At 58.9% G+C, this 57,671-nt stretch carries 52 protein-coding genes, 3 tRNA genes, 1 pseudogene and 2 riboswitches (1 of these 58 running past the window's edge); of the genes and pseudogenes, 47 read left to right on the top strand and 9 right to left on the bottom strand.

Annotated features, from left to right (window positions below):
* Positions 1–242 carry the 5' end (the start) of an ATP12 family chaperone protein gene (locus QQJ84_RS04360; protein WP_284256856.1) on the bottom strand. Its footprint begins 454 nt before the window's first position, so only the first 242 of its 696 coding nucleotides appear in the window; its start codon is at positions 240–242; its stop codon lies beyond the left edge, outside the window.
* A complete protein-coding gene (locus QQJ84_RS04355; protein ID WP_284256855.1) occupies positions 239–2,725 on the bottom strand; it encodes an AsmA family protein in 2,487 nt (828 codons plus the stop codon). The genes QQJ84_RS04360 and QQJ84_RS04355 overlap by 4 nt, the downstream gene beginning before the upstream one ends.
* 179 nt (positions 2,726–2,904) lie before the next feature.
* Here QQJ84_RS04355 and QQJ84_RS04350 point away from each other — a divergent pair.
* The 29 genes and pseudogenes from QQJ84_RS04350 to QQJ84_RS04210 all read left to right on the top strand — a co-directional run.
* Positions 2,905–2,989: transfer RNA gene (locus QQJ84_RS04350), tRNA-Leu, on the top strand.
* Between the two features lie 41 nt (positions 2,990–3,030).
* On the top strand, positions 3,031–4,353 hold the full coding sequence (gene tig, locus QQJ84_RS04345) for a trigger factor (RefSeq protein ID WP_284256854.1): 1,323 nt from the start codon (positions 3,031–3,033) through the stop codon (positions 4,351–4,353).
* A gap of 132 nt (positions 4,354–4,485) precedes the next feature.
* Complete coding sequence (gene clpP, locus QQJ84_RS04340) at positions 4,486–5,154, top strand: ATP-dependent Clp endopeptidase proteolytic subunit ClpP (RefSeq protein ID WP_284256852.1); 669 nt, start codon at positions 4,486–4,488, stop codon at positions 5,152–5,154.
* 222 nt (positions 5,155–5,376) lie between these two features.
* Complete coding sequence (gene clpX / locus QQJ84_RS04335; protein WP_284256851.1) at positions 5,377–6,633, top strand: ATP-dependent Clp protease ATP-binding subunit ClpX; 1,257 nt, start codon at positions 5,377–5,379, stop codon at positions 6,631–6,633.
* Between the two features lie 139 nt (positions 6,634–6,772).
* Positions 6,773–9,184 (top strand): endopeptidase La, encoded by a 2,412-nt coding sequence (lon, locus tag QQJ84_RS04330; protein WP_284256850.1) that lies wholly within the window; start codon positions 6,773–6,775, stop codon positions 9,182–9,184.
* A 130-nt stretch (positions 9,185–9,314) separates the two neighbouring features.
* Entirely contained in the window at positions 9,315–9,587 is a 273-nt protein-coding gene (locus QQJ84_RS04325) for an HU family DNA-binding protein (RefSeq protein WP_284256873.1), read from the top strand.
* Between the two features lie 43 nt (positions 9,588–9,630).
* Positions 9,631–9,702, top strand: a tRNA-Val gene (locus tag QQJ84_RS04320).
* A 134-nt stretch (positions 9,703–9,836) separates the two neighbouring features.
* Positions 9,837–9,913, top strand: a tRNA-Asp gene (locus QQJ84_RS04315).
* Positions 9,914–10,061: 148 nt separating this feature from the next.
* Complete coding sequence (locus tag QQJ84_RS04310) at positions 10,062–10,427, top strand: NADH-quinone oxidoreductase subunit A (protein ID WP_284256849.1); 366 nt, start codon at positions 10,062–10,064, stop codon at positions 10,425–10,427.
* A gap of 4 nt (positions 10,428–10,431) precedes the next feature.
* Positions 10,432–10,992: a NuoB/complex I 20 kDa subunit family protein gene (locus tag QQJ84_RS04305; RefSeq protein ID WP_284256848.1), complete on the top strand. Its 561-nt coding sequence runs from the start codon at positions 10,432–10,434 to the stop codon at positions 10,990–10,992.
* Positions 10,993–11,014: 22 nt separating this feature from the next.
* Positions 11,015–11,590 (top strand): NADH-quinone oxidoreductase subunit C, encoded by a 576-nt coding sequence (locus QQJ84_RS04300; RefSeq protein ID WP_284256872.1) that lies wholly within the window; start codon positions 11,015–11,017, stop codon positions 11,588–11,590.
* Complete coding sequence (locus QQJ84_RS04295) at positions 11,587–12,789, top strand: NADH-quinone oxidoreductase subunit D (RefSeq protein ID WP_284256847.1); 1,203 nt, start codon at positions 11,587–11,589, stop codon at positions 12,787–12,789. The genes QQJ84_RS04300 and QQJ84_RS04295 overlap by 4 nt, the downstream gene beginning before the upstream one ends.
* Positions 12,786–13,409, top strand: coding sequence for a complex I 24 kDa subunit family protein (locus QQJ84_RS04290; protein WP_284256846.1), 624 nt, complete (start codon positions 12,786–12,788; stop codon positions 13,407–13,409). Before QQJ84_RS04295 ends, QQJ84_RS04290 begins: the two co-directional genes overlap by 4 nt.
* Before the next feature lie 3 nt (positions 13,410–13,412).
* Entirely contained in the window at positions 13,413–14,708 is a 1,296-nt protein-coding gene (gene nuoF, locus QQJ84_RS04285) for an NADH-quinone oxidoreductase subunit NuoF (RefSeq protein ID WP_284256845.1), read from the top strand.
* A gap of 3 nt (positions 14,709–14,711) precedes the next feature.
* Positions 14,712–16,769, top strand: coding sequence for an NADH-quinone oxidoreductase subunit NuoG (gene nuoG, locus QQJ84_RS04280; protein ID WP_284256844.1), 2,058 nt, complete (start codon positions 14,712–14,714; stop codon positions 16,767–16,769).
* The gene (gene nuoH, locus QQJ84_RS04275) at positions 16,766–17,779 is read left to right on the top strand and encodes an NADH-quinone oxidoreductase subunit NuoH (RefSeq protein ID WP_284256843.1); all 1,014 of its coding nucleotides are present in this window, start codon (positions 16,766–16,768) and stop codon (positions 17,777–17,779) included. Before nuoG ends, nuoH begins: the two co-directional genes overlap by 4 nt.
* A 9-nt stretch (positions 17,780–17,788) precedes the next feature.
* Positions 17,789–18,277: an NADH-quinone oxidoreductase subunit NuoI gene (nuoI, locus tag QQJ84_RS04270; RefSeq protein ID WP_348522663.1), complete on the top strand. Its 489-nt coding sequence runs from the start codon at positions 17,789–17,791 to the stop codon at positions 18,275–18,277.
* A 10-nt stretch (positions 18,278–18,287) separates the two neighbouring features.
* On the top strand, positions 18,288–18,923 hold the full coding sequence (locus QQJ84_RS04265) for an NADH-quinone oxidoreductase subunit J (protein ID WP_284256842.1): 636 nt from the start codon (positions 18,288–18,290) through the stop codon (positions 18,921–18,923).
* The gene (gene nuoK / locus QQJ84_RS04260) at positions 18,923–19,231 is read left to right on the top strand and encodes an NADH-quinone oxidoreductase subunit NuoK (RefSeq protein ID WP_284256840.1); all 309 of its coding nucleotides are present in this window, start codon (positions 18,923–18,925) and stop codon (positions 19,229–19,231) included. The genes QQJ84_RS04265 and nuoK overlap by 1 nt, the downstream gene beginning before the upstream one ends.
* A 1-nt stretch (position 19,232) precedes the next feature.
* A complete protein-coding gene (gene nuoL / locus QQJ84_RS04255) occupies positions 19,233–21,158 on the top strand; it encodes an NADH-quinone oxidoreductase subunit L (protein ID WP_284256839.1) in 1,926 nt (641 codons plus the stop codon).
* 2 nt (positions 21,159–21,160) lie between these two features.
* Positions 21,161–22,675, top strand: coding sequence for an NADH-quinone oxidoreductase subunit M (locus QQJ84_RS04250; RefSeq protein WP_284256838.1), 1,515 nt, complete (start codon positions 21,161–21,163; stop codon positions 22,673–22,675).
* Complete coding sequence (gene nuoN, locus QQJ84_RS04245; protein ID WP_284256836.1) at positions 22,672–24,093, top strand: NADH-quinone oxidoreductase subunit NuoN; 1,422 nt, start codon at positions 22,672–22,674, stop codon at positions 24,091–24,093. Before QQJ84_RS04250 ends, nuoN begins: the two co-directional genes overlap by 4 nt.
* The gene (locus tag QQJ84_RS04240; RefSeq protein WP_284256835.1) at positions 24,090–24,803 is read left to right on the top strand and encodes a biotin--[acetyl-CoA-carboxylase] ligase; all 714 of its coding nucleotides are present in this window, start codon (positions 24,090–24,092) and stop codon (positions 24,801–24,803) included. Before nuoN ends, QQJ84_RS04240 begins: the two co-directional genes overlap by 4 nt.
* Positions 24,804–24,813: 10 nt before the next feature.
* Positions 24,814–25,623 carry a type III pantothenate kinase gene (locus QQJ84_RS04235; RefSeq protein WP_284256834.1) on the top strand — a complete coding sequence of 270 codons (810 nt, stop codon included), beginning with the start codon at positions 24,814–24,816 and terminating at the stop codon, positions 25,621–25,623.
* Positions 25,624–25,653: 30 nt separating this feature from the next.
* Positions 25,654–27,339, top strand: a complete 1,686-nt coding sequence (locus QQJ84_RS04230) for a ribonuclease J (protein ID WP_408861749.1) — start codon at positions 25,654–25,656, stop codon at positions 27,337–27,339.
* Positions 27,340–27,600: 261 nt separating this feature from the next.
* Complete coding sequence (locus tag QQJ84_RS04225) at positions 27,601–28,743, top strand: acyltransferase family protein (protein WP_284256833.1); 1,143 nt, start codon at positions 27,601–27,603, stop codon at positions 28,741–28,743.
* 26 nt (positions 28,744–28,769) lie between these two features.
* Positions 28,770–30,062, top strand: coding sequence for a proline--tRNA ligase (gene proS, locus QQJ84_RS04220; RefSeq protein WP_284256832.1), 1,293 nt, complete (start codon positions 28,770–28,772; stop codon positions 30,060–30,062).
* Positions 30,062–31,312, top strand: a complete 1,251-nt coding sequence (locus QQJ84_RS04215) for a lipoprotein-releasing ABC transporter permease subunit (protein WP_284256830.1) — start codon at positions 30,062–30,064, stop codon at positions 31,310–31,312. The genes proS and QQJ84_RS04215 overlap by 1 nt, the downstream gene beginning before the upstream one ends.
* Positions 31,305–31,835 (top strand): annotated as a pseudogene (locus QQJ84_RS04210) (ABC transporter ATP-binding protein); the annotation flags it as partial. The gene QQJ84_RS04215 and the pseudogene QQJ84_RS04210, both read left to right, overlap by 8 nt.
* Before the next feature lie 340 nt (positions 31,836–32,175).
* On the opposite strand, the gene metE reads toward QQJ84_RS04210, so the two are convergent.
* The 4 genes from metE to QQJ84_RS04190 form a co-directional block, all read right to left on the bottom strand.
* Positions 32,176–34,494: a 5-methyltetrahydropteroyltriglutamate--homocysteine S-methyltransferase gene (metE, locus tag QQJ84_RS04205; RefSeq protein ID WP_284256827.1), complete on the bottom strand. Its 2,319-nt coding sequence runs from the start codon at positions 34,492–34,494 to the stop codon at positions 32,176–32,178.
* Between the two features lie 104 nt (positions 34,495–34,598).
* Positions 34,599–34,796, bottom strand: a riboswitch (cobalamin riboswitch).
* Positions 34,797–35,001: 205 nt separating this feature from the next.
* Positions 35,002–36,843, bottom strand: a complete 1,842-nt coding sequence (gene thiC, locus QQJ84_RS04200; RefSeq protein ID WP_284256826.1) for a phosphomethylpyrimidine synthase ThiC — start codon at positions 36,841–36,843, stop codon at positions 35,002–35,004.
* A gap of 39 nt (positions 36,844–36,882) precedes the next feature.
* A riboswitch (TPP riboswitch) is annotated at positions 36,883–37,002 on the bottom strand.
* Positions 37,003–37,104: 102 nt separating this feature from the next.
* The gene (locus QQJ84_RS04195) at positions 37,105–37,956 is read right to left on the bottom strand and encodes a class III extradiol dioxygenase family protein (protein WP_284256824.1); all 852 of its coding nucleotides are present in this window, start codon (positions 37,954–37,956) and stop codon (positions 37,105–37,107) included.
* Entirely contained in the window at positions 37,949–38,329 is a 381-nt protein-coding gene (locus QQJ84_RS04190; RefSeq protein WP_284256823.1) for a protocatechuate 4,5-dioxygenase subunit alpha, read from the bottom strand. Before QQJ84_RS04190 ends, QQJ84_RS04195 begins: the two co-directional genes overlap by 8 nt.
* Positions 38,330–38,499: 170 nt before the next feature.
* Between QQJ84_RS04190 and QQJ84_RS04185 the strand changes: the two genes are divergently transcribed.
* The gene (locus QQJ84_RS04185; RefSeq protein ID WP_284256822.1) at positions 38,500–39,699 is read left to right on the top strand and encodes a LysR family transcriptional regulator; all 1,200 of its coding nucleotides are present in this window, start codon (positions 38,500–38,502) and stop codon (positions 39,697–39,699) included.
* Here the strand turns inward: QQJ84_RS04185 and QQJ84_RS04180 are convergent.
* Positions 39,640–40,896, bottom strand: a complete 1,257-nt coding sequence (locus QQJ84_RS04180) for a LysR family transcriptional regulator (protein WP_284256821.1) — start codon at positions 40,894–40,896, stop codon at positions 39,640–39,642. The genes QQJ84_RS04185 and QQJ84_RS04180 overlap by 60 nt on opposite strands.
* A gap of 133 nt (positions 40,897–41,029) precedes the next feature.
* On the opposite strand from QQJ84_RS04180, the gene QQJ84_RS04175 reads away from it, so the two are divergent.
* The 11 genes from QQJ84_RS04175 (at position 41,030) to QQJ84_RS04125 (ending at position 49,932) form a co-directional block, all read left to right on the top strand.
* Entirely contained in the window at positions 41,030–41,719 is a 690-nt protein-coding gene (locus tag QQJ84_RS04175) for a 4-carboxy-4-hydroxy-2-oxoadipate aldolase/oxaloacetate decarboxylase (RefSeq protein WP_284256820.1), read from the top strand.
* Between the two features lie 6 nt (positions 41,720–41,725).
* Positions 41,726–42,817, top strand: coding sequence for a 4-oxalomesaconate tautomerase (locus QQJ84_RS04170; RefSeq protein WP_284256819.1), 1,092 nt, complete (start codon positions 41,726–41,728; stop codon positions 42,815–42,817).
* Positions 42,814–43,707, top strand: a complete 894-nt coding sequence (locus QQJ84_RS04165; protein ID WP_284256818.1) for an NAD(P)-dependent oxidoreductase — start codon at positions 42,814–42,816, stop codon at positions 43,705–43,707. The genes QQJ84_RS04170 and QQJ84_RS04165 overlap by 4 nt, the downstream gene beginning before the upstream one ends.
* The gene (locus QQJ84_RS04160) at positions 43,701–44,726 is read left to right on the top strand and encodes an amidohydrolase family protein (protein WP_284256817.1); all 1,026 of its coding nucleotides are present in this window, start codon (positions 43,701–43,703) and stop codon (positions 44,724–44,726) included. The genes QQJ84_RS04165 and QQJ84_RS04160 overlap by 7 nt, the downstream gene beginning before the upstream one ends.
* A complete protein-coding gene (locus tag QQJ84_RS04155) occupies positions 44,723–45,622 on the top strand; it encodes an amidohydrolase family protein (RefSeq protein ID WP_284256816.1) in 900 nt (299 codons plus the stop codon). The genes QQJ84_RS04160 and QQJ84_RS04155 overlap by 4 nt, the downstream gene beginning before the upstream one ends.
* Complete coding sequence (gene ligA, locus QQJ84_RS04150; RefSeq protein ID WP_284256814.1) at positions 45,622–46,017, top strand: protocatechuate 4,5-dioxygenase subunit alpha; 396 nt, start codon at positions 45,622–45,624, stop codon at positions 46,015–46,017. Before QQJ84_RS04155 ends, ligA begins: the two co-directional genes overlap by 1 nt.
* The gene (locus tag QQJ84_RS04145; protein WP_284256812.1) at positions 46,010–46,852 is read left to right on the top strand and encodes a class III extradiol dioxygenase subunit beta; all 843 of its coding nucleotides are present in this window, start codon (positions 46,010–46,012) and stop codon (positions 46,850–46,852) included. Before ligA ends, QQJ84_RS04145 begins: the two co-directional genes overlap by 8 nt.
* A 19-nt stretch (positions 46,853–46,871) precedes the next feature.
* Complete coding sequence (locus QQJ84_RS04140) at positions 46,872–47,816, top strand: Gfo/Idh/MocA family oxidoreductase (RefSeq protein WP_284256810.1); 945 nt, start codon at positions 46,872–46,874, stop codon at positions 47,814–47,816.
* Positions 47,817–47,845: 29 nt separating this feature from the next.
* Positions 47,846–48,844 (top strand): aldo/keto reductase, encoded by a 999-nt coding sequence (locus tag QQJ84_RS04135; protein WP_284256808.1) that lies wholly within the window; start codon positions 47,846–47,848, stop codon positions 48,842–48,844.
* Positions 48,845–48,944: 100 nt separating this feature from the next.
* On the top strand, positions 48,945–49,181 hold the full coding sequence (locus QQJ84_RS04130) for a type 2 periplasmic-binding domain-containing protein (protein ID WP_284256805.1): 237 nt from the start codon (positions 48,945–48,947) through the stop codon (positions 49,179–49,181).
* A 73-nt stretch (positions 49,182–49,254) separates the two neighbouring features.
* Positions 49,255–49,932 (top strand): TetR/AcrR family transcriptional regulator, encoded by a 678-nt coding sequence (locus tag QQJ84_RS04125; protein WP_284256803.1) that lies wholly within the window; start codon positions 49,255–49,257, stop codon positions 49,930–49,932.
* A gap of 51 nt (positions 49,933–49,983) precedes the next feature.
* On the opposite strand, the gene QQJ84_RS04120 is transcribed toward QQJ84_RS04125, so the two are convergent.
* Positions 49,984–51,846: a bifunctional sugar phosphate isomerase/epimerase/4-hydroxyphenylpyruvate dioxygenase family protein gene (locus tag QQJ84_RS04120; RefSeq protein ID WP_284256801.1), complete on the bottom strand. Its 1,863-nt coding sequence runs from the start codon at positions 51,844–51,846 to the stop codon at positions 49,984–49,986.
* A gap of 491 nt (positions 51,847–52,337) precedes the next feature.
* Between QQJ84_RS04120 and QQJ84_RS04115 the strand changes: the two genes are divergently transcribed.
* The 3 genes from QQJ84_RS04115 to QQJ84_RS04105 all read left to right on the top strand — a co-directional run bounded on the left by QQJ84_RS04115 (position 52,338) and on the right by QQJ84_RS04105 (position 56,001).
* Positions 52,338–53,651 carry a carbohydrate porin gene (locus QQJ84_RS04115; protein WP_284256798.1) on the top strand — a complete coding sequence of 438 codons (1,314 nt, stop codon included), beginning with the start codon at positions 52,338–52,340 and terminating at the stop codon, positions 53,649–53,651.
* Positions 53,652–53,678: 27 nt separating this feature from the next.
* Positions 53,679–55,004, top strand: coding sequence for an MFS transporter (locus QQJ84_RS04110; protein ID WP_284256796.1), 1,326 nt, complete (start codon positions 53,679–53,681; stop codon positions 55,002–55,004).
* A 163-nt stretch (positions 55,005–55,167) separates the two neighbouring features.
* Entirely contained in the window at positions 55,168–56,001 is an 834-nt protein-coding gene (locus QQJ84_RS04105) for a shikimate dehydrogenase family protein (RefSeq protein WP_284256794.1), read from the top strand.
* Here the strand turns inward: QQJ84_RS04105 and QQJ84_RS04100 are convergent.
* Positions 55,991–56,284 carry a hypothetical protein gene (locus tag QQJ84_RS04100; protein WP_284256792.1) on the bottom strand — a complete coding sequence of 98 codons (294 nt, stop codon included), beginning with the start codon at positions 56,282–56,284 and terminating at the stop codon, positions 55,991–55,993. The two genes, QQJ84_RS04105 and QQJ84_RS04100, sit on opposite strands and share 11 nt — an antisense overlap.
* Before the next feature lie 26 nt (positions 56,285–56,310).
* On the opposite strand from QQJ84_RS04100, the gene QQJ84_RS04095 reads away from it, so the two are divergent.
* The 3 genes from QQJ84_RS04095 to QQJ84_RS19430 form a co-directional block, all read left to right on the top strand.
* Positions 56,311–56,865 carry an amidohydrolase family protein gene (locus tag QQJ84_RS04095; RefSeq protein ID WP_284256790.1) on the top strand — a complete coding sequence of 185 codons (555 nt, stop codon included), beginning with the start codon at positions 56,311–56,313 and terminating at the stop codon, positions 56,863–56,865.
* Positions 56,866–57,090: 225 nt separating this feature from the next.
* Positions 57,091–57,540, top strand: a complete 450-nt coding sequence (gene aroQ, locus QQJ84_RS04090; RefSeq protein WP_284256788.1) for a type II 3-dehydroquinate dehydratase — start codon at positions 57,091–57,093, stop codon at positions 57,538–57,540.
* A 71-nt stretch (positions 57,541–57,611) separates the two neighbouring features.
* Positions 57,612–57,671 (top strand): hypothetical protein (locus QQJ84_RS19430; protein WP_408861760.1); only part of this gene is annotated, 60 nt, incomplete at its 3' end.

The raw sequence follows: 57,671 nt of genomic DNA, 5'->3' as shown, positions 1-57,671 counted from the left end.
ATTTCCGCGCGGTGCAACCGCACGCGATCCTGCGCTGTTGTGGCCAGGCGGGTGAGGGGTAGATCGTCCGGGGTGAAATTCGTGCCAACCGTTGCCCATTCAGTGGCAATCGCCGCGGCCAGGGGTTCGAACGGCACAGTGAGCGCGCGGCCGCTGGGGAGTTTCAGGGGGCGGCTGTCCAGGCGGATGGCAAAATCCGAGCCTTCCGGCACGGCTGACGTTGCGGCCCAGAAGCGCTTCATTGGCCAAACAGCCCGTTCAACAGATTTTTCGGCCCGCCCGGTTGCGGCGTCGCGGCGCCGGGCGCGGCGGCTGGCTGTGTATGCATCATCGGCGCCGCGGCCGGGCCTGGTTGGCCAAGCCGTCCCAGGTTCAGCGCTGCCGGGCAAACATCGCCTTCATTCACGTGAGCCTCTTGCGTACCCCCTGCCGGAGCAATGGCCGTCGTGGGGGAAGCGAAATTGCCGCCGATCATTACCGGGCGGCCGGTTTCGTTTGTGGCCGTAGGCAGTCGCGGTAGGATAAGTATCCCGAGCGTTTCCTTGCCGGTATCTATATTTCCGCTGCCTTGTAATTGCAGCCGGCTGGAGTCGAGCGTCAAAGTCCGGATGGTGCCGATGCCGTTGGCGGCATCAACCCGCACCGCCATGCAGCGCACGGGGACCGGCCCAGCCGCCCCGGCCTGATCCGCGGGGAGACCGGCGGTTTGCAGCACGCCGCCAAACAAGCGCCGCAACACGGAGCCGTCGGTAACGCCGTTAACCATGGCCAGACCAAGTTGTCCGTTCAGGCTGGAGGCGATGGCATGCAGGCTGTTGCCGCTGCCGGTGGCCATAAATTGTGCCTGTACGGTGCCTTTGGCGGCGGCTTCAGACAAGCCGAAAGCCTTCAGTAGGGGAGCGAGCGCCAAGGCAGGGGCGTCCAGCTTCAAGGTTTCCGTCGCGGGCTCCTTGCTTGCATCCACGGTCGCGCTTGCCGTCACACTTCCACCGGGTAGTTGTCCTGTCACCGGGTTCACTGTGAGCACGCCATTCGCGAGAACCGCGTGGCCTTGCAGTGCCGTGTAAGCCGCCTGGTCCCAGATCAGCGTATCGGCGGAGATCTGCACATCGGCGCTGGCTGCCTTCAGCATCGCGAGAGGCAGGGGAATATCGGGAATGAGAGCGGCGTTTGCCGGCGCGGCCGTAGCCGGTACTGGCGTTGGCGGCGCGTTGGCAGGCACAACTGGCTGCGGCATCGCCGCGATCAACGCGTCAGCGTTCACCTGCGAGAACTGCAAGGCGAGTTGCAGCCGTGGTTTCGGGCCGAAATACAGGCTGGCATCGCCCCCTAAGGCAGCGTTATCCATGCTCATGGTCAGGGTATCCAGGCCGGCGGCATTGCGCAGGCCAAGGCCGCCGGGGTCGATCAGCGTGGTTTGCGCCGTGATGTTTTTCCAGGCGGGCAGGTTGGTGCCTGCGGCCGGGCTAAGCGCTGAAAGGTCGGGAATGACCAAATTCAACGACAAAGCAGCTCCCGCAAGCGTTTCCGGCGTTGCGATCGCGCCGGTGACACTGGCCTTTGCGGCCCCGAACTGCGCATTGATCGTGACCGGAAAGCTGCCTTGCGGCGGCATGCTGGCGGGCAACAGAGCGGGATTCAAAAGCGCCTGCGGCGGGCCAAAATTCCCCGTGAGGGTAATCGGTGTGCTGGCCAGCGTGGCCGAGGCGTTGAGCGAAAGCGGCTGATCGAGCGAAGCCATCTCGATATCCAGCGAGTTGAGCGTCAGCCCGGGCCGGAGGGCGGAAAGGTCAGAGACACCTGTTTTGATGGAAAGATCGTCGATGGCAGGTATGGTTGAGTTCTGGTCCACGATTCGCGCCGAGGCACTGATGCCGTGTATCGGCGGCAAGGGCAGGGCGCCGAGCAGGCCGGGGGGAAGGCTGTTCGTCAGATCCTCCAACGCTGGGATATTGAGAGCCACGGAGAGGTTATAGCCCTGCGCCTTGCGCGGGCGATAGACCGCGCCATGCACGGCCGCGCTCGCACTCCTCAGTTTCACGATCAGATCAACCGGCCATGGTCCTGCCCCGACTCCGGAAAAACGCGCAATCGGCCCGACGGCACCAGAGACGCTGAAAGGTGTTGCGCCCAGCACCGCATTGGCGGTGAGGTGCAAGGGGGCAACCGGCGAATCCGCTGTTCCGGTCAGGTTTGGCAGGGCGATCATGATTGGGGCGGCGCCACGGACGGTTTTGATCGTGAGCGAGCCGTTTTCGATCTCCACGGCCTGCAGCGCGATTTGATACCCGTGAGCATCACCCGCCGTTATTGCCGTCTCCGGTTGAACAGGGGTGAAATCCCAGTTCGATAAACCATCGGGGCCACGCTCCAGTATGATATCGGGGTTTACCAGCCGTAGTTTCAAAATATTCAGATGGTGCGACAGGAGCGGCAGCAGCGCGATTTTGGCCTCGACCCGCTTGAGCGTGAGGAGGTCCGGGCCGGCAAAGCCCGGCGGGTTGGAAAGACTTATATTGTTGGCTTCGATCACCGGGTTCAGGGAAAACTGCATGGTGATCGGTCCATGCAGGGTCAACTTCCGCCCGGTTGCCTGATCGACCGCCGAAATAATCTCCGGGGCATAGCGGTTCGGGTCGAACCGCTCGGCCAGGACCAGAACAGCCACCGCGGGCAAGGCCACAAGCAGCAAGGCCGCAACGGCGGCCCACCGCCCCGCGCTCATTGTCCGGCGCCGGTTCAAGTTAGCATTTTCATTAAACTGGTTCATTTGGGGTGCCAGATAGTCGGTTTTTGGCAGTTATACGAGAGCCATGCTTGTGAAGTGCCAGGACTCGCGCTAGACGGCGCGGCTTGATGTTGGTATCGCGCGGGGCGGTTATGCTTGCCGCGCCCAACGGGTAAGCGGGCGTGGTGAAATTGGTAGACACGCCAGATTTAGGTTCTGGTGGCGAAAGTCATGGGGGTTCAAGTCCCTCCGCCCGCACCAGGTTGTGGTTTTGTTGTTGATTTTTGAGGAATTTTTCGTCGATGCAGGTTACTGAAACGCTCTCCGACGGCTTGAAGCGCGGCTTCACGGTCGTGGTTCCCGAACCCGAACTTGCCGCCAAGCGTGAGAAGCGTTTGGCCGAGCTTGGCAAAACCATGCAGATGCCAGGCTTCCGCCCAGGCAAGGTGCCGATGTCGATGGTCCGCAAGCGCTATGGCGATGCCGTGGCCGCTGAGATCGTTGAAGGTGCCGTGAACGAAGCCTCAGATCGCGTGTTATCAGAGCGCAACCTGCGCCCCGCGATGCAGCCGAAGCTGGAAGTCACCAAGCCGGGGCAGAATTCCGACCTGGAATTCACTTTGGAGCTTGAGATTCTGCCCGAAATTACGATCCCCGAACTGGGCGATATTACGTTGCCGAAGCCGGTGGCCGCGGTGACGGATGAAGCGATCAGCGAAGCCCTGAGCAAAATGGCCGAGCAGCGCAAGAGCTATACCCCGGTTGAAGACCCCCGCCCGGCGGCGGCTGGTGAGCAGCTGACGGTCGACTTTATCGGCCGTATCGACGGTGAGGCTTTCCAGGGCGGTACCGCTTCGGATGTCGCCGTGGTTGTCGCCGGTCAGGGTTTCATCCCCGGCTTCTCCGAGCAGATGGAAGGCATTTCCCCCGGCGAGACCCGTACGATCACGGTCAACTTCCCCGAGGACTACGGTGCCAAGGAACTGGCCGGCAAGCAGGCCGAGTTTGAAATCACCGCCAAGGCGCTCGCCGTGGCGCAGGTTCCGGCGGTTGACGAAGAATTCGCCAAGGGCCTTGGTCTGGAGTCGCTGGAAGATCTACAGAAGAAGATTTCCGAGCAGATTGGCCGTGAATACGAGCAGATGACGCGCTTGAAGCTCAAGCGCAGCCTGCTCGACGCGCTGGCCGAGCGTGCCCATTTTGAAGCCCCGGTTTCGCTGGTGGAGGCTGAGTTCTCTGAGATCTGGCGCCAGGTGGAGCAGGAAAAAGCTGCCGGCCGGGCCGATCCGGAAGATGAAGCCAAAGACGAAGAGACGCTGAAGGCGGAATATAAGGCAATTGCCGATCGCCGCGTGCGCCTTGGCCTGCTGGTTGCCGAAATTGGCCGCGCCAATGAGGTCACCGTGTCCGACCAGGACCTTCAGCGCGCCATGTTCAACGAGGCGATGAAGTATCGTGACCAGGCGATGCAGGTGCTGGAGTTCTTCAAGAAAAACCCGCAGGCGCTTGAGCGCTTCCGTGGTCCGATTTTTGAGGACAAGGTTGTCGATTTCCTGCTCGGCCGTGTCACCCAGGAAGAGACCAGCGTCACCCCGGAAGAGTTGGCGGCTGACCCTGAATCTTAACACGGGACTAGACGCGCGCGTTTGATCCACTAACTTAGGTTCATGACGTCTCGTTCCGCCCGCGCCGCGGCCTTATGAAAGGCGCGGTGCGGTGCCGGGGCAGGCGGTTAGATAGAACGAGGAATTTACAGTATGTGGGATCGGGATCCAGTCGAGGTCTATAACAACAACCTCGTGCCGATGGTGGTCGAACAGACGGCGCGCGGTGAGCGCTCCTACGATATCTATTCCCGCCTGCTGAAGGAACGGATCATTTTCCTGACGGGTCAGGTCTATGATCAGGTCAGCTCGCTGATCTGCGCCCAGTTGCTGTTCCTGGAGAGCGAGAACCCCAACAAGGATATCTCCTTCTACATCAACAGCCCCGGCGGCGTTGTGTCGTCCGGTCTCGCGATCTACGACACCATGCAGTACATCCGCAGCCCGGTCAGCACCGTGTGCATTGGCCAGGCGGCCTCCATGGGCAGCTTGCTGCTCTGCGCCGGCGCGGCGGGTAAACGGTTTGCCCTGCCCAATGCCCGCGTCATGGTACATCAACCCTCCGGCGGCGCCCAGGGTCAGGCCACGGACATTGAAATTCAGGCCCGCGAAATCCTGAACCTGCGCAAGCGGCTGAACCAGATTTATGTGGATCACACCGGCCAGCCGCTCGAAGCGATCGAGGCGAAGCTGGAACGCGATTCGTACATGTCAGCGCAGGAAGCCAAGGAATTCGGCATTGTCGATGAAGTGGTGAAGAGCCAGCCAGCCCCCAGCGAAGGCTTGGCTGCCGCGCCCGCACCCACGGAAACCGCGAAGTAAGCGGTATTGGCGGTTTCAGGCGTTTTGCCAGCCAAATTCAGTCTTGAATTCGCATTTTAGGCGGAATTTTTACTGTTTTTGGCGGGTTTGCGTCTGAAAATGGCCAAAATCCGTTGTTAACTTTCTGAATTCCCTGGGTTTTGTCCCTGCTTGTGCCGGCGCTTGTGTGCTCCCGCACAGGGGGCTAGTCTTTTCTCTTATATTTCGCGCTGTGGAGTGGTTATGAGCAGCAAATCGAGCGACACCAAGAACACACTGTATTGTTCCTTTTGCGGGAAGTCGCAGCATGAGGTCCGCAAGCTGATTGCGGGCCCGACCGTTTTCATCTGTGATGAATGCGTCGAGCTTTGCATGGACATCATCCGCGAGGAGCACAAAACCCATCTCGTGAAGTCGCGCGATGGTGTGCCGACGCCGCGTGAAATCTGCAAGGTGCTTGACGATTACGTGATCGGCCAGGGCCACGCGAAAAAAGTGCTGAGCGTGGCGGTGCATAACCACTACAAACGGCTTTCGCACGCGACCAAGAACAACGACATCGAAATCGCGAAATCCAACATCATGCTGGTCGGCCCCACCGGCTCGGGTAAAACCTTGCTGGCCCAGACGCTGGCCCGGATTCTCGACGTGCCGTTTACCATGGCGGATGCGACGACCCTGACCGAAGCCGGGTATGTTGGTGAGGATGTGGAGAACATCATTCTCAAGCTGTTGCAGGCCGCCGACTATAATGTCGAACGGGCGCAGCGCGGCATCGTCTATATCGATGAGGTTGATAAAATCAGCCGTAAATCAGACAACCCCTCAATTACCCGCGATGTAAGCGGTGAGGGCGTGCAGCAGGCCCTGTTGAAAATCATGGAGGGTACGGTCGCCTCCGTGCCGCCACAGGGGGGGCGCAAACATCCCCAGCAGGAGTTTCTGCAGGTTGATACCACCAATATCCTCTTCATTTGCGGCGGTGCTTTTGCCGGGCTGGAGAAGATCATCGGGCAGCGCGGTAAAGGCTCGGGAATCGGCTTCGGCGCTGATGTCCGCAGCCCGGACGAACGCCGCACCGGGCAGATCCTGCGGGAGGTTGAGCCGGAGGATTTGCTGAAGTTTGGCCTGATCCCGGAATTCATCGGCCGTCTGCCGGTGGTTGCCACGCTGGACGACCTCGACGAATCGGTACTGATTGAAATTCTCACCAAGCCGAAGAACGCCCTGGTCAAGCAATATGGCCGCCTGTTCGAGATGGAGGGCGTTAAGCTCACCTTCACTGACGAGGCGCTTAAAGTCGTTGCCGGCCGGGCGATCAAGCGCAAGACCGGTGCGCGCGGCCTGCGTTCGATCATGGAGGCTATCCTGTTGACCACCATGTTCGATCTGCCGGGGTTGGATGGCGTGGCCGAGGTTGTCATCAGTGGTGATGTGGCCGAAGGCCGGGCTGAACCACTGTTTATGTACGCGGAAAAGCGTGCGGAGACGGCATCCTGAGGCGCAAGCCGGACCAAATTGAGAGTTGGCAGGTCTTGCAGGCCTGCCAAGCGCAACCGATATGTCCATTTGTGGCCGGATAACCGGCACCGTGAGCTGTGCCTATCAGGGCAGCCCATGAGGCTTAAAGGAACCTATTATGTCTGACGTTACAAAACCTGCTCCTCTTTCCGATACTCTGGCGGTGCTGCCGCTGCGTGATATCGTGGTATTCCCGCATATGATCGTGCCGCTCTTCGTGGGGCGCGATAAATCCGTGCGTGCCTTGGAGAGCGTGATGAAGGAGGATAAGCAAATCCTCCTGGTTGCGCAGAAAAATGCCGCGCAGGACGACCCCTCCGCGGAGGATATTTATAAGGTCGGAACCATTTCCACGGTTCTGCAACTGCTCAAACTGCCGGACGGCACGGTAAAAGTGCTGGTGGAAGGCATCAGGCGCGCGCGGATTAAGAGCTTTAAAGAGACGGAAGACTATTTCGAGGTTTATGCCGACCCGATTGAAGATCAGGCGGATGAGGAGAAAGAGGTCGAGGCGCTTGGCCGCACCGTTGTTTCGCAGTTTGAACAGTACATTAAGCTCAACAAAAAGATCGCCCCTGAAGTCCTGGTTTCGGTCAACCAGATCGATTCCCCCTCCAAACTGGCGGATACCGTTGCCAGCCATCTGGGTTTGAAAATCTCCGAAAAGCAGGAGCTGCTGGAACTTGGCAGCACGAGCGAGCGGCTTGAGCGCGTCTTCAACCACATGGAATCCGAAATCGGGGTGCTCCAGGTTGAAAAGAAGATCCGTAACCGCGTGAAGCGGCAGATGGAGAAGACCCAGCGCGAATACTACCTGAACGAGCAGCTGAAGGCGATTCAGAAGGAACTCGGCGAAGGTGAGGACGGCAAGGACGAGACGGCCGAACTGGAAGCCAAGATCAAAACCACCAAGCTTTCCAAGGAAGCCCGGGAAAAGGCCCTGGCCGAGCTGAAAAAATTACGCAGCATGAGCCCGATGAGCGCGGAAGCCACCGTCGTGCGCAATTATCTGGACTGGATTCTGGGTATCCCCTGGAAGAAGCGCAGCAAGATCAAAAACGACGTGATCGAGGCCGAGCGCGTCCTCAATGCCGATCATTATGGGCTTGAGAAGATCAAGGAGCGAATCGTCGAATACCTCGCGGTGCAGTCGCGCAGCCCCAAGCTGCGGGGGGCGATTCTCTGCCTCGTCGGCCCGCCGGGCGTCGGCAAAACCTCGCTCGGCAAGTCGATCGCCAAGGCCACCGGCCGCAATTTCGTGCGTATGTCGTTGGGCGGCGTGCGCGATGAAGCTGAAATTCGCGGTCACCGGAGGACCTATATCGGCTCGATGCCAGGCAAGATCATTCAAGGCATGAAGAAGGCAAAAACCTCTAATCCGCTGTTTTTGTTGGATGAGATTGACAAACTTGGTGCAGATTGGCGCGGCGACCCTTCGTCGGCCCTGTTGGAGGTCCTGGACCCTGAGCAGAACTCAACATTCGCGGATCACTATCTGGAAGTCGATTACGACCTTTCGGATGTGATGTTTGTCACCACGGCGAACAGCCTGAACATGCCGCAACCCCTGCTCGACCGTATGGAGATCATCCGCATCCCGGGTTACACCGAGGATGAGAAGGTTGAAATCGCCAAGCGTCATCTGGTCTCCAAGCAGGGTGAGGCGCACGGGCTTAAAAAAGACGAATGGTCGCTTACTGATGATGCGTTGCACGAGCTTGTCCGTACCTACACGCGCGAGGCCGGCGTTCGTAACCTGGAGCGCGAGATTGCCAACATTGCCCGCAAGGCCGTGAAGGAGATCGTGACCACCAAGACCAAGAAGGTCACGATCAGTAAACGCAATCTCGAAAAATTCTCCGGCGTCGCGAAATACCGTTATGGTGAGACGGAGGCGGAGGATATGGTCGGTGTCGTCACCGGCTTGGCCTGGACTGAGGTTGGTGGCGAGATTCTTACCATTGAGAGCGTGCTCCTGCCGGGTAAAGGCAATATCAAGCAAACGGGCAAGCTGGGTGATGTCATGCAGGAAAGCGTGCAGGCGGCCTATTCCTATGTCCGCTCGCGCGCTGCTCAGTTTGGGATCAAGCCGCCATTTTTTGATAAACGCGATATCCATGTGCATGTACCTGAAGGTGCAACCCCTAAGGATGGTCCTTCCGCGGGCATCGCGATGGCGACTTCCATCGTCAGCGCCATCACAGGCATCCCGATTCGGCGCGACATTGCCATGACCGGGGAAATTACCCTGCGAGGGCGGGTCTTGCCGATTGGTGGCTTGAAGGAAAAACTCCTGGCTGCCTTGCGGGCCGGGATCACGACAGTCATCATTCCCAAGGACAATGAAAAGGATCTCATCGAGATCCCGGCCAACGTCAAAAAAGGTTTGACGATCATCCCTGTATCCCATGTCGATGAGGTCATTGGGCGCGCACTTAGCCGCAAGCCTGAACCGATTGTTTGGGATGATATAACCGACGAGATTGCGGCGGCGCCGGGTGACATCAGGGCCGCTTCATTGCCGCACTAACGGCTGTTGTTTGACGGGCGCCCCTCAAGTTAGGTATCTACTGGCGTTGCTATCACCGATGACCCACCTGCATCTAACGCTGGATGCAGGTGGGAGTTTTTTGTATGAACCACAACAGGGAGTTTTACCCGTGAATAAAAACGATTTGATTGCCGCTGTCGCCGAAGAGACTGACATCACGAAGGCCAAGGCGGCTGAGGTGGTAGACGCCGTGTTCGGCGCGATTGAGAAGACGCTGAAAGCGAAAGAGGAAGTCCGACTGGTCGGTTTTGGTACATTCGCCACGGCTGAGCGTGACGCTTCCAAGGGCCGTAACCCGCGTACCGGTGAGGAAATTGACATTCCGGCCTCGACTTCGGTTCGTTTCAAGGCGGGCAAAACCTTGAAAGATGCTGTTAATTAATTTTCTTCAGGTGGACGGCGTGAGCCGTCCTCTTTAAAAGTTTGGGCGGTTAGCTCAGCGGTAGAGCGTCTCGTTTACACCGAGAGGGTCGGCGGTTCAAACCCGTCACCGCCTATTCCTTCCTTGTTTTTCCTCAGTTTTTGGCTTTTTTCCCAGGCTTTTTTGTGTTGCGGCGGTCTTGTGCAGAGTTTTGTATGTGATGCGCTTGACGATGCTTACATAGCCCTTTACACCGCCGCTTACTGAAATGCGGGTGTAGCTCAGTTGGTTAGAGCGCCGGCCTGTCACGCCGGAGGTCGCGGGTTCGAGCCCCGTCACTCGCGCCAGTATGGCGAAAGCCACACTGGCCAAATAAATCAAACCTCTCCATCGTTTCGTAGTCTTGACCATATCCTGTCGCGGTGCGACACGGCGGATATGGTTCGGTTGTTGGATTTGCCAATTCCGATCAAGCCAGGGATAAGGAGTTAAGCGGTGCAGCCGGTCCTTTCGCAGTACTTCCCGATACTTGTTTTTGGAGCGATCGCGGCACTCATTGGGGTCGCATTCGTGTTCGGGTCGCTTTTCGCGGCTCGCCAGAAGCCCTATGCCGCCAAGCTCTCGGCGTATGAATGTGGCTTCGAGGCTTTTGGCGATGCGCGGCGCCGGTTTGACGTTCGCTTCTACCTGGTTGCCATTTTGTTTATTATTTTCGACGTAGAAGTCGCCTTCCTTTTCCCTTGGGCTGTCAGCCTGTCGCGGATCGGCCTTTTGGGATTTTTCTCCATGCTGGGGTTTCTTGGGGTGCTGACGGTTGGCTTCGTCTACGAGTGGAACAAGGGCGCACTGGATTGGGAGTAGCTAAATGAGCGTTTCCACGGATACCGCGCTCGCCTGGAACCGGGATCATCTGCCGCAGGGTTCTGCGCAGGATGCTGTCATAAAAGGCATTACGGGCGAAATCGCCGGCAAAGGCTTTGTCGTCGCCAATATGGATAAATTGGTGAACTGGGCCCGGACCGGAAGCCTATGGCCGATGACCTTCGGGCTGGCTTGCTGCGCGGTGGAGATGATCCACGCCTACATGCCGCATTATGACCTGGACCGATTCGGGATCATTCCCCGCGCCAGTCCGCGCCAAAGCGATGTCATGATCGTTGCCGGCACGCTGACCAATAAAATGGCCCCTGCGCTGCGCCGGGTGTATGACCAGATGCCCGAGCCGCGTTGGGTCATCTCGATGGGCAGCTGCGCCAACGGCGGCGGCTATTATCATTATTCCTATTCTGTGGTGCGTGGCTGTGACCGTATCGTGCCGGTGGATATTTATGTCCCCGGTTGCCCGCCGACCGCGGAGGCGCTGGTCTACGGCATCATGCAACTACAGAAGAAAATCCGGCGGACAGGGACAATTTTGCGTGGCTGACGAATCAATCAAGGTAGATGCCGTGTTGGACGCCATTGCGGCGTTGCCCGGTGTAACGGCGGCCCGGCGTGAACTGGGCGAACTGGTGGTTGAAGTCGCGAGAAGCGACGCCTACGCATTGTTTACCCGGTTTCGCGATGAGTTCGCCTTCGCGCAGGTGATGGACATTTGCGGCGTTGATTTCCCCGAGCGTGCCGCCCGGTTCGATATTGTCTATAACCTGCTCTCGGTTACTCGTAATGAGCGTATCCGCGTTTTGGTGCAGGTTGGCGATTCGGATTCGCTTGCCACTGTGTCCACCCTCTGGCCGAGCGCCACTTGGTGGGAGCGTGAAATATGGGACCTTTTCGGAGTCCCCTTTGATGGGCTGGCCGATCATCGGCGCATCCTTACCGACTACGGCTTCGAGGGGCATCCGTTGCGCAAGGATTTTCCGCTCACCGGCTATGTCGAGGTTCATTATGATGATGAACAGAAAGCTGTGGTTTACGACAAGGTGAGGCTCACGCAGGAATTCCGCAATTTTGATTTTCTATCGCCCTGGGAAGGTATGACGACGCTGCCCGGGGATGAAAAAGCACGAGGGGACCGCAAATGAGCGAGCTTGCGACCCGCACATCGACGACCGTTGAAATCGATAATCACACCATAAATTTTGGGCCGCAGCATCCGGCCGCGCATGGTGTGCTCCGCCTCATCCTGGAAATGGATGGCGAAGTGGTCGAACGCGCCGATCCTCATATCGGCCTGCTGCACCGTGGCACCGAAAAGCTGATTGAATATAAGAGTTATCTGCAGGCTGTTCCGTATTTTGACCGTCTGGATTATGTCTCACCGATGGCCTGCGAATACGCTTTCGCCTTGGCAACGGAAAAGCTGCTCGGCATTACGGCGCCGGATCGCGCACAGTGGATTCGTGTGATGTTCGCGGAAATTACACGCGTGCTCAACCACCTGCTAGGCGTCTCTAGTTTCGCGTTGGACTGCGGTGCCCTCACGCCCGGCCTGTGGGGCTATGTGGAACGCGAGAAGTTGCTTGAATTCCATGAAGCCGTCTCGGGCGCGCGCTTTCATTCCAATTATTTCCGGCCCGGTGGTGTCGCCAAGGATCTGCCAGCCGGGCTTGCCGATGATATTGCCGCCTGGGCCGAAACTTTTCCGAAATTCATTGACGATGTGGAAGCCCTGCTCACCGGCAACCGTATCTGGAAACAGCGTGTCGTCGATATTGGAGTGATTTCGGCTGAAGATGCGTTGGGCTGGGGCTTCTCCGGGCCTTGTCTGCGTGCCTCCGGCGTTGCCTGGGATCTGCGCCGCGCTCAGCCGTATGATAAATACAGTGAAGTAGAGTTCGATATTCCGGTTGGCCAGCACGGCGATTGTTACGACCGTTACCTCGTCCGCATCGCCGAGATGCGAGAGAGTGTGAAAATTGTTAAACAGTGCCTGCAAAAAATGCAGCCCGGTCCGATCAAGGTTCAGGACCACAAAATCGCGCCACCCACACGTGCCGCGATGAAGCAGTCGATGGAAGCGCTGATTCATCACTTCAAGCTTTATACTGAAGGCTATCACGTTCCCGCCGGCGCCACTTATACGGTGGTTGAGGCGCCCAAGGGTGAGTTCGGCGTCTATCTGGTGGCCGATGGCACAAACCGCCCCTACCGTTGCAAAATCCGCTCGACAGGGTTCTCACATCTGCAGGCGCTAGAGACCCTTGCAAAAGGCCACATGCTGGCCGATACGGTTGCAATTATAGGCTCCCTTGATATCGTTTTTGGTGAGATCGACCGGTGAATACACATATAGAGCCGACAGATTTCGTGTTTGATGACCTTGCCGAAGGGGCGGTCACCAAGGCGATAGCGCGTTATCCGGCTGGCAAGCAGGCCAGTGCGGTTATGGCATTGCTGGATATTGCGCAGCGGCAAATGGAGCGGCTGACCGGTTCCGCCTGGGTGCCGCGCGTGGCCATGGATGCCGTTGCGCAACGGTTGGGTATTGCGGCTGTTCGCGTGTACGAAATGGCAACATTCTACACCATGTATAACACCAAGCCGGTCGGTAAATTCCACTTGCAGGTCTGTACCACGACGCCATGCTGGTTGCGCGGGTCAGATGAAGTTGTTGCCTCGTGCAAAAAAGTTTCAGGCATTGAGGATTTTGGTCAGACCAGTGCGGATGGCCTATTCACCATGACCGAAGTGGAATGTCTTGGCGGCTGCGTGAATGCCCCCATTCTGCAAATCAATGATGATTATTACGAAGATCTGGACGCGGCGCGGACGGAAGCATTGTTGAATGGGTTGAAGTCCGGCGCTCCATTGCCGCCGGCAGGCTCCAGCATCGGCCGCCAGGCCTCGGCCCCGGTGACGAATCAGACAGCCTTGCTGAACAACACCAAGCCGGTGGAGTAAGACGTGCTGAACGACGCTGACAGGATCTATCAAAATCTCTACGGCCAGCAAGATTGGCAGCTTTCTGGCGCGCGCGCGCGCGGCGACTGGAATGCCACGGTAGAGATTCTTGCGCGCGGCAGGGATGCGATTATCGAAGAGGTTAAAGCCTCTGGGATGCGCGGCCGTGGAGGTGCAGGTTTCCCAACCGGCATGAAATGGTCCTTCATGCCCAAGCAGAGCGATGGCCGGCCATCCTATCTTGTCGTCAATGCAGATGAGAGTGAGCCTGGAACCTGCAAAGACCGTGATATTATCAGGCACGAACCGCATAAGCTGATTGAAGGCTGCCTGATCGCTGGTTTTGCCATGGGCGCGCATACCGCTTTCATTTATATTCGCGGTGAATACTATAACGAGGCTGCGCGTCTTCAGGCCGCCATTGAAGAGGCTTACGCTGCGGGGCTGCTGGGCAAAAACGCTGCGGGTTCCGATTGGGATTTTGATCTCGTTCTGCACCGTGGCGCGGGGGCTTATATCTGCGGTGAAGAGTCGGCACTGCTGGAAAGTCTTGAAGGCAAAAAGGGTATGCCGCGGATGAAGCCGCCATTCCCGGCCGCCATGGGTCTCTACGGCTGCCCGACCACGGTGAACAACGTCGAGTCCATCGCCGGTATCCCGACGGTTTTGCGCCGTGGCGCTGCCTGGTTCGCAGCCCTCGGGCGCCCTAAAAACACAGGTACAAAAATTTTCTGCATCTCCGGCCACGTCAACCGCCCGTGCAATGTCGAGGAAGAACTCGGCATTCCGCTGAAGGATTTGATCGAGAAGCATGCGGGGGGCGTGCGTGGTGGTTGGGACAATCTTCAGGCCGTTATCCCGGGCGGCGCCTCGATGCCGATTTTGAACAAGGAAATGTGCGAAACCCAGTTGATGGATTTTGATTCGCTGGCGGCAGTTCGCAGCGGTCTGGGTTCCGGCGCCATCATTGTCATGGACAAGTCGGCCGATGTGGTGAAAGCCATCTGGCGCCTGTCCAAATTTTTCAAGCACGAAAGCTGTGGCCAATGCACGCCCTGCCGTGAAGGCACTGGCTGGATGATGCGGATGATGGATCGCATCGTGCAGGGCAAGGCTTCGATGGCGGACATTGCGCTTATGGAGCAGGTGACCACGCAGGTGGCCGGCCACACCATCTGTGCCTTTGGCGATGCCGCGGCCTGGCCTATCCAGGGCCTGATGCGCGCTTTCCGCCCGCTGGTCGAACAACGGGCGACGGACTATAAGCCGCCCCAACCACTCGCCCAGGCGGCGGAGTAAACCATGGCAAAAGTCACCGTCGACGGCATTGAAGTCGAAATCGCAAACGGCTCGTCAGTCTTGCAGGCGGCTGAAGCCGCAGGCAAGGAAATTCCGCGCTTTTGCTACCATGAGCGTCTCTCAGTCGCGGGCAATTGCCGCATGTGTCTGGTTGAGATCGAGAAAATCCCCAAGCCCGTCGCTTCCTGCGGCCAGCCGGTGGCTGATGGCATGGTCATCTTCACCGATACCGAGAATGTGCGTAAATCGCGCCGCGGCGTGATGGAATTTTTGCTGATCAACCATCCGCTTGATTGCCCGATCTGCGACCAGGGCGGTGAGTGCGACCTGCAGGATGAGGCGGTCAGCTATGGCCGTGACACCTCGCGCTACGAGGAAGGCAAGCGCGCCGTCGCCCAGCCGGACTGGGGGCCGTTGGTCAAAACCACGATGACACGCTGCATCCATTGCACGCGCTGCATTCGTTTCTCGACCGAAATAGCTGGTGTGCCCGAACTCGGCGCCACAATGCGCGGCGAGAGCATGCAGGTTGGCACCTATGTTGAAAAAGCACTGAGCTCCGAACTGTCAGGCAATCTCATAGACCTTTGCCCGGTTGGCGCGCTGACCTCGAAACCCTATGCCTACACTGCCCGATCCTGGGAGCTGCGCAAGACTGACAGCGTGGACGTGCTGGACGCTGTGGGCACCAACATCCGTATCGACGCGCGTGGCGCCGAAGTGCTGCGTATCCTGCCGCGCCTCAACGATGATGTGAACGAGGAATGGCTCGGCGACAAATCCCGTTTCTCGGTTGACGGCCTGAAGCGCCGCCGGCTGGACCGCCCCTGGCTGCGCGAGAACGGCAAGCTCCGGGCCGCCAGTTGGGAAGAAGTTTTCGCAGCCGTCACGAACAAGATAAAATCCACTACACCTGACCGTATTGGCGCCATCGCAGGCGATCTCGTTGATGTCGAGAGCATGCTGGCTTTGAAAGAGATGTTCACGAGCCTGGGTTCGCCGAATCTCGACTGCCGCCAGGACGGCGCGGTGTTTGATGCCTCGCAGCGAGGCTTCTACCTCTTCAACACCAGCATCGCAGGCATTGAAGAAGCTGATGCGCTGCTCATCATCGGCAGCAATTCGCGCCACGAAGCCCCAGTGCTCAACGCGCGCATTCGCAAGCGCTGGCTTGCCGGGAACTTTCAGGCTGGCCTCATAGGCGTGGCGCATGATCTTACCTATGCCACAACCCATGTTGGTGCGGGGCCTGATGCGATCGCCGCATTGCTCGATGGCACGCATCCCTTCGCGGAAGTTCTGAAAGCGGCGAAAAAGCCGATGCTCATCCTCGGCGCTGGCGCACTGGCGCGGCCTGATGGCGCCGCCATCCACGCCGCCGCCTGGAAACTGGCCGCCCAGTTCAACATGATGAACGACGACTGGCATGGCTTCAACGTGCTGCATCACGCGGCGGCGCGCACCGGCGCACTGGATATCGGCTTCCTTCCCGGCCCCGAGGGTAAAGCGACAGCTCAGATGCTCGGCGGCGGCGTGGACATTCTCTGGCTGCTCGGCGCCGATGCTCTGGATACGCAAGCCATCGGCGCGGACACTTTCGTGATCTATCAAGGCCACCATGGCGATGCTGGCGCCGCGCGGGCTGATGTGATCCTTCCTGGCGCCGCCTACACGGAAAAAGACGGCACCTACGTCAACACCGAGGGACGGGTGCAGCAAGGCTTTATCGCCGTTAAACCACCTGGCGACGCGCGTGAGGATTGGCGTATCCTGCGTGCCATCAGCGCCTATATGGGCCACGCCCTGCGGTATGACACGTTGCAGGAATTGCGCGCGCATCTGGTGCAAACCTATCCTGGCTTTGCGCTCACCGGTGAACTGCGCCGCCTGGCTGGCACAAACCTCACGGCCCCAGCGGGTGACCTCGCGGCGGTCAGTTCCGCGCCGTTTCAACCGGTTTTGCAGAACTACTACCAGACCGACCCGATCAGCCGCGCCAGCCCCACAATGGCCGCCTGTGTCGCCGCCCATTATCCTACCCTGGCGGAGGCTGCGGAATGAGCGCGTTTCTCCAAACCGACCTCGGCATCGCGATCCTCACGCTGCTTGAGTCGCTGGCCATCATCGTGCCGCTGCTGCTCGGTGTCGCCTATCTCACCTGGTTTGAGCGTAAGGTGATGGGCGCGATCCAGCTGCGCAAAGGCCCTAATGTCGTCGGCCCGTTTGGCCTCTGGCAGCCTTTCGCCGATGCCATCAAAATGCTGTTCAAGGAAACCATTTTCCCGACCGGCGCCGACAAGGTGCTGTTCACCATCGCGCCGATGATCACTTTTGGCCTTGCTGTCGTGGCCTGGGCGGTGATTCCGGTTAACGACCATTGGGCGGTGGCCAACATCAACGTCGGCATCCTCTATCTCTTCGCGATCTCCTCGCTCGGCGTCTATGGCATTATCATCGCTGGCTGGGCCAGCAACTCGAAATACGCCTTCCTCGGTGCGCTGCGCAGCGCCGCGCAGATGGTCTCCTACGAAGTCTCGATGGGCTTCGTTATTGTCACCGTTTTAATGTGTGTCGGCAGCCTGAACCTTAATGACATCGTGCTGGCCCAAAGGCACATCTGGTTCGCCATTCCGCTCTTGCCGCTCTTTGTCATCTTCTTCATCTCCGGCCTGGCCGAAACCAATCGCGCCCCGTTCGATCTGGCCGAGGGTGAAACCGAAATCGTCGCCGGTTTTTTCGTTGAATACAGCGCCATGACCTTCGCACTGTTCTTCCTCGGCGAATACGCGAACATGATCCTGATCAGCGCGATGACCACGACGCTCTTTCTCGGCGGCTGGCTCTCGCCCATTCCCTTCGCGCCATTCACGCTCATCCCGGGTGTGTTCTGGTTTCTGTTGAAAATCCTGGTTTGTCTGTTTGTTTTCGTCTGGGTGCGTGCCACCCTGCCGCGTTTCCGCTACGACCAGATCATGTCTCTGGGGTGGAAAGTGTTTCTCCCCATTTCACTCATCTGGCTGGTGCTTACCGCCGGCTTCCTGGAAATTTTCGGACTGCTTCCCCATGCTTGAGGTTTGCAAATGACACGTTTAGGCCGGATGGCGTGGGGGCTGGTGCTGTGGGAGATTCTCTGCGGCCTGGCGCTGACTTTGCGGTATTTCTTCAAACCCAAAGCCACCATCAATTACCCGTTTGAGAAAAACCCGACCAGCCCGCGCTTCAAGGGTGAGCACGCGCTGCGCCGCTACCCAAACGGCGAGGAACGCTGCATCGCGTGCAAGCTGTGCGAGGCCGTCTGCCCCGCACAGGCCATCACCATTGAGGCCGCCCCCCGTGACGACGGCTCGCGCCGCACCACGCGCTACGACATCGACATGACCAAATGCATCTACTGCGGTCTGTGCGAGGAAGCATGCCCCGTTGATGCCATCGTGGAGGGGCCGAATTTTGAGTTCGCCACCGAAACCCGCGAAGAACTGCTGTATAACAAGGCCAAGCTGCTTGATAATGGCGACCGGTGGGAGCCGGAATTAGCCAAGCGGCTAGAACTTGACGCGCCGTACCGGTGAGAGTCCAACCATGATCCCCAATCTCCTTTTTGATGTCTTCTCCTTTATCCTGCTGGGTTCAGCGGCGATGGTGGTGACCAGCCGTAACCCCGTGCATGCGGTGCTGTTCCTTATCCTCGCCTTCATCAACGCCGCTGCGTTGTTTCTCCTGGCCGGGGCGGAGTTTCTGGCGATGATCCTGGTCATCGTCTATGTCGGCGCCGTTGCCGTGCTGTTCCTCTTCGTGGTCATGATGCTGGACGTGAATTTCGCAGCCCTTCGGGAGGGCTTTCAACGTTACGCCCCCATCGGCGCCTTGGTTGCACTCATTCTGTTCGTTGAACTGGCCCTGTTTGTCACCGGGTCGACCATCGCTCCTGGTGCCGCTGCTGCCCGGCTGTTTCCCACGCCTGACACTATCACCAACTCCCAGGCGCTGGGCTCTCTCATTTACACCAACTATCTGGTCCTGTTCCAACTCTCAGGTGTCATTCTTCTGGTCGCGATGATCGGCGCGATTGTCTTGACGCATCGTGACCGCAAGCGCGCGAAGCGGCAAAATCTGGATGTCCAGCATGCCCGCGTCCCGGCGGAAACTCTCACCATGGTCTCAGCCAAGCTTGGCGCCGGCGCCCCGATGCCCAAGCCGAATAAGGAGACGCTCTAATGCTGATCCCGCTATCGCATTATCTATTTGTCGCGGGGCTTCTGCTCGTCATCGGGGTCTTCGGCATCTTCATGAACCGCAAGAACATCATCATCATCATGATGTCGATCGAGTTGATCCTGCTCGCGGCGAACATCAATTTCGTCGCCTTCTCCGGCGCGCTGCACGACATGGTGGGTCAGGTTTTCACCATGTTCGTGCTCACCGTCGCCGCGGCTGAGTCTGCCATTGGCCTTGCCATCCTGGTCATCTATTTCCGCAATCGTGGCTCGATCGAGGTCGAGGACGTGACATTGATGAAGGGTTGATATGCTCACGTTAATCGCCGTTTTTGCTCCGCTCATCGGTGCCGTCCTGGCGGGCGTCGCGCGTCCGTTCATCGGCAAGCAGGCATCCATTGGTGCCAGCATTCTCTTCATGGCCGTCTCGGCCGTGGCGGGTGTGGCCTCGCTCGTCACCTTCGTGCAAGGCGGTGTGCCCGTCGCGCCGCTGCATATTGTGAGCTGGATTTCAGTCGGGAGCTTCTCGCCGGGCTGGACCCTGCGGCAGGACGCGTTGAGCCTGGTGATGGTTGCCATGGTCAGCACCGTTTCCATGCTCATCCATGTCTACAGCGCGGGCTACATGGCGCATGACAAAACCGTTCCCCGGTTTTTTGCCTATCTATCGCTCTTCACCTTCGCCATGCTGATGCTGGTGACGGCGAACAACCTGCTCCAGCTTTATTTTGGCTGGGAGGGAGTCGGTCTCGTCTCCTACCTGCTCATTGGCTACTGGTACGAGCGCCCATCGGCGAACGCCGCGGCCATCAAGGCCTTCATCGTCAACCGTGTTGGCGACCTCTCCTTTGCGGTTGGCATCGCGCTTACCTATTTCGTATTCAAGACCATCTCGTTTGACGGTATTTTCGCCGCCGTTGCCGCGCATGCGGGCGACCAATACATGCTGTTGGGCACCTCCTTCCCGGCGCTGGAGGTGGTCTGTATCCTTCTATTCATCGGCGCCATGGGCAAATCCGCGCAGATTTTCCTGCACACCTGGCTGGCTGACGCAATGGAGGGCCCCACCCCGGTCTCCGCCCTCATCCATGCGGCCACAATGGTCGCCGCCGGGGTGTTCCTGATCGCGCGTATCTCCCCGCTGCTGAACGCCGCCCCGGTGGCCATGGATTTCGTGACCATTATCGGTGCGACGACCGCGCTCTTTGCCGGCACGGTCGGCTGCCTGCAGAACGACATCAAGCGCATCATCGCCTATTCCACCTGTTCGCAGCTTGGCTACATGTTCCTGGCCGCCGGTCTCGGCGCCTATCCGGTGGCGATGTTCCACCTCATCAACCACGCCTTCTTCAAGGCGCTGTTGTTTTTGGCTGCCGGTTCGGTCATCCACGCGATGTCAGACGAACAGGACATTCGCCTCATGGGCGGCCTTGCACGCAAGCTGCCCATCACCTGGCTCGTCATGCTGGTCGGCGCCCTGGCCCTGGCCGGCATCCCGCCGTTCGCCGGCTATTACTCCAAGGACGCGATCCTGGATGCAGCCTTCGGCGCGAACACAGCCGTCGGGATGTATGGCTGGGTCTGCGGTGTTATCACCGCCGGCCTCACAGCGTTCTACATTTCGCGCCTCTTCCTGCTCACCTTTCACGGCAGTTCGCGTGCGCCAAAGCATGTGCAGGAGCATGTGCATGAAAGCCCGCTGGCCATGCTGGCGCCTCTTGTGCTGCTGGCCATCGGCGCTTTGAGCAGTGGCTTTCTGCTCAAAAACAGCTTTATCGGTGATGGTTTCGCAAGTTTCTGGGGATCAAGCATTGCTGTTCCCGCAAACGGCGTGATGAACGCTTTGGCCCACCCAACGGCGGTTGCGGAATTCTCGCCGCTCGTTGCTTCCGTGTCAGGGATATTCGTCGCCATCATTTTCTACATTCTGGTGCCGTCGCTCCCCGCGGCCCTCTCGCAAAACCTCGGTGGACTGTACCGTTTTGTTTTGAACAAATGGTATTTCGATGAGTTGTATGATGCTGTTTTCGTGAAACCGGCTTTGCGGCTTGCAAAATTCGCTTGGCATTTTGGTGATGAGCAGGTTCTCGATGGTGTACCCAACGGCCTGGCAACGCTCACGACTGATGCCTCCCTACAAACGGTCAAACTGCAAACCGGTTCGATCGCGCTGTATGCTTTCATAATGCTGATAGGCCTGCTTGCCTTCGTCAGCCTCTTCCTCTGGGTGCGATAACCATGAACCAGACCGGTTTTCCCATCCTCTCGCTCATTACGTTTTTGCCGCTGCTGGGCGTTGCCTATCTTGCCATGCTGCGTGGCGAGGCGCTTGCCGTGGCGAGCAGAGCACGTATTGGCGCCCTCGTCACAAGCCTCGCCGTCCTGGCGATTGGCATTTATCTCTGGACCGCGTTCGATCCGTCTCAGGCTGGCTTCCAGTTCGTTGAGGCGCTGCCCTGGCTTTCGGGGCTTGATGTCCAATATCGCATGGGTGTGGATGGCATCAGCCTGTTCCTCATACTGCTGACAGCCTTCCTGACCCCCATTGCCATTCTCTCAAGCTGGCCCATCACCAAACGCGTCCGCGAATTGATGATGGCATTCCTGCTGCTGGAAACAATGACGATCGGCATGTTCAGCGCGCTGGACTTTGTGGTGTTCTACATTTTCTTCGAGGCGGTGCTGCTCCCGATGTATCTCGTCATCGGCGTATGGGGCGGTGAACGGCGGATCTACGCGGCGGTCAAATTCTTCATCTTCACCCTGGCCGGTTCGCTATTCATGCTGCTGGCCCTGATCTGGCTGTGGCATAATGCCGGTACGACCGACATCGTGACATTGCTGCATACACCGATCGCGCCAGCGGCCCAGATGTGGCTGTTCGCCGCCTTCCTTGCCTCCTTCGGTGTTAAGGCCGCTGTCTGGCCGCTGCATACGTGGCTGCCCGATGCCTACGGCGAGGCGCCGATCCCCGGCACCATCATGCTTGCCGCCGTGCTTTCCAAAATGGGCGCCTATGGCTTTCTGCGCTTTGCCGTGCCCATGCTCCCGCAGGCCGCCACCGCGGCTGAACCTTTGATGTTCACGCTCGGCGTCGTCGCGGTCATCTACATCTCTTTCGTCGCCCTTGCGCAGACCGACATGAAGCGCATGATCGCCTATTCCTCGGTCGCCCACATGGGCATCATCATCATCGGCATCTTCACCTTCACGGTAGAAGGTATCGAGGGCGCGCTGTTCCAGATGCTCTCGCACGGCCTCGTCATCGCGGGTCTGTTTGTTTGCACGGGCGTGTTGCTGTCGCGCGGTGAAGCCCTCACGCTCTCGCGGCTTGGCGGCCTGGCTGCAAAAATGCCAGCCTATGCGGCGTTGCTGATGCTCTTCTCGCTGGCCAATGTCGGTCTGCCCGGCACCTCCGGCTTTGTGGGTGAAATCCTGGTCATTGTCGGCGCCATGAAGGTGAATTTCTGGGTCTCGCTGCTGGGCGCCGCCGGTATGGTGCTGGGAGCCGCCTATATGCTGGTACTGTTGCGTGCCGTGCTTTTTGGCAAAGCTCGCCCAGAGCTTGGGTCCCTGGCCGATCTTAACCCTGGCGAATACGCCATGCTGCTGCCTCTGGCTGCCATGGTGCTCTGGCTTGGAATCTACCCCGGCAGTTTCACTCATATGTTCGACGCATCGGTGAACGCCATGGTGCAGGCGCATATCGCCGCTCTCACACCCCATACGGCGCTTGCCATGGTGACCAAATGAACCCGTTGCTCCCTCCTCTCGTTCCCGGCCTGCTGCTTGGCCTGGGCGGCATGGCCCTGTTGCTTGTTGGCGTGCTCTCCAAGCGCGACAAAGCCAGCACCAGCACATATGGCGCCATCCTGCTTCTCGCTCTTGCGGCGGCTTTCTCCTTTGCAGCACCTGATGCTGTCCTCTTCGGCGGCCTGCTAAAAACCAGCCTCTTCACCCGTTATGCCGACTCAATGGTCTATCTCGGCGCCGCCGCCGCTTTGCTGTTGTCTCTCGATTACAACCGGCGTGAGGCCATGGCACGCTTCGAGTTCCCGGTCCTGGTTCTCTTCGCGGTTCTGGGCATGATCGTGATGGTCTCGGCGGCGGATCTCATGAGCCTTTATGTCGGGTTCGAGCTGCAATCACTGGCGCTTTATATTCTTGCCGCGTCAGCGCGCGATTCCCTGCGCTCAACCGAAGCGGGTCTGAAATATTTTGTTCTGGGCTCGCTCGCCTCGGGCCTGCTCATCTATGGTATTTCCCTGGTCTACGGTTTTTCGGGCACCACCAATTTTGTCTCCCTCGCAGCCATTCTCGCGAACGGCGCGGGTTATGGAATTGTCATCGGCATCGTCTTCGTCCTGGTTGGTCTTGCCTTCAAAGTCTCCGCCGCGCCCTTCCACATGTGGACACCTGATGTCTACGAGGGCTCCCCAACCCCCGTGACAGCCCTCTTCGGCACGGCTCCAAAAATCGCCACCATGGCACTGCTGCTCGCCGTCATGCTCGGGCCATTTGGCCACCTGCTCGCGCAATGGCGGATGATCATCGAAATCCTCAGCATCCTCTCGATGGCGCTGGGCGCGCTCGCCGCCATCGGCCAGAAGAACATCAAGCGGCTGCTGGCTTATTCCTCTATTGGCCATATGGGCTACGCGCTCATGGGCCTGGCTGCCGGCACGCTGGCCGGCGTACAGGCGACCCTGGTTTATCTCGCGATCTATCTCGTGATGTCCTTTGGCGCCTTCGCCTGTGTTGTCGCCATGCGCCGGAAAGGCCAGGCGGTGGAAACCATTGCCGACCTCGCCGGCCTCTCGACAGAGAATCCAGGCTTTGCCTTCGCGCTGGCAATTTTCATGTGGGCCATGGCGGGCATCCCGCCACTCTCAGGCTTCTTCGGCAAACTCTACGTCTTCTCCGCGGCCATCAATGCAGGACTTAACACTCTGGCGGTCGTCGGCGTCGTCACCAGCATCATCGGTGCCTTCTACTACCTGCGCGTCATCAAAGTGATGTATTTCGACGCCGGTACGCCAGGTTTTGACAAAACCGCCAGCGGCGTGCGCTTTGTCATGTTCGCGGGCGCGCTCGTCACCTGTCTCTTCGTCCTTATTCCCGGCCCGCTCATTGCCGCCGCCGATGCCGCCGCGAAGGCTCTTATTGGTTGATATCCTGGCGGCTTGAGACCTACGGCGAGCTAGCCTCAACCTCTGATCTTTGCACCGCTCGTGCCAAAGCGGGGGAGCCGGAGGGGCTCGCCATATTGGCGTACAAACAAACCGCGGGGCGCGGCAGCCGGGGGCGCAGCTGGCAGGCGCCTGAGGGCAACCTCAATCTGTCGATCCTGCTTCGGCCAACCCTGCCAGCCGCCTTGGCAGGCTTCTACTCCCTGCTGGCGGGTATCGTGGCCGCTGAGGCGATCGAATCGTTTTTCGCGCCCCCTACCATGCTGAAATGGCCCAACGATGTACTCCTGGGCGGCGCCAAGCTGGCCGGAGTGTTGATTGATGCCGCCCCAAGCGGTCAAAATCTTGACTGGCTGGTCATCGGCATTGGCATGAACCTGCGCTCGGCTCCACAAATCCCCGGCCGCGCCACAACCTCTCTGGCTGCCCATGGCCTCACTCTTGCGGCCCTGGATGCCGCAAACGCCATTTTATCCGGCTTCTCCCGCTGGCATGGCGCGGGCCCCGAGGCGATTAGCGATGCCTGGCTCAACCGCGCCCACCCGCTTGGCACAAAGCTTGAGATTAAATCGGCGCACGCGACCCAGACCGGCACATTCGCGGGTCTCTCGCCGGCGGGCGAATTGCTGTTGCAGAGCAATAATCGTATCCACCAGATCAGCACGGGCGATGTCATGCTGGGCCTGGCGTGAGGAGGGTAAAATGCTTCTGGTGATCGACACCGGCAATACCAACATCGTATTCGCGGTGCATAACGGCACGGAGTGGCGCGGCACCTGGCGGCTGGCAACCTCCGCGCAGCGCACCTCGGATGAATACGGCGTCTGGCTGGAAGCCCTGCTGACCCGTGCCGGAATAACCCCCCGTGAGATCACCCGCGCCGTTATCGGCACCGTGGTTCCCGCCGCCCTTTATGACCTGCGCCGTCTCTGTCGCGAGTGGTTCGATGTTGAGCCGCTGGTCGCCAATGCGAAGCTGGACTGGGGTTTTGAGATCAAGGTCGACACCCCCGACGAGGTGGGCGCCGACCGTCTGCTCAACGCGCTGGCGGCCCATAATCATTATCGCGGCCCCCTGGTGGTGGTTGATTTCGGCACGGCCACCACCTTCGATGTCGTGGATGCCGATGGCGCCTATCTCGGCGGTGCCATTTCACCCGGCATCAACCTCTCCATCGAAGCCTTGCATCAGGCCGCCGCAAGGCTGCCGCGCATCGGCATCGGCCGCCCGCAATCGGTCATTGGCCGCTCCACCATTCCGGCCATGCGCTCCGGCACTTATTGGGGGTATATCGGGTTGATCGAAGGCCTGCTCACCCGCATTGAAGGCGAATACGGCACATCGCTCAAGGCAATCGCCACTGGTGGTCTCGCCCCTTTGTTCGCCGAGGGTACCTCCAAGTTCACAGCCATCGACTCAGACCTCACACTCGACGGCCTGCGCCTGCTTTCGCTGCGCAATAACCCGCCCCCTTTGCCGCGAGACCGCGCACGGTTTATCGAGGCCGAATAACCCAAAATCTATCCAGGAGTTGTTTATCTAATGAAAAAATCCACCGGCAAATCCCCGGCGCCGGTCCGGGGCGATGCCCAGGGCGGGTTCATTTTCGTGCCCCTCGGCGGCACCGGCGAAATCGGCATGAATTTCAACCTCTATGGTTGCGATGGCGCCTGGCTGGCTGTTGACTGCGGCATGGGCTTCTCCGGCCCGGAGACCCCCGAAGCTGAAATCCTGTTGCCTGACCCAGCCTTCATTGCTGAACAGCGGGACGCTCTGCTTGGCATTGTCATCACCCACGCGCATGAGGATCATATAGGCGGTATCGCGCGGCTCTGGCCGCAATTGCGCTGCCCGATCTATGCAACCCCTTTCGCCGCCGCGATCATCCGCCGCAAACTGGCTGAGGCCGGGCTCGGCCGCGAGGTTAAACTCAAGATACTCAAGCCGGGCGCCTCGTTCGAGCTGGCCCCCTTCAGCCTCCGCTATATCCAGATGACCCATTCCACGGTGGAAGCGCAGTCTCTTGCCATCACAACCAGCTACGGCACAGTCCTGCATACCGGCGACTGGAAGCTTGACCCCGACCCGGTCGTCGGCGCCTTGTCTGACGAAGCAGGCCTAAAGGCCCTGGGAGATGCCGGCGTGCTTGCCATCATCTCTGATTCCACCAACGCGATGGTGGAGGGGCATTCCCGCTCCGAATCTGAGGTCAAACGCAGCCTCAGAGGGCTGATCGCCGACATCCCCGGTCGCATCGCCATCACCTGTTTCGCCAGCAACGTGGCGCGCGTTGCCAGCGTTATCGCCGCTGCCCAGGCGGCAGGGCGGCATATAGCCCTGGTGGGCCGCAGCCTGGGCAACTACGTCGCCGCCGCGCAGGAGGCTGGTTACCTGCAGGATGTGCCGGACTTTATCCCAGAAGAGGACATCGGCTCCATCCCCGACGAAAACCTGCTGCTCCTGGTTACAGGCAGTCAGGGCGAACCCCGTTCCGCCCTGTCGCGCATCGCCGCTGACACGCATCGCCACGCGGTGCTGGGGGAGGGCGATACCGTGATTTTCTCCTCGCGCATGATCCCGGGCAACGAGCGCGCCATCACAGCGGTGCAGGATGCGCTGGTCCGCCGAGGTGTCAACGTGATCACCGACCAGGATGAATTCACCCACGTCTCGGGCCATCCCAAACGTGACGAATTGCGTAAGCTCTACAAATTGGTGCGCCCCAAATACATCGTCCCCACTCATGGCGAATGGCGCCACCTCTCCTCCCAGGCCGCGCTTGCGGAGGAGGAGGGCCTGATACCTCTCATGATGGAAAATGGTGACGTGCTGCAATTCGCACCAGGAACACCCGCGGTCGTGGACTCTGTCCCCTCCGGCCGGCTGGTCGTGGATGGTGAGCGCGTCGTTCCACTGAAGGGGGGCGTGCTTTCCGCCCGCCGGCGCATGTTGTTCAACGGCGTTGTTATCGGCAGTTTCGCGGCCGATGCCAGCGGCAAGCTTCTCGGTACCGCCAGAATCTCCGCGCCTGGATTGCTGGATGAGGCAGATGGAATGCTCAGACTCGAAGCCGAGGCGGAGTTTTTCGATCTTCTCGAAGATCTTCCCGCCGCCATACGACGCAATGAGACCGCTTTTCTTGAGGCCGCGCGCACGGGGCTGCGGAAAATCATAGGTAAACGGTTTGGCAAACGTCCGCTTGTTGAGGCTCATTTGCTAAGAGTTTGAGAGTGAATAAAAAACACCCACAATAGAGTAAAAAAACACCAATTCGATTAATAAAACGGCAAACAAAGTTTTTAAGTCTAAAAAACTTGCAAATGAAAGGCGATTTCTTCTGGACTTATGTTTTTGTGCGACGCACTATAAGCCCAGGGTGATTTTTGGTTCTTCATCCTGCTGTGTGACTGGTGTTTCCTCCCTGACCTTGGCCCGCCGCCCTAATGGGCTGGCGGGCTTCTTTCTGTTTGTTTAGGAACTGAAACCACCATGAACCTCAAACAGGAAATCTCTGACCTGACCGTCGGCCGTGCTCTTTTGGCGGCCTGGGTCTTTACTTATCACGTTGACCTTTATCTCAACTTTTCAGCCTGGCTGGGGCCATGCGCCGGCATCGTCCGGCACGGATACCTGGGGGTTGATGGTTTCTTCATTCTCTCAGGCCTGATCCTGGCGCGCGTTCATCCGGAACTTAGCCGCGCCGGGATTCACCCGCAGCTAAGCTGGGAATCATTTGGCACTCTCCAACCGTTTCATCCCCGCGCCTGGCATTTCTGGGGCAAGCGGCTCGCCCGCATTTATCCCCTGCATTTCGTGACGATCCTTCTCTTCGCGGCAATCTTCGGGGTGGGCATCGCATTTGGCGTAACCCCGCGCGATCCGGCCCGGTTCAGCTTTCCCGCATTTCTGGAAAACATCTTCCTCCTCCAGGGCTGGGGCTTCTCCAGCCATGGCGCATGGAATTACCCTTCCTGGTCGGTCAGCGCGGAATGGGCCGGATATCTGCTGTTTCCGGTTTTATGGTATATCATCAGCTATCTTGATCCCGTTGTCTCGGTTGCCTTTATCCTCAGCAGCCTGACCGCGTTAGGACTGATTGACGTTGAATACATGCACACGCTCAATCTGGCTTTCGGTAGCGGGCTAATGCGCTTTTTTCCTGAGTTCCTAGCAGGCATTGCCGCGGCCCGTATCGTCCCCAATTACGCCGATTTCCTGCCGGCCCGAGTTCTGGCGGTTCTGGCCGTTGCGCTTATTCTTATATTTACCTCGCTTGGCTCCGATGTACTCACCGTTGCGGCGCTCTGGCTGCTGTTATTCAGCCTGACCATGCAAGCGGATGCCGAGCGCCCGCCGCTGATCGGCCATATCCAGTGGTTGCGTTGGCTTGGGCTCCTTTCCTACGCGTTTTACATGAGTTTTGCCCTGGCCGAATTGCTGCTTGCGCAATTCTTCAGGCATCAGGGGTGGACGCCGGCCAGCCACAGCCTCTTCTTCGCCGCGGGCATGCTGGCCATCACTTTTGCCGTCGCCGTTGTCCTGCATTCCACAGTCGAGGTTCCGTGCCGCCGTGCGGCCGACCGCTGGCTCGATACCCCCACCTCGCCTTTACTGCCGATCCGCTCTAAATAGCCCTCGCTCACACCATAAGGTTCTTCATGCGTCTCTCTCAAAGCCTGATCCCCACACTCAAAGAAACCCCCGCCGAAGCGCAGATCGCCTCGCACCGGCTCATGCTGCGCGCGGGCCTGGTCCGCCAGATGGCTTCGGGCATCTACGCCTGGCTACCGGCCGGCCTGCGGGTGCTCAATAAAATCTCCGCGATCGTGCGTGAGGAACAGGCCGCCGCCGGTGCCCAGGAACTTCTGATGCCGACCATCCAGAGCGCCGATCTCTGGCGCGAGAGCGGGCGATACGAAGCCTATGGGAAGGAAATGCTGCGCATTACCGACCGTCATGAGCGCGACCTCCTCTACGGCCCGACCAATGAGGAAATGATCACCTCGATTATGCGCGAGAGTGTGAAAAGCTATCGCGAGCTGCCGCAGAACCTCTACCATATCCAGTGGAAGTTCCGTGACGAGGTTCGCCCCCGCTTTGGCGTGCTGCGCGGCCGCGAATTCCTCATGAAGGACGGCTACGGCTTCGACCTGGATTACGCGGGTGCGCTGCTCACCTATAAAAAAATGATGCTGGCCTACATGCGCACTTTCCAGCGCATCGGCATCACCGCCATCCCCATGCGTGCCGACACCGGCCAGATCGGCGGCGACCTCTCCCACGAATTCCACATCCTCGCCCCCACCGGCGAGAGCGGCGTGTTCTACGATGCCACCTTTGAAGCAGGCGATCCTGCGGCGGCGGCCGATGTGGAGACCTTCTACGAACAGATGACCACGATCTACGCCGCGACTGACGAAAAACACGATCTCGCCGCCTGGGAGAAAATCCCGGACGAACGCAGGCGCGAGGGCAGGGGGATTGAGGTCGGCCAGATTTTCTACTTCGGTAAAAAATATTCCGAATCCATGAATTTCACTGTTACCGGCCATGACGGCACAAAAATCTTCCCCGAAATGGGCAGCTACGGCATCGGCGTCTCGCGTCTCGCCGGAGCCATTATCGAGGCCCGCCATGACGAAGCCGGCATCATCTGGCCGGACGCCATCGCCCCCTTCCGCGCCGCCATCCTCAATCTGCGCCAGGGTGACGCCGCCACTGATAAAATCTGCAACGAACTCCACGAGAAGCTTGGCGCCGATTGCCTCTATGATGACCGCGAGGAACGCGCCGGGGCCAAATTCGCCGAGGCCGACCTTATGGGCCACCCGTGGCAGATCATCGCCGGCCCGCGCGGCGCCGCGAACGGTCAGGTCGAGCTCAAGCGCCGCGCCACCGGTGAACGTTTGGAATTGTCGGTTGCGGACGCCCTAGCGAAAGTCATGTCCTGATGTTCAACGCCTTCGAGCGAAAAGTCGCGGCCCGTTATCTGCGCGCCCGCCGTGGTGAGCGGTTCGTCTCCGTCATCGCGATTTTTTCGCTCGTCGGCATCGCCCTTGGGGTTGCCACGCTCATCATCGTCATGAGCGTGATGAACGGCTTCCGCCAGGAACTGCTCTCCCAAATCCTTGGCCTGAACGGTGACATCGGCGTCTACAGCGCCGGCGCGCCGCTCACGGGCTATGACGATATATCCGCGAAAATCCGCACCATCCCCGGCGTCACCGCGGCCTTTCCCGTCGTCCAGGGCGAGGTTCTCTTCTCCGGCCCACAGGGCGGCACCGCAGGCGGCATCGCCCGTGGCATCACGCCCGATGGCCTCGCCGCCCTGCCCACCGTCGCCAAACATATTATCGCGGGCAGCCTCTCAGACCTCACGGGCGACGGCACAATCGCCATCGGCGGCGGGCTTGCCAACCAGTTTGGCATTACCGTTGGCCAGAGCATCACCCTTATCATGCCGCAGGGCAAAGCCACCATCATCGGCACCATCCCCAGCATCCAGAGCTTCCGCGTTGTCGCCATCTTTCAGACAGGCATGCAGCAATATGACTCCAGCTTTGTGTTCCTGCCGCTGGGCGCTGCGCAAACCTTGTTCCAGCACCCCGGCGCCGCCACGCAAATTCAGGTCTTCGTGCAAGACCCAGACCACGACAGCGCGATTAAACAGGCCATCGTCAATGCGTTGCCCAACTTGCCGCTCAATATCCAGGACTGGCGCCAAAACAACGACTCCTTCCTTGCCGCCGTCACGGTCGAGGGGAATGTGATGTTTCTCATCCTCACCCTCATCATCATTGTCGCGGCGTTCAACGTCATCTCCTCGCTCATCATGATGGTGAAGGATAAAGCCCGCGACATCGCCATCCTGCGCACCATGGGCGCAACATCGGGCGGCATAATGCGCATCTTCCTCATGTGCGGCGCCTCGGTCGGCATTCTTGGCACACTCATAGGTTTTGGCATCGGTGTGGTTTTTTGCGCCTACATCGAGCAGATCAAGGAGTTCGTCTCCAAAATCACCGGTACCCCGTTGTTTGATCCCACAGTCTATTACCTGGAATCCCTGCCCGCGAAGCTGGACGGGCACCAGGTCACGGAAGTCATCCTGATGTCCTTTGCCCTTTCCATCCTCGCCACCATCTACCCCAGTTGGCGCGCCGCACGGATCGACCCGATCGAGGCGCTGCGCAGTGAGTGATTTTCTGCTCCATCTCCAGGCCATCAACCGCACTTATAAAACAGGTGCCGAATCGCTCACCATTCTTGATGGTGCTGAATTATTTCTCAACCGTGGAGAAATTGTCGCCCTCGTCGCGCCATCCGGTTCCGGAAAATCTACCTTGCTGCATCTGGCGGGCCTATTAGAAAAACCTGACGGCGGCGCGGTCATCATTAACGGTCAGAATTCCGGCAAACTCTCCGATGACGCACGGACAAATATCCGTCTGCGCACAATAGGAATCGTCTACCAGTTCCATCATCTGCTGGCGGAATTCACCGCGTTGGAAAACATTTCACTGCCGCAGATGATTGCGGGCAGGTCCCAGACGCAAGCAAACAATCGTTCCATGGAATTGTTAAAAAAATTCGGCCTGGCAGAGCGTGCGCAACATCTGCCGGGCAAGCTCTCGGGCGGCGAACAGCAGCGTGTCGCCATCGCCCGCGCCCTGGCCAACAGCCCCGCGCTCCTGCTCGCCGATGAGCCGACTGGTAACCTTGATGTTCATACGGCCAATATCGTCTTCGAGGAATTGCTGCACATTGTCCGCTCGGAAAATGTTGCGGCCCTCATCGCGACCCACAATCCCGATCTGGCTCAGCGCATGGACCGCCAGTTAACCCTGCGTGACGGAAAACTGGTGCCGACGCTTCCAGCGCCACAGATACAGACATAAACTCCGTCGTCTTAACGGTCAGCCGTTGATCCCAGCCAAGCGCCGCCGTTTGGTCAGCTACCCGAAGCGTCCTGGAATCTCGAGAGACTCAAATTCACATGCGGGCTGCGTCAGAATTTTTTCCTGATGCAGCCCGCACGGATGAATATGTCTTCGCTTGTATTTTTTAAATGCGCGCAGCTAACGCCGCCGCCACCATATTTTCTATGGCCAACCGCACCTCTGGCCATTTGCGTGTCTTTAGGCCGCAATCGGGGTTTACCCAGAGTTGGTCCGCGGGCAAACGGGCCGCTGCGGCTTTAAGAAGTGTTGTCATTTCCAGGACTTCCGGCACACGGGGTGAATGGATGTCATAAACTCCAGGCCCAATTTCGGCGGGATATTGATAGCCGGAAAAGGCGTCGAGCAACTCCATCTTCGAGCGCGCGGTTTCAATGGAGATAACATCGGCATCCATTGCGGCGATTGAGGAGATAATGTCGTTGAACTCCGAATAGCACATATGGGTGTGAATCTGCGTTGCATCACCGACACCGGAGGCAGCAATGCGGAAACACTCAACCGCCCAGCCGAGATAATTCCGCCATTCGTCACGGCGCAGCGGCAGTCCTTCGCGCAGGGCGGCTTCGTCGATCTGGATGATCGATGCCCCGGCGGCTTCCAGATCGGCCACCTCGTCGCGGATGGCGAAGGCAATCTGACGGCATGTCTCGGAGCGGGGCTGGTCATCGCGCACGAACGACCAGTTTAGAATTGTAACAGGCCCTGTAAGCATCCCTTTCACTGGGCGATTCGTGAGAGATTGCGCATAGCGCCACCACTCGACCGTCATTGGTTTTGGCCGCGCGACATCGCCGAAGATAATCGGCGGGCGCACATAGCGCGAGCCGTAGGATTGCACCCAGGCGTGCTTGGTGAAAATGAAACCCGAAAGCTGCTCGCCAAAATATTGCACCATGTCGTTGCGCTCGAATTCACCGTGCACGAGCACGTCTAGCCCCACGTCTTCCTGCCAGCGCACCGCCCGTAGGGTTTCCTCACGTAAAAATTGTTCATAGACGGCATCGGCGATAATGCCATTGCCATGTTCGGCGCGCGCTTTACGCACTTCTGGCGTCTGCGGGAACGACCCGATGGTTGTGGTCGGATAGGGCGGTAGGTTCAGTTTTTGTTTTTGAAGTTCCCGCCGTATCTGAAATGGCGAGGCCCGCCGCGCCAGGGATGGATCAACGTGAGCGGTGCGTGTTTTGACCGCGGAATCATTGATTTTTCCTGATGTACGGCGCGATGCAACGGCGCGGCTGGAGTCATCGAGAATGTTTCGAACACTTTCGCGCCCTTCATTCAACGCCCTTCTCAGTATACTTAGTTCTTTGATTTTTTGCACGGCGAAGGCCAGCCAGTTTTTTATGTCTGGGTCGAGTTCGGTCTCGCGCTCCAGGTCGATTGGCGTGTGCAGCAACGAGCATGAGGGGGCCAGGATTATCCGGCGCCCTGCATGCACCACCGGCTCGATACGGTCCAAAATTTCATTCAGATCGGCCTTCCACACATTGCGCCCGTCAATCACGCCAAGCGACAGCACAAGATCAGGCCGTGCCCCGGCGAGAACCGCGGCGAGTTGCTCAGGAGCACGGATCAGATCGATATGCAAACCATGCACCGGCAGCGCCAAAACGGTCGCCAGGTTATCCCCCAGCGCGCCAAAATAGGTGGTCAACATCACCCGTAGTTGCGGTTCGGCGGCTACCAGGACATCATAAGCGTGCATGAAGGCGGCCTGCGCCGCATCGGGCAGATCCAGCACCAGACAGGGTTCGTCAATTTGTACCCATTGCGCCCCCGCGCGCACCAGCGATTGCAGAACCTCGCGATAAACCGGCAACAGGCGCGCCAGCAGACTGAGCGGATCAAACTTGTTGCCGGTATTTTTGCCCAGCAATAAATAACTGACAGGCCCAAGCAGAACCGGACGTGTCTCAATACCCAGAGCCTTGGCTTCGAGGTACTCATTCAGCGCTTTTGTTGACGCCAGGCGGAAATTTTGATCGGCGGCGAACTCCGGCACCAGATAATGATAATTAGTGTCGAACCATTTGGTCATCTCTGCCGCCGGCGCGCCATGTCCGGTGTGGGCATGGCCATGGGTGCAGCTCTCTTCAGCAGCGCCGCCTTGCGCCCCGCGCGCCATGGCAAAATAGGTTTCCAGCCCGGCCTGCCCGCCTTTCCAGCCGTAGATTTCCGGGATAACGCCAACCATCGCGCTGGTATCCAGCACATGGTCGTAGAGCGAGAAATCATTCGAGGGAATGATCTCAGCCCCAAGCTCGCGCTGTTGCTTCCAGGCTGTGGCGCGCAATGCCGACGCCGTCGCGAGCAGTGCGGATTCGGGAGTTTTTCCGGCCCAATAATTTTCAAGAGCGGTTTTCAGCTCGCGTTTAGGGCCAATGCGGGGAAAGCCGAGCGTGGCGACGGTAACAGTCATGAAAGCCTCTGGTTCTGGGTTGTGGTGAGGCTTGCGGCAGGCGCACAGAGCCGCACGCAAAATCTTGCGTGAGAAAACTGCGACCAGACCGGGCACCCCGCCGGGGGACGTTATGTGCCGGGGCAGGTCTCCTGACTCACGGGTCACCGCAACCGCCTCGTCTTCCCAGGATTTTCATCCCAGTGACATGTAGGGCAGCCACTCACCGTTCACAGTTGCGGGGGCAGCGCCGGTATCACACCGGCTTCCCTCTTAGCCTCACGCTGTGGGCAGCATGAGGAACCACGACGAGGCGCAATAGGCTCTGCCCGCAAGCGTTTGTCAAGAATTATTTTGAAAGATATAAACATATCTTTATATTAGCATTTCATGTGAACGATATGTCTGATGCTTTGACGGCTCTGGCTGACCCAAGCCGGGCAGGAATCCCCGCCCGGCTCCGCGCAATCGTGAGGCGGATTGGTGGTCTCGTACAAATGAGCAAAACCAGCTGCGGATGCGGGTGGTTTATCCGGCGTCTGAATTTTCAAGCGCGGTCGCGGCGGCCGGCACATAAAGCTGGTTGCCGGCTTCCTTGAACAGGGTTTTCTGCGTTTCCAGCCCTGCAAGGCGATCAGCCTCCTCGCGAATATCGTGGCTGATTTTCATGGAGCAGAATTTTGGTCCGCACATGGAGCAGAAATGCGCGGTCTTATGCGCCTCTTTCGGCAGGGTTTCGTCGTGGAAGCTGCGCGCCGTGTCCGGGTCCAGGCTGAGGTTGAACTGGTCCTCCCAGCGGAACTCAAACCGGGCGCGTGAGATTGCATCATCGCGCAGCCGCGCCAAGGGGTGCCCCTTTGCCAAATCCGCCGCGTGGGCGGTGAGTTTATATGTGATGACGCCGGTTTTCACATCCTCCCGGTTGGGCAGGCCAAGATGCTCTTTCGGCGTAACGTAGCAGAGCATGGCGGTGCCAAACCAACCGATCATGGCGGCGCCGATGGCCGAGGTGATATGGTCATAGCCTGGCGCGATGTCGGTGGTTAGCGGCCCCAATGTATAAAAGGGCGCTTCGCCGCAGGCCGCCAACTGCTTATCCATGTTTGCCTTGATCTTGTGCATCGGCACATGGCCGGGGCCTTCGATCATTACCTGGCAGCCTTTGGCCCAGGCGGTTTTCGTCAGTTCGCCCAGGGTTTCCAGCTCCGCGAACTGCGCCGCGTCATTGGCATCGGCGTTGGAGCCGGGGCGCAAGCCATCACCCAATGAGAACGATACATCGTATTTGCGCATGATGTCGCAGATGTCGCCAAAATGCTCATAGAGAAAACTCTCGCGGTGATGCGAGAGGCACCAATGCGCCATGATGGAGCCGCCGCGCGAGACAATGCCGGTGACCCGCTTGGCGGTGAGCGGGATGTAGCCCAGCCGCACGCCGGCATGGATGGTGAAATAATCCACGCCCTGCTCAGCCTGCTCGATCAGCGTGTCCTTGAACACTTCCCAATCAAGTTTGCTTGCATCACCACCAACTTTTTCCAGCGCCTGGTAAATCGGCACGGTGCCGATCGGCACCGGCGAATTGCGCAGGATCCAGCTGCGGATATTGTGGATGTTGCGCCCGGTGGAGAGGTCCATCACCGTATCCGCGCCCCAGCGGATCGCCCAGACCAGTTTCTCCACCTCCTCGGCGGCGCTGGATGTCAACGCGGAGTTGCCGATATTGGCGTTGATTTTCACCAGAAATTTGCGCCCGATAATGACAGGCTCCAGCTCGGGGTGATTGATGTTGGCCGGAATGATGGCACGGCCCGCGGCGATTTCCGAGCGGACGAATTCCGGTGTGACAAATTCCGGAATCGCCGCGCCAAAATCCTCACCATCAGCCCGCAGGCCCGCTGCATGCTCATGCGCGGCGCCGCGCCCCAGGTTTTCCCGGTGCGCCACGTAGATCATCTCCTCGGTGATGATCCCGGCGCGGGCGAATTCATATTGCGTGACCATCTGGCCATCCCGCGCGGCACGAATCTCGTGCGGCGCCGGGCAGAGGGGCACGAGCCGGTCAATGGGCGTAAAACCATTGTCCTCGGGTTTAACCTCCCGCCCAGCGGTAGCCGTATAGCCGCGTCCGGCAATCCATCCGGCGCGTGGTTTGGGCAGGCCGGCGTCCAGGTTAATCCGCGCGGCCTCCTCGGTGTAGGGGCCGGAGGTGTCGTAGAGCCGTAACGGCGGCTCATTGGCCGTGGGGTGCAGCGCGATCTCGCGGAACGGCACCAGAATATCCGGCCGCCCATCCGGCGCGGAATAGATTTTGCTCGAGCCGATAATCGGCCCGGTGGTCACGGAATGCAGCTTCTGTTGAATGGTCACGCGCTAAGCCCTCCAAAAAACAGAGAGCGGGTGCAAAGACATACTGCCAATTCCCGTCCCTCCGCCGGTATGATCCGGATCAGGTTCAAAGGGTTTATCGCGGCAGGTTGCCCCAAAGCGACGTCTCAGTTCCTTCACGGAACACCCCTCGGTAGGGCCAGGACACTACGTTATGGCGGAGCTGTCAAATCCCGTGCTTCGGGCGGCAATGAACCTGAGTGGAGACGCGCCGGGAAATGGCAAGATGCGGGTGGGCGGCGCTCAGCTGCGGGGAACCCCCACTTGCTCCAAAACCTGCAGCGCGGAGGCCGTGTTGGAAATCGGGATGTGATAGTTGCGCAGGACTTCGCGTGCCACGCCTTGAACAATGCCGCGCCCGGTTATCCAGTTGAGGATTTCAGCGCCTTGGCTACCGGCAAGCTCGACGATCGCATGGGTTGTGTAGCCGGTCAGTTTTTCTGGCTGGTTGATCAGCGCATTGAGGCATAGGGCATCGAACTGCGGGTTGATGAAGCCGGCGCGTTCGCCTTCGAGTTGGTGCGAGAGACCGCCCGAGGAGATCACCAGGACTTTCAGCGCCGGGGCGTAGGCCTCGATCGCGCGGCCGATGGATTGGCCGAATTTCAGGCAGCGCGCGGGGGAGGGCAGCGGGTGCTGGACCGTGTTCACCGCGACAGGCACGATTTTGACGGGCGGCGGGCCTTCGGGCCAGAGCAGTTGCAGCGGGATGGTGACGGCGTGATCGACCAGCATTTCCTGGCAGGTGGTGACGTCGAATTCATCCTGCACCACGCCTTCGATGATTGCCCAGGACAGTGCCGGGTCGCCCTCCAGCGGGGGAACGGTCGGGATGCCCCAGCCTTCGTCCTCGGAAATATAGACCTGCGCCGCGCCGATGGCGAAGGTTGGCATTTTGTCGAGAAAGAAGTTGAGGCCGTGGTCGTTGTAGACCACCACGACGACGTCTGGCGGGTTGTTGGCGAGCCATTCGCGGGTGGGGATGAAGCCATCAAAAAACGGCTTCCAATATGGGTCATGCTGTAAGTTTTTGGCTATGGCGCCGCCGATGCCGGGAATATGGGAGGTGGCGACGCTGCCGATTATTTTAGACATTGGACAATCTCCCGGTGTTAACATCAGCATTGAAGCGCGCGTAGCCGTTCAGCTTGGCCTTGAATTCTTCCACCGTGACGCCGGTCTGCTGGGCGCCAAGATCCTGCACATTGAGGTGAAAGATGCCGGCGAATTTGGCGAGGTAATAAACATTGCCGCCAGCCGCGATGAGGGCGGCGACGGAACGGCTGCGGATCGCGGCCTTCTGTTCACCGGTCATCTCGAATTTGTCGCAATAGGAGTCTTCATCGGCGAGAAACGCGGCGCGGTTGGCGGCGTTGTTGAGGGAGAAGCACATTTTGTTGAGTGCGTATCCCTTCATGGCAAATTCACCGGTGAAAACCGGCGTTCCGGGTATTGGCGCGGTTGTCATTCTTTGTTCCGTGTCGCTTGGCCACCCGTATCCGGCTCATCCGGCGGGTGCTTCCCCCCTGGGAAGTGGTGAGGCGGACCTAACCAGAGCCAGTGGCCGGGATGGTAGCGCGAAGCCGGTGTTTTGTTATAAGTATTAGGTATAGATTAATTTATGGCCGGGGAGACGGGGTGGTTCCAGAACTCAAATTGCGTCAGCTCCGCGCGGCGCTTGCGGTTGCCGGGGCTGGCAGCGCGTTGAAGGCGGCCGGGGAGGTGAAATTATCGGCGCCGGCGGTGCTGGGGGCGGTCTCCGCGCTGGAGACGGCGCTGGGGACGGCGTTATTTGAACGCACGCCACGCGGCATGGTTCCTAACCCCGCGGGGGTGTTGTTTTGCCGGCGGATCGAGGCGGGGCTGGGGCAGCTGCGCGCGGCGGAGGCGGAGATTGCGCCGCACCGGCGCTTTGCCGGACGTATCAGCCATGTGCATTTGCGCGCGCTGCTGGTGCTGTTGGAGAGCGATGGGTTTTCCACTGCGGCGCGCCGCCTGGGGCTTTCGCAGCCGGCGCTGCATCGCACGGCGCGCGAGTTGGAGGCGCTGGTTGGCTGCACGCTTTGGCGGCGGCAAGGGCGCGTGATCCACCCAACACCGGAGGCGGTGCGGCTGGGGTATCGCGCCGGGCTGCTGCTGAGCGAGTTGCGTATGGGGGTGGATGAGCTTGGGGAGTTGGCGGGGCGGATGACGGGGCGGCTGTGCGTGGGGGCGCTGCCGCTGGCGCGGTCCAAATGGTTGCCGCATGCGCTGGCGTTGACCTTGGCGCGTTATCCGATGGCTGAGGTGAGCATCATGGATGGCCCCTACGAGGAGCAGCTTGATGCACTGCTGCGGGGCAGGTTGGATGTGATTCTGGGGACGTTGCGCTTACCCGCCCCCTCGCCGGATATTGTGCAGGAGAGGCTGTTTGAGGACTCACTGTCGATCGTGGTGCGCGCGGGGCATCCGTTGGCGGTGGGGTTTGATAGTGCGCGCGATAAATTGCGGCGGGGGGAGCTGGCGGAGCTGTCCTGGATATTACCGCCGAAGGGGACGCCGGCGCGGGAGAATTTTGCGGCGTTCATGGCGGGCAAGGGGGTGGCGCCGCCGCCACGCGTAGTGGAATGCAACTCGCTGGTGGCCATTCGCGCTTTGCTGCTGGAGACGGATCATGCCGCGGTTTTGTCAGCGCGGCAGGTTGAATACGAGCTGGGGCTGGGGCATTTGAAAATCATGGGGCCGCCGCTGACAGGCTCAGCACAGCCGGTTGGTATCGCGACCCGTGCCGGGTTCCGGTCAACCCGGCTGTGCGGGGCGTTCCTCGAGACGGTTCGTACCGTTGCCGCCAGCCTCTAAATCTTCATCCACGATCTTGGCGATGCAGTCGATGAAGGCGGCCTGGACGCGTGTTGGTTTCCAGTTGTCGCGGAAGGTCAGGCCGATGGGGCGGCTGCTGCCGGGGATGGGTTGCGGCAGGACGGCCAGTTGGCCGGAGAGGAGTTCATAGCGGATTTGGCTGAGTGAGAGGATGGCGGCGCGGTTGCTCTGCAGCAGCAGCCCCCGGGCGGCGACCAGTGAGCTGCATTCGATCACCCGGGAGGGAGCGGCGAGGCCGCCAGCGGTGAAAAAATTTGTGAAATGTGCGCGGGCGGGCGTGCCCTCGCGCGGAACGATCCACTCCAGCGCGGCGAGATTTTCCAGGCTCGGGGTGGGCGCGGAGAGAATCGGGTGTCCGGCGCGCACGGCGATGCGCAGGTGTTCGGAAAAATAGGCGTCCTGGTGGATGTCGGCGGCTGGGGCCGGCGCGCGCAAGGCGCCGATGATGAGGTCGAGCTCGCCGTGGCGCAGGCCGTGCAGGAGTTCGCCGTAGGGGCCATCAATGATGCGGAGCCGGACGTCGGGGAATTGCGCCAGCAGGCGGGTGGCGGCGGTGGGGAGCAGATGGGTGCGGGCCAGAGGGAGACAGCCGATGTTCAGCCGGCCATCCATGAAGCCGAGGGATTCGCGAACTTCGTCCATGCCTTGCCGGATTTCGGCAAAGGCGAGACCGGCGGCGCGGGCGAGGGCGCGGGCCTCGTGCGTGGGGTCCAGCCCGTGCGGGGTGCGCAGGAACAAAGGTTGGCCGCAGAGGGCTTCCAGGTCACGGATGGCGCGGTGGATGCTCTGTTGCGCCAGCCCCAGGGCGCGGGCGGAGGTGCTGAAGCCGCGGTTCTCCACCACGGCGATGAGCGCGCGCAATTGAACCGTGGTGGCAAGCCGGTGCAGGGCGGGAGGCGGGGAGAATGCCCGCTCGCCGGTTTTCAGCCAGTCCAGCGCGCGGGAGATGCGGGCTGCGAACTGGCGCCCGGCCGGGGTGGGGGCCATGCCGTTGCTGGCACGTTCGAACAGAGGGTTGCCGAGGGTGGCTTCCAGCTTGGCGATGGCTTGCGTGACGGCGGGTTGGGAGAGGTGGATGGCGTGTGCGGCCTGACCGATGCTGCCGCGCTGAGCGACCGCGGCGGTTGCGAATAAATGCCGGAGGTTGGGAATACGAGCCGGATCCGGGCGTGCCATATGGTCACCCTACAGCAAAAATTTATGACTGGCGATAGCATTCGAATGAGCGGATTTGCCGGGGCAGGTGTAGATTGCCCGCAATCAAATCTGAAATAAGGGACGCCGAGGCGCCCCGCATAGGAGATCGCCAGTGGCAATAGTTGTTACCAATATCCCGCGTCCCGGCGCGGCGCTCGTCGCGGAGTTTGCGGCCTACGGGGTGGCCACGGTGCATGAGGCCCAGGGCCGCACCGGGCTGATGGCATCCTACATGCGGCCGATCTACCGCCCCGCGCATATCGCAGGCCCGGCGGTGACCTGCGAAGTGGCGCCGGGGGATAACTGGATGATCCATGTCGCGGTGGAGCAGTGCCGTCCGGGGGATATTTTGGTGGTGACGCCGACCAGCCCCTGCGAGGATGGTTACTTTGGCGATCTGCTCGCCACCTCACTGAAAGCACGAGGCGTGAAGGGGCTGATTATCAACGCCGGCGTGCGCGATGTGGCGGTGTTGACGGAGATGGGGTTTCCGGTGTGGTCGAAGGCGATTTATGCGCAGGGCACGGTGAAGGAGACCATTGCCAATGTGAATGTGCCGGTGGTGTGCGCGGGGGCGCGTGTGGTGCCGGGCGATGTGATCGTGGCCGATGATGATGGCGTGGTTGTGGTGCCCTGCCGCAGCGCCGCCGCCGTGTTGGCCAAGGCCAAGGCGCGCGAGGAGATGGAGGAAGGCAAGCGGCTGCGCTTCGAGGCCGGGGAGCTTGGCCTGGATGTGTATGACATGCGCGCGCGCCTGGCCGCCAAGGGGCTGAAATACGTCGACAGCCTGCCACAGGAGTAGGCTGATATGCTCACCGCCATCCCCTGCACCATCATGCGCGGCGGCTCCTCGAAGGGGCTGTATTTTGCCGCGGCTGATCTGCCCGCCGATAGGGCGTTGCGCGACCAGGTGTTGCTGGCGGCGATGGGCTCGCCGGATATACGCCAGATCGATGGGCTTGGCGGGGCGCATCCGTTGACCAGCAAGGTGGCGGTTATCAGCGCCTCGGCGCGCGCGGATGCGGATGTTGACTATCTGTTTCTGCAGGTCGTGGTGGACAAGGCGCAGGTCAGCGACAGTCAGAACTGCGGGAATATTCTGGCAGGTGTTGGCCCTTGGGCGATTGAAAATGGCCTGGTGGGGGTGAGCGGCCCCGTGACGCCGGTGCGGATCCACATGGTGAACACCGCAAGCATCGCCGTGGCGCATGTGCCGACGCCGGGCGGTGTTGTGGAATATGAGGGCGACGCGCGGATTGACGGTGTACCGGGGACGGCGGCGGCGATTTCCATCGACTTTCTTGATGTCGCCGGGTCAAGCTGTGGCGCGTTGCTACCGACTGGAAATGTGGTGGACGAGGTTGAAGGCGTGAGGGTGACCTGCATCGACAACGGGATGCCGGTGGTGATTTTGCGCGCCGCAGACTTCGGCAAAACCGGCGCGGAAAGCCCGGAAGAACTGGAGGCTGATCCGGTGCTGAAGGCGCGGGTCGAGGCGATACGGCTGGCATTGGGGCCGCGGATGAACCTGGGCGATGTAACCCGCAAGACAGTGCCGAAAATGACGCTGGTGGCGGCACCGCGCGAGGGCGGGGCGGTTTCGACACGGACGTTTATCCCGCACCGGGTGCATGAGGCGATTGGTGTGCTGGGCGCGATCAGCGTTGCCACCGCCTGCGTGATTCCGGGCAGCGTGGCGGCGGAGGTTGCGGTTCTGGGCGCATCCGGTGGTAGTGTTTCGATTGAGGTCGAGCATCCGACCGGGTTTTTTGCGGTGAATATGGAAGTTGAGCCGGTGGACGGCAGCGTGCGGGTGAAACGCTCCGCGCTGATCCGCACCGCGCGCAAGTTGATGCGGGGCGAGGTGTTTATCCCTGGCCGCGTCTGGTCCGGGCGATGAGCGGGGCGATAAAAATCTGCCTGCTGGGGCTGGGCGAGGTTGGCCGGACGCTGGCCGAGGATCTGGCGCGATACAGGCTGACCGCCTGGGATTTGCGCTTTGCCGACGCACAGAGCGCCCCCTCACACGCGCGGCAGGAGCGGGGGTTGCCGGCGTCTCGCGACGCGATTGAGGCGGTGGAGGATGCGGATATCGTGATCTCCGCGGTGACGGCGGCGCAGGATCGGGAGGCGGCGCGCTCGGTGGCGCCTGGTCTGCGCGAGGGGGCGTTTTTCATGGATTTGAACTCCGCTTCACCCGGTTTGAAAGGGGCGGTGGCCGAGTTGGTTGGAGCTGCGGGCGGGCGTTATGTCGAGGCGGTGGTGATGTCGCCGATCGCCAACAAGCGCATTGCCTCGCCGGTGCTGCTTGGGGGGCCGCATGCGCAGGTGTTTCTGCCGGTGGCGCAAGCGCTGGGCTTTAGTGGTGCTTCGGTTTTTTTCGATGAAGTTGGCCCCGCATCCGCCACCAAAATGTGCCGTAGCGTGATTATCAAGGGGCTGGAGGCGTTGTTGACTGAATCCTTGTTGGCGGCGCGCTATTATGGGGTTGAGGCGCCGGTTTTAGAGTCGTTGAGTGATTTTTTTCCCGGGCAGGATTGGCGGGCGCTGGCGCGGCTGTTGATTTCGCGCGGGCTGCTGCACGGAACGCGCCGGGCGGAGGAAATGCGCGAAGCAGCCGCAACGGTGGCGGAGGCGGGTATCGAGCCGTTGATGAGTGAGGCATGTGCCCGGCGGCAGGACTGGTCAGCGCGATATGCGACGGCGCTGCAATATGAAAATCTTGAAGAAATGCTGGACGCCATCCGCACGGAGGCGGCAACTGCGCATAAGGAAACTGTCACATGCTGATTATCGACTGCCACGGCCACTATACCACGGCTCCCGAGCCGCACCAGAAATTCCGCGAGGCGCAGCTGGCCTGGGCGGCCAACCCCGCCGGGGCCGCGCCGAAGCCTGGGTTCATCAGCGATGATGAAATACGCGAGAGCATCGAGGGTGCTCAGTTGAAGCTGCAGCGCGAGCGCGGGGCGGATGTGACGATTTTCTCGCCGCGCGCATCGGCCATGGCGCATCATGAGGGCAATGAGCAGATCTCGCAGGATTGGACGCGCGCGTGCAATGATCTGATTTACCGTGTCGTGGGGCTGTATCCGCAGAATTTTGTTGGCGTATGCCAGCTTCCGCAATTTCCCGGCGTGCCGGTGGAAAATTCCATTGCCGAATTCGAGCGCTGCGTTAATGAGCTGGGTTTCATTGGGTGCAATTTGAACCCCGACCCGTCCGGCGGGCATTGGACCTCGCCGCCGTTGACGGATAAGCATTGGTATCCGCTTTACGAGAAGATGGTGGAGCTGGATGTCCCGGCAATGATCCATGTTTCCGGTTCGTGCAATGCCTGCTTCCATGCCACAGGCGCGCATTATATCAACGCTGATACCACGGCTTTCATGCAGTTCATCCAGGGCGATCTGTTCAGGGATTTTCCAAGCCTTCGCTTCATCATTCCGCATGGCGGCGGCGCGGTGCCGTATCATTGGGGGCGCTACCGCGGACTTGCGGACATGATGAAGAAGCCAAACCTGCGCGAACATGTGATGAAGAATGTGTTCTTCGATACTTGCGTGTATCATCAGCCGGGGATTGATCTGCTGGCGCGCGTGATCGATGTGGAGAACATATTGTTCGGCTCGGAAATGGTGGGCGCGGTGCGCGGCATTGACCCCGAGACCGGGTTTTATTTTGACGACACCAAGCGCTATATTGATGATCTGGCGATGGAGGACGCGGATAAGCACAGGATTTTTGAGTTGAATGCGCGCCGTGTGTTTCCGCGTCTGGATGCGATTTTGAAAGGCCAGGGACGATGAGTTCTTTCACTACGGATGCAAACTGGATACCCTTCCACCCCAACCCATCCAAACCGGCTTTTGTGCCGCCGGCCGGGGCTGTGGATGCGCATTGCCATGTGTTTGGTCCGGGCAATATTTTTCCCTACGCACCAGAGCGCAAATATACGCCGTGCGATGCCCCAAAGGAAAAACTGTGGGCGCTGCGTGACTATCTCGGATTTTCGCGCAATGTGATTGTGCAGGCGACCTGCCATGGCGCGGATAATCGCGCGCTGGTGGACGCGTTGCAAGCTTCCGGCGGTATGGCGCGCGGTGTGGCGACTGTGAAGCGGAGCGTGACCTACGATGAGCTGGCGGCGCTGCATGCAGCTGGTGTGCGCGGGGTGCGGTTCAATTTTGTCAAGCGTCTGGTGGATGCTTTGCCGCGCGATGAGCTCGTGGAAATCGCCGAACGCATCAAGGTGCTCAGCTGGCACACTGTCATCTATTTCGAAGCGCAGGAGCTGCCGGAGCTTTATGATTTCTTCACGGCTTTGCCGGGGATTGTCGTGGTCGACCATATGGGCAGACCGGATGTGAGCAAGCCCGTGGACGGGCCGGAGTTTGAATTGTTTGTTCGCTTGATGCGCGAGCATACGAATTTTTGGTCGAAGGTGACGTGCCCGGAGCGGCTTTCGAAAGTTGGGCCGCCCGGTTATGAGGATGTGATTCCATTCGCCCGGCGTATTGTGGAGGCGTTCCCGGATCGTGTGTTGTGGGGCACGGATTGGCCGCATCCCAACATGACCACGCATGCACCCGATGATGGTGGATTGGTGGATTTTATTCCCAGCATCGCCCCAACCGAGGTGTTGCAGCGCAAGTTGCTGGTGGATAACCCGATGCAGCTTTATTGGCCGGAGGAGCATGTGTGATGACGGGTGGAAAGCCTTATGACAATGTCCCGGGGACGGTGATTTTTGATGCGGAGATGTCGCGGCGGGGATATCACCTGAACCAGTTTTGCATGTCGCTGTTGAAGGCGGTGAACCGGGAGCGGTTCCGTGCGAATGAGCGCGCCTACCTTGATGAATGGGCGATGAGCGAGGAGCAGAAACAGGCGGTGCTGGCGCGTGATTATAACAAAATGATCGCGCTGGGCGGGAATATCTATTTTTTGGCGAAGATTTTTGCGACCGATGGCAAGAGTTTTCAATATGCCGCGGCGTTGATGACCGGGATGAGCCAGGAAGATTATGCGAACATGATGCTCAATGGTGGCCGGTCTGCCGAAAACAATCGATACAAGGGGGAACAATCCGATGGCTAAAATTACTGCGGGTGTCGCAACCTCGCATGTTCCCGCAATCGGGGCGGCGCTGGATCTTGGGAAAGCCGGCGACGCATATTGGAAGCCGTTGTTTGATGGCTATGAATTCTCCAAACGCTGGATCGCGGCGGAGAAGCCGGATGTGGTGTTCCTTGTCTATAATGATCATGCAACGGCATTCAGTCTTGATTGTATTCCGACTTTTGCCATTGGCTGTGCGGAATTTTTTCAACCCGCCGATGAAGGGTGGGGTGCGCGGCCCGTGCCGGTGGTTGAAGGCGCGCCGGAACTGGCGGCGCATATTACGCAGTCAGTCATTGAGTCAGATTTTGACCTGACAATCATGAACCGCATGGAGGTAGATCACGGGTTGACGGTGCCCCTTTCGCTAATGTTCGGGCAGCCTGAGGCATGGCCTTGCAAGGTGATCCCGTTTGCCGTGAATGTCGTGCAATATCCGCCGCCTTCAGGCCGGCGGTGCTATAATCTGGGCAAGGCGATCCGCAAGGCGGTTGATTCCTACGGTAAGGATCTCAAGGTGCAGATATGGGGCACTGGCGGGATGAGCCACCAGCTGCAAGGGCCGCGCGCGGGGTTGATTAACCGTGAATTCGATACGATGTTCCTCGACCGCCTGGTCAATGATGCAGATGCACTCTCTATGATGCCGCATATCGACTATGTTCGTGAGGCAGGCTCCGAGGGTGTGGAACTGGTCATGTGGTTGATTATGCGCGGGGCGCTCGATGCCGAGGTTGAGGAAGTGTATCGCTTCTACCATGTTCCGGCGTCGAATACGGCGGTTGGGCATATTATTCTGAAAAACAAATCGTAAAAAATCGCTAGGAAAAATCATGAAAGTCATTCTCGCCGGAGCCGGCGCTTTTGGTCAAAAACATCTGGATGCGATCAAATTGATCGATGGTGTTGAAGTTGTCTCCCTGGTTGGCCGTGATCTTGAAGGCACCAAGGCAACCGCGGTAAAATATGGCGTGGGCCATGTGACGACCGATTTGCAGGAGGCGCTGGACCAGCCTGGCGTGGATGCCGCCATACTCTGCACGCCGACGCAGATGCATGCGGCGCAGTCCATTCAGTGCATGCGTTCGGGCAAGCATGTGCAGGTTGAAATTCCGTTGGCGGATTCATGGGAAGACGCGCAGGCGGTTGCCCGGCTGCAAAAGGAGACTGGCCTGGTTTGCATGGTTGGTCATACGCGCCGGTTTAATCCGTCGCACCAATGGGTGCATAACAAGATCATCAAGAATGAACTAAAAATTCTGCAAATGAATGTGCAGACTTATTTTTTTCGCCGCACCAATATGAATGCACTGGGGCAGGCGCGGTCCTGGACCGACCATCTGCTGTGGCACCACGCGGCGCATACGGTGGATTTGTTCCAATATCAGACCGGCGAGACCATTATCGCCGCCAATGCCGTTCAGGGGCCGATCCATCCTGTGCTGGGGATCGCGATGGATATGTCGATCCAGTTGAAGACCAGCGGCGGGGCGATTTGCACACTCTCACTATCATTCAACAATGAAGGTCCGCTCGGGACATTTTTCCGCTATATTGGCGACAATGGCACCTATATTGCGCGATATGACGATCTGTTGAACGGCAAGGAGGAGGTAATCGATGTTTCCAAGGTTGCTGTCTCCATGAACGGAATTGAACTTCAGGACCGCGAATTTTTCTCAGCGATCGCGCAGGGGCGGGAGCCGAACGCCAGTGTTGCCAAGGTGTTGCCCTGCTATGAGGTGCTACATCGGCTTGAACAGTCTTTGAAGGCGTGATTTTGGCGGCTGGCTGAGGGTAGAGAAGCATGCGGACACGGAAAATCGGCGCCTTCGAGGTCACGGAAATTGGCCTTGGCTGCATGAGTCTGAGCCATGCGTATGGTGCGCCACCATCGCGCGCGGTGGCGGAGTCGTTGTTGCTGGCGGCGATTGATGAGGGGGTTACACATTTCGATACTGCGGCGCTATATGGTTTTGGCCGCAATGAGCAGCTTGTTGGAGAGGTGCTGCAGCCGTATCGCAAGCGGATAATGCTGGCGAGCAAATGCGGGATGACGGGTGTTGATGGCAAGCGTGTTATCGACGGCCGCCCGGCGACGCTGAAGGCGACATGCGAGGCGTCGTTGAAAAATTTACGCACGGATGTGATCGACCTGTATTATCTGCACCGGTGGGACAGGACCGTGCCAATTGAGGAGAGTGTTGGCGCGTTGGCTGATCTTGTGGCGGCGGGCAAGATCAGGACGATTGGATTATCCGAGGTTTCCGCGCAAACTTTGCGTAAGGCGCATGCTGTGCATCCGATCGCGGCGGTGCAGACCGAGTATTCATTATGGACGCGTAATCCGGAGTATGCGGTGTTAGGTGCGTGTGAGGAGCTCGGTGTTAGCCTGGTGGCGTTCTCGCCGGTTGGGCGTGGGTTTTTGGCCGGCGGTGTCACCGATACTTCGCTGCTGATGGAGGGCGATATCCGGCGCGGGATGCCGCGATTCCAGGCGCCGCAATTTGAGAAAAATCTTGGTCTCCTGCCTGGGCTTGCTGAAATGGCGAAAGAGGTGGGCGCAACCATGGGGCAGTTGGCTCTGGCATGGGTGTTATCGCGCTCGGCCTGTATCGTGCCGATTCCGGGGACGACTTCGGTTGCGCATTTGCGCGAGAATGTCGCGGTGTCCGGCGTGGTGCTGACGCAAGCGCAGCTCGAACGTCTTGGCCGGATTATATCTCCGGTGAATGTGGCGGGGGCGCGTTATCCGGCCGCGACAAACGTGGAAATCGACACGGAGGACGCCCCGCCGGAAGTGTAAGGGCGTTCTCGCTGCGGCTTGTCTGATGAATGGTATTGTAAGATCGGCGATAACATCGCAGAGGAAGCGATATGCCGGCCGAGGTTAAGCAGCGGATCATGTGCCGGATAAAGCTGGAACTGCCTGGCTGGCGGCAATTGTCGCCAGCACGGACCTGATCGCCACGCCATATCAGGCAACCCTGGCGCAGGGCGCTGTGTTGCGGCTGTTTGCACTTCCTGCATTCACGGTGAAGTTGCATTGGCATGCCCGCTACCATGAAGAGGCGGGGAATCGCTGGTTGCGCGGGGTTTGCGCGCATTTATTCCGGCAAAAAATGATTAATTCAGCAGATTGAGCACCGAGTGGCTTTTTAACCGCCGTAAACAATGCCAAACTGCTAAAAATCGACGACTAAGGGATAGAATAACATGAAACCATCTGATTCAGTTGAAATTTTTGGAACTGATTCGCATGTGCGCCATGCTCGTGCCCGTGACCCGGAACGTACCAAGCAGGACATTTTGGACGTGGCGACGCAGGAGTTTTCCACGAACGGCTACGCCGGCGGCAGGGTCGATGCCATTGCCGCGAAAACGCAGACCACAAAACGTATGATCTATTACTATTTTGGCAGCAAGGAGCAGCTTTACAGCCAGGTGCTGGAACGTGCCTACAGCGGCATCCGGCGGGTTGAAGAGCATATGAACCTTGACCGGCTGGACCCGGAGACGGCGCTGCGGCGGCTGGTGGAGTTCAGCTTTGATTATCATCATGAACACCCGGAATTCGTGAGGCTGGTGATGATCGAAAATATTCACAACGCCGAACACGTAAAAGGCTCGGAGACCGTGAAGAAGACCAACACCCCCGCCATTACCGTGTTGCGGCAGCTCTTGGCGCGTGGCCGCAAAGCAGGGGTCTTCAAACGCGATATTGACCCGGTTGACCTGCATTTCATGATCAGCGCGCTGTCGTTTTATCGCGTGTCCAACGCCAACACTTTTGGCGCGCTTTTTGATTGCGACTTGAACGAGCCGCGCTTGCGTGAGCGCCAGCGCCGGCTGGTCACCGACGCCATCGTGACATTTTTGATGTCGCCCGGATAAAATCAAAATGCCACGGAGGATGCTGAGCACTCCGTGGCGGCGTCTGCATCGCTATTTGCCGAGTTCGCGTTGTCTGGCCATGGCGGCGAGGCGGATGGGAGCATTGCTGGCGCCATAGCCCTGGTAGCCGTGGCGCTCCAGAAGCTCGAAGAAGAACCGGCCTGAGAAGCTGGGCGTGTAGGCGTGGCGGAAGTCGCCATGCGCGTCGCGGTCGTAGAGGATGCCACGTTTTTCAAGCTCGGCGAGGGTATCGTCATCAAGGCCGAAGCGGGCGGCAAGGTCCTCATAATAGTTGGCGGGTATCGGCAAAGCGGTGAGGCCGGCGGCGCGGGCGTTTTGCGTGGCGGTGAGGATATCGGGCGTGGCAAAGGCGACGTGGTGTACACCAGGCCCCGCGGCTTCACTGACAAAGCGCGCGGTTTCAGTCGCGGGGCTTTCGGAGATGTTGAGCACGACGCGGACATTGCCATTCGGACTTTTCATGGTCCGCGAACGGATCAGGCCGAAGCGGTCAGCGAATTCGATGGTCGGCTCAGGTGTCAGGCCGAAAAGCGTGCGGTAGAAGAGCACGAATCTGTCCATGGAGCCCGGGGTGAGCGCCTGGGCGATGTGGTCGATGTTGAGGGAAGCCGCCGGCTTTGGCTCCGCCGGAGGGGCGAGGTTGAAATCCTGGGTCCACATCGCGGCGGCGTCAGCGGGCTCCACCAGATAGAGCAACGTGCCGTCAGGTTCGCGGACGGCGGGAATCCGGTGTTCGCCGGGGCCGGTTCGCTCGGCCCAGGTGGGGGAGAGCAGGGCCGAGGCCCGCGCCAGCGTGGGGGCGACTTGGTCCACCTTGAGGGCCAGCGCGCACACCGAGGGACCGTGGCGGACGAAATGCTCGGAGGCGGAACTGTCAGGTTCGGCGTTGAGGACGATGTTCACCTCGCTCTGGCGGTATAGGTTAACAGCCTTGGAGCGGTGCCGGCCGGTAAGTTCAAAGCCAAGCGTGCCGAGCACGGCGGCGAGGCGTTCAGCAGCCGGCGCATCAACCGCGAATTCAATGAATTCAAAGCCCCCCAAAACCGGGGCGGGCGGCAGTTTGGTGTGCCCGGCCTCGGCCTCCACCCAGATCAGTGATCGCAAGGCATCCAGCGCCATCGGCCGGGGCGGCCCGGCGCGGAATTCATCGTTGAAAATTTCCAGGCTCAGCGGTCCCCGGTAACCGGCGCGCAGCGCATCGCGGACGAAGCCCGCTACGTCAAAATCGCCCTGGCCGGGGAAATTACGATAATGCCGGCTCCAGGAGAGCACATCCATGGTGAGGCGCGGGGCATCGGCCAGCTGCATGAAGAAAATCTTCTCGCCGGGCACTTCGCCGATGCCGGTCAGGTTATCGCCCAGCGCCAGGGTGTGGAAACTGTCCAGGGCCAGGCCGAAGGCCGGATGGTCCACGCGCTTGATGATGTCCCACGCCTGCCGCCAAAACTTTACGTGCCGGCCCCAGGCCAGCGCCTCATAGGCAATTTTGAAGCCACGCTGCCCGGCACGCTCCGCCAGAAGCGAGAGATCGGCGGCCGCGCGGGCCTGATCATTCACGGTTGATTCCTGAATGTTGCTGCACAGCAGGAGGAGATCCGTTCCCAGCTCACCCATGACATCGAATTTCCGCTCCGCCCGCGTCAGGTTCCGGGCAAGCTGGGCTGGCTCCATACCTTCAAAGTCGCGGAATGGCTGGAAAATGGAAATGCCGATCCCCAGATCACTGGCCATGCGGGAGACGTCCCGCGGCGTGCCGTCGAAGCTCAGCAAATCAGCCTCGAATATCTCCACGGAGTCGAAGCCGGCCGCGGCCGCGGCCTCCAACTTGTCGGGCAATGTGCCACTGAGCGAGACGGTTGCAATGGATTTTGGCAACGGAGTTGAGTCGGTCACGGCGCTGGTATCCTGTTGTGGTGGCGAAGCACATAGCAATTAAAAATTCAAAAATCGGCAAAAAAAACTTGCAATGTACTGATCGGTTAGTTACTGGAAAAAATATAGACCAATAAGCGGATCGTCCACAAGTTAAATTCAATGAGGTAGTCTTTGCTGCATTGCAGGAGAAATCGGCTTATTTCCGAAAGGGAGATGAGTATGACGCATATCATGGCGCTAAGCTGTGAGCCCGCCGAAGATATAATTCGTAGAAATAATTATGTACCAACTGGATTAACTCGTGCGGGTGGCATGTGTTCCCGCTCGCCGGTCTTTCCTGAAGGCAAAGCAATGGTTCGAGACAGAATGTCAACGGGGGGATAAGACGCCCCTTTGGTGAACCATCTGGTTCATTAAGAGCACTCATGGCCGTGTTGGCCATGGGGAAAGTGAAGGTATTGGCGCCTAGACGCCAAAAATTATTGAAAGGGAGAACAATGAATAAAGCAATGCAACCGCGGACACGCCTGGGGCTGAAGACAAGCTTGCTGGCAGGTGCCGCCATTATCGCCGTAACCAGCGCCGCGCACGCACAGGTGGCACCTGCGTCATCCTACAATATCTGGACCAGCCCGACCATGACAGGCGACTGGAATGGCGCGCGCACCAAGCTCAAGGATGTCGGCATTACCCTCGGCGGTTTCTACACCGGCGAGTTTGCGGACGGCATCTCCGGCGGCAACCGCCAGGGCGGCGATATTGCCTCGCAGTTTGGCCTCGGCATGGATGTCGACCTTGGCAAGCTTGCTGACCTCAGCGGGGCGAGTCTACATTTCGCAGTCAACCAGCGCGTCGGCCGCAACACCTCGGCTGACTATATCGGCAACAGGCTTGCCGTGCAGGAAGTCTATGGCGCTGGCGAGACGCTGCGCATCGTGGAAATGAGCTACGAGCAGAAGTTTGATGATGGCGCCATCGACACGAAAATCGGCTTCTACCCGATGGGCAATGATTTTGCCGGGACCCCGCTGCTCCTGGATTTCCAGAACGTCGGCTTCTGCATCCATCCGCAGAATCTTCCGGCTTCCAGCGGTTGGTCTGATTATCCCACCGGCAAGTGGGGCGGGCGGATCAAATGGATGCCTACGACCAATTCCTACATCCAGGCGGGTGTGTACGACGTTAACCCCGGCTACTACGCCAAGTCCAACGGTCTGAAGGTCAGCACCTCGGGCTCTACCGGCGCGCTGATCCCCCTCGAGGTCGAATACACATCAGCCCTTGGCGCTGCCGGAATGCCGGGGCATTATAAGGCCGGCGTGTATTACGACACTTCGACGGTGAAAAACGCAGCCGATGTCACCAGCGCGGAAACGGCGATGGAAACAGGCCGTTACGGCGGATATCTGCTGGCGGACCAGATGATCTACAGTTTCGATGGCACGCCAAAGCGTGGCCTGATTGCCTTCGCCCAGGTTTCCTATTCCGATCCGCAGACATCGGTGTATGAAAGCACCCTGGCCGGTGGCGTCGTCGCGCAGGGGCCGTTCGAAGCGCGGCCACATGATTTCATTGCGCTTGGCTATGTCCGCGCGGGGCTGAACAACCGTACGATCAATGCCAAAGAACTCGCCTCGGGTGGCAAGCTCTCTGGCCTTTCCAACGGTGAGGGCGTGGTGGAACTCGGCTACGGTCTGCAAGCCACACCTTGGCTGTTGATCCACCCGAACGTGCAGTACATCACCGATCCTGGCACGTTCTCCTACAACAAGCATCTCAAAAATGCCTGGGCGATCGGCCTGCAAACCAAAATTGTATTTTAAGAAACCAACCTAAGGAGGACGCTTTTGATGAGCACGACAACAGCCGCTACACTGGAAAAGGCGGTATCTACGCCGCGAACCAATATCCGTATCCGAATGTTGATGGTCATTGCTTTGGCAGTAACCATCAACTATCTCGACCGCGCCATTCTGGGCATCGCTTCGCCTTCGATACGGCATGAATTTGGGATCGGGCCCGCGGAGATGGGCGTTTTATTCTCGGTTTTTTCCTGGTCCTATCTGTTCTTCCAGCTACCTGGCGGCGTATTGCTTGACCGTTTCGGTAACCGCATGATTTATAGCATCGCGCTGGTCGGCTGGTCCCTTTTCACCGTCTTCCAGGGGCTGACGCCAGGGCTTGCCGGCTTTGTCGTCGCGCGCTTGGGTCTGGGAACATTTGAGGCACCCTGTTTTCCGGCCAACAGCAATATTGTAGGTATGTGGTTTCCGCGCAGTGAGCGCGGCCGGGCCATCGGTGTTTACACCGCGGCGGAATATGTTGGCCTGGGCTTCTTAACGCCCGCTCTGTTTTGGATTCTCTCGACATTCGGCTGGCGTTCTTTGTTTATTATAACAGGTAGCATCGGCATTCTTATCGGCGCGGTGATGTGGTCTTTCTATCGTGATCCGACCAAGAGCAAGGCTGTTAATGCAGCAGAGCTTTCTTATATCGAGGCAGGCGGCGGTCTGGTGCAGAAGAATATTAGCGGCACCAAATTTAGCTTTGAAAACGTCCGCGCGCTGTTTGCACATCGTCAGATGTGGGGTTTGTGCATTGGTCAGTTCTCGGTTTATGCAACGTTTGTGTTTTTCCTCACTTGGTTTCCAACCTATTTGGCAACCCAGCGTCATATGGCTTTCATTAAAATCGGTATCTTTGCAAGCATTCCTTATATTGCTGGATTTTTTGGTATTCTGTTTGCAGGTGTCTTGACCGATTGGCTATTGAAGCATGTGAGCCTCAACCTTGCGCGCAAGCTGCCGGTTGTTGCCGGTTTGCTTTTGGCGACAACGATTATTTCGGTCAATTATGTTTCCAACAGTACCGTTGTTCTCGCCATCCTCTCGGTTGCATTTTTTGGTCAAGCAATGTCATCCTCCGGTTGGGCGGTACTTTCAGAAGTTGCCCCTAAGGGCCTGCTAGGTTTGGTTGGTGGCTTCTTCAGCTTTTCAGCCAATCTGTCCGGCATTGTTGTTCCCATTGTCATCGGCTTTATCGTTCAGGAGACGGGTTCATTTGTCGATGCGCTGGGCTTCATGGGCGTGATTGCGGCGATTGGCGCCTTTGCGTGGATCTTTATCATCGGCGACATTCACATGCTGGATATTCAGGTCAAGGGGCAGACAAAATAAGTCTGATCCTGCTCAGGATGGGGGCTGCTTCGGCAGCTCCTATTTCTGTTGGATGGGAATAAGAGATGTCAAAGATTATTTATGTTCTGTACGGCCTGAAATCTAATCATGATTTGGCGCACCGGCCGGGAACGTATGGTTATGAGACGCTGGAGGACTCACTATGATTACCGGACGCACCACCATTATCGCTCATATTGGCTATCCCACAGAGGCATTCAAGGCGCCGATGATTTATAATCCGTGGTTTGAAGCCAAGAGCATTGACACAGTTGTCGTGCCGATGGGAGTCGAGCCCGCGGTATATCCCGAGGTTCTCCGAGCATTGTTCAAGATCAAGAACATGCATGGCGCGTTGATCACGATGCCGCATAAAATCATCACCACACAGCTCCTCGACGAACTCACTATAACCGCAAAAGTCGCAGGATCTTGCAACGCCATCTTACGCCGCCCGGATGGTTCACTGTTGGGCGCCATGTTTGATGGTGACGGATTCGTGCGCGGTGTTGCCCGCAAAGGCAGAATAATTGCCGGAACCAGGGTGTTGGTGGTTGGCAGTGGCGGTGTCGGTTCTGCGATTGCGGCTTCGCTCGCCGAGGCAAATCCAGCAGCGATTGCCGTGTACGATGGCAATCAGGCCGCGGCTGACGCGCTGGCCGGCCGCTTGCGCGCCCACTACGCCGCTTTGGAAGTCATCACAGGTTCAAATGATCCTCATGGTTTTGACATCGTCATCAATGCCACGCCAATGGGTATGAAGGACGGTGACCCGCTACCTTTTGACATCGATCGTGTGGCGTCCACGACCTTTGTGGGTGAAGTCGTGATGAAGGAAGAGTATACGCCACTGCTCCGCCGGGCGATGGCAAAGGGCTGCATGGTTCAGGTTGGAACGGACATGTTGTTCGAACAAATTCCAGCCTATCTCGAATTCTTCGGTTATGGCACCGCGACGCCGGAGGAATTACGCAGCATTGCCATGCTTAAATATTGAGGCGCGAGCACCGGCAATGTCCATCTTCGATGAGCCAAAGATTGATTGCCATTGCCACCTGCTTGATCCAGCCCGCTTCTCTTATAGCAAAGAGGCTCGATTTCATCCGGCAGGGCAGGAAATCGCCACCGTGGCACAGATCGGGCATGTTTTCACGGCGTATGGTGTACGCCATGCCCTGTTCGTTCAGCCAAACTCCGGTTATGAGAGCGATAATCGCTGCATGCTTGATGGCATTGCAAAAAATCATGGTACATACAAAGGAATAGCCGTTGTAGCGCATGATATAAATGTACAAAAATTAAAAAAATGCGCGCGGCGGGAATTGTTGGCGTCGCATTTAATTTGCCTTTTCATGGTGTGCCCTATTATCTTGGCGCGGAGGCGCTTCTGGCCAGGCTGGCAGAGTTGGATATGATCTTGCAGCTTCAGGTGCAAAATACCGATTTGCTCGAGTTTCTTCCGTTGATTGAAAAATATCCTGTCCGTTTGTTGATCGACCATTGCGGGCGGCCAGACATCGCGGCTGGTCCGCGGGGTGAGGCTTTTCAGGCGTTGCTGACGCTTGGCCAGACCGGACGGGCGGCCGTTAAACTCTCTGGCCATATCAAATTCTCACATACATCATATCCGTTCCAAGACACCTGGCCATTTATACAAGCACTGGTCGATGCATTTACGCCAGACAACTGCGTGTGGGGATCTGATTGGCCGTTTCTGCGCGCGCCGGAACGTGTGGATTATGGACCATTGCTCAGGCTTTTGGAGTATTTGCTGCCAGATGCTGCCGATCGCCGTAAGGTTTTATGGCATACGCCGCGCCGCCTGTTCGGTTTCGGTGGCACGGATAATATGTGTGCGTGAGCCATGGATTATTAACCGGGCGGTCAGGCGCGTTTTGCAGTGCTCCAGGCCAGCCCGAATACATATCGGCCGGCAATTGTTGATCCTTTGGATAATGCATTACCGTTAGTGAGCGCGCGCGACGGATTACTAAATCTGCAGGTTAATGCAGCGATCGTCGAAGCGGCCTGAACCGGCGAGACCGTAATTTGGCAATTTGCCTTAATAATATCAGAGAGAAGTATCATGAAAATTCTTATGCTGCACGGTATCAATCATAACATGTTCGGCAAGCGTGATCCAAAGCAATATGGCACGGTAACGTTGGCGGAAATTGATGGTTTGTTGCAATCACTGGGTGGTGAACTCGGGGTTGAGGTCGTGAGCTTTCAGACGAATAACGAAGGCGAGATGTGTGAGCGGATTCATGTGGCTTATAGCGAGGGCATCGATGGAGTATTGATCAACGCTGGCGCGTGGACGCATTATAGCTATGGCATACGCGACGCGCTCGCAATTCTGACAGTTCCTGTGGTAGAGTTGCATATGTCAAATATTCACGCGCGTGAGCCGTTCCGTCATCATTCGGTATTTGCAGAAATCGTGCTGGGTCAAATTTCAGGCTTCGGTGTGGATAGTTATCTCATTGCGTTGCGGGCCGCTGTGTCGGCGATTGAGGCAAGGAAGCGGAGCTGAAGCAAGGGGCGGTCCTGTTCATGCGGCGATAAGTCCGGCCTTTGAAGGATAGAGGAGAATGAGGCAAAGTCATGGATGATGATTTACGCAAGGCTGCGCTGGAATACCACCGCTGGCCTCGGCCGGGGAAG

The sequence above is a fragment of the Acidocella aquatica genome (assembly GCF_030160635.1).
Taxonomy (GTDB): domain Bacteria; phylum Pseudomonadota; class Alphaproteobacteria; order Acetobacterales; family Acetobacteraceae; genus Acidocella; species Acidocella aquatica.
Note: the sequence above shows the minus strand (reverse complement) of the source record. Positions and strands in the feature narration are given on the sequence as shown.

Excerpts from the sequence above, each read along its gene's own strand:
- QQJ84_RS04355 (WP_284256855.1), bottom strand. The coding sequence starts at position 2,725 with ATGAGCGCGGGGCGGTGGGCCGCCGTTGCGGCCTTGCTGCTTGTGGCC.
- tig (WP_284256854.1), top strand. The coding sequence starts at position 3,031 with ATGCAGGTTACTGAAACGCTCTCCGACGGCTTGAAGCGCGGCTTCACG.
- clpP (WP_284256852.1), top strand. The coding sequence starts at position 4,486 with ATGTGGGATCGGGATCCAGTCGAGGTCTATAACAACAACCTCGTGCCG.
- clpX (WP_284256851.1), top strand. The coding sequence starts at position 5,377 with ATGAGCAGCAAATCGAGCGACACCAAGAACACACTGTATTGTTCCTTT.
- lon (WP_284256850.1), top strand. The coding sequence starts at position 6,773 with ATGTCTGACGTTACAAAACCTGCTCCTCTTTCCGATACTCTGGCGGTG.
- QQJ84_RS04305 (WP_284256848.1), top strand. The coding sequence starts at position 10,432 with ATGAGCGTTTCCACGGATACCGCGCTCGCCTGGAACCGGGATCATCTG.
- QQJ84_RS04295 (WP_284256847.1), top strand. The coding sequence starts at position 11,587 with ATGAGCGAGCTTGCGACCCGCACATCGACGACCGTTGAAATCGATAAT.
- nuoG (WP_284256844.1), top strand. The coding sequence starts at position 14,712 with ATGGCAAAAGTCACCGTCGACGGCATTGAAGTCGAAATCGCAAACGGC.
- nuoH (WP_284256843.1), top strand. The coding sequence starts at position 16,766 with ATGAGCGCGTTTCTCCAAACCGACCTCGGCATCGCGATCCTCACGCTG.
- nuoI (WP_348522663.1), top strand. The coding sequence starts at position 17,789 with ATGACACGTTTAGGCCGGATGGCGTGGGGGCTGGTGCTGTGGGAGATT.
- QQJ84_RS04265 (WP_284256842.1), top strand. The coding sequence starts at position 18,288 with ATGATCCCCAATCTCCTTTTTGATGTCTTCTCCTTTATCCTGCTGGGT.
- nuoK (WP_284256840.1), top strand. The coding sequence starts at position 18,923 with ATGCTGATCCCGCTATCGCATTATCTATTTGTCGCGGGGCTTCTGCTC.
- nuoL (WP_284256839.1), top strand. The coding sequence starts at position 19,233 with ATGCTCACGTTAATCGCCGTTTTTGCTCCGCTCATCGGTGCCGTCCTG.
- QQJ84_RS04250 (WP_284256838.1), top strand. The coding sequence starts at position 21,161 with ATGAACCAGACCGGTTTTCCCATCCTCTCGCTCATTACGTTTTTGCCG.
- nuoN (WP_284256836.1), top strand. The coding sequence starts at position 22,672 with ATGAACCCGTTGCTCCCTCCTCTCGTTCCCGGCCTGCTGCTTGGCCTG.
- QQJ84_RS04235 (WP_284256834.1), top strand. The coding sequence starts at position 24,814 with ATGCTTCTGGTGATCGACACCGGCAATACCAACATCGTATTCGCGGTG.
- QQJ84_RS04230 (WP_408861749.1), top strand. The coding sequence starts at position 25,654 with ATGAAAAAATCCACCGGCAAATCCCCGGCGCCGGTCCGGGGCGATGCC.
- QQJ84_RS04225 (WP_284256833.1), top strand. The coding sequence starts at position 27,601 with ATGAACCTCAAACAGGAAATCTCTGACCTGACCGTCGGCCGTGCTCTT.
- proS (WP_284256832.1), top strand. The coding sequence starts at position 28,770 with ATGCGTCTCTCTCAAAGCCTGATCCCCACACTCAAAGAAACCCCCGCC.
- QQJ84_RS04215 (WP_284256830.1), top strand. The coding sequence starts at position 30,062 with ATGTTCAACGCCTTCGAGCGAAAAGTCGCGGCCCGTTATCTGCGCGCC.
- metE (WP_284256827.1), bottom strand. The coding sequence starts at position 34,494 with ATGACTGTTACCGTCGCCACGCTCGGCTTTCCCCGCATTGGCCCTAAA.
- QQJ84_RS04195 (WP_284256824.1), bottom strand. The coding sequence starts at position 37,956 with ATGTCTAAAATAATCGGCAGCGTCGCCACCTCCCATATTCCCGGCATC.
- QQJ84_RS04190 (WP_284256823.1), bottom strand. The coding sequence starts at position 38,329 with ATGACAACCGCGCCAATACCCGGAACGCCGGTTTTCACCGGTGAATTT.
- QQJ84_RS04180 (WP_284256821.1), bottom strand. The coding sequence starts at position 40,896 with ATGGCACGCCCGGATCCGGCTCGTATTCCCAACCTCCGGCATTTATTC.
- QQJ84_RS04170 (WP_284256819.1), top strand. The coding sequence starts at position 41,726 with ATGCTCACCGCCATCCCCTGCACCATCATGCGCGGCGGCTCCTCGAAG.
- QQJ84_RS04165 (WP_284256818.1), top strand. The coding sequence starts at position 42,814 with ATGAGCGGGGCGATAAAAATCTGCCTGCTGGGGCTGGGCGAGGTTGGC.
- QQJ84_RS04160 (WP_284256817.1), top strand. The coding sequence starts at position 43,701 with ATGCTGATTATCGACTGCCACGGCCACTATACCACGGCTCCCGAGCCG.
- QQJ84_RS04155 (WP_284256816.1), top strand. The coding sequence starts at position 44,723 with ATGAGTTCTTTCACTACGGATGCAAACTGGATACCCTTCCACCCCAAC.
- ligA (WP_284256814.1), top strand. The coding sequence starts at position 45,622 with ATGACGGGTGGAAAGCCTTATGACAATGTCCCGGGGACGGTGATTTTT.
- QQJ84_RS04145 (WP_284256812.1), top strand. The coding sequence starts at position 46,010 with ATGGCTAAAATTACTGCGGGTGTCGCAACCTCGCATGTTCCCGCAATC.
- QQJ84_RS04140 (WP_284256810.1), top strand. The coding sequence starts at position 46,872 with ATGAAAGTCATTCTCGCCGGAGCCGGCGCTTTTGGTCAAAAACATCTG.
- QQJ84_RS04135 (WP_284256808.1), top strand. The coding sequence starts at position 47,846 with ATGCGGACACGGAAAATCGGCGCCTTCGAGGTCACGGAAATTGGCCTT.
- QQJ84_RS04125 (WP_284256803.1), top strand. The coding sequence starts at position 49,255 with ATGAAACCATCTGATTCAGTTGAAATTTTTGGAACTGATTCGCATGTG.
- QQJ84_RS04115 (WP_284256798.1), top strand. The coding sequence starts at position 52,338 with ATGCAACCGCGGACACGCCTGGGGCTGAAGACAAGCTTGCTGGCAGGT.
- QQJ84_RS04110 (WP_284256796.1), top strand. The coding sequence starts at position 53,679 with ATGAGCACGACAACAGCCGCTACACTGGAAAAGGCGGTATCTACGCCG.
- QQJ84_RS04105 (WP_284256794.1), top strand. The coding sequence starts at position 55,168 with ATGATTACCGGACGCACCACCATTATCGCTCATATTGGCTATCCCACA.
- QQJ84_RS04100 (WP_284256792.1), bottom strand. The coding sequence starts at position 56,284 with ATGCGCTACAACGGCTATTCCTTTGTATGTACCATGATTTTTTGCAAT.
- QQJ84_RS04095 (WP_284256790.1), top strand. The coding sequence starts at position 56,311 with ATGCGCGCGGCGGGAATTGTTGGCGTCGCATTTAATTTGCCTTTTCAT.
- aroQ (WP_284256788.1), top strand. The coding sequence starts at position 57,091 with ATGAAAATTCTTATGCTGCACGGTATCAATCATAACATGTTCGGCAAG.